This is a genomic window from Paenibacillus sp. J22P90, assembly GCF_059692195.1.
Window position 1 is genome coordinate 1,153,431 of sequence record NZ_JCAUAY010000001.1, and the last position, 57,671, is coordinate 1,211,101.

42 protein-coding genes (2 of these 42 cut by a window edge) are annotated in these 57,671 nt (G+C 45.5%); 25 read left to right on the top strand and 17 right to left on the bottom strand.

The features are described 5' to 3' along the window. Positions 1-570, top strand: partial view of an AraC family transcriptional regulator gene (locus AC58UX_RS04040; protein ID WP_497249804.1) — the 3' portion only. The gene continues 279 nt to the left of window position 1, outside the view; 570 of the gene's 849 nt are visible here — the last part of the coding sequence; its start codon lies beyond the left edge, outside the window; the stop codon is at positions 568-570. Between the two features lie 8 nt (positions 571-578). Here the strand turns inward: AC58UX_RS04040 and AC58UX_RS04045 are convergent, their stop codons facing one another. Continuing rightward, a complete protein-coding gene (locus AC58UX_RS04045; protein WP_497249805.1) occupies positions 579-1,415 on the bottom strand; it encodes a helix-turn-helix domain-containing protein in 837 nt (278 codons plus the stop codon). A gap of 175 nt (positions 1,416-1,590) precedes the next feature. Between AC58UX_RS04045 and AC58UX_RS04050 the strand changes: the two genes are divergently transcribed. The 6 genes from AC58UX_RS04050 to AC58UX_RS04075 all read left to right on the top strand — a co-directional run bounded on the left by AC58UX_RS04050 (position 1,591) and on the right by AC58UX_RS04075 (position 9,151). Then, the gene (locus AC58UX_RS04050) at positions 1,591-2,727 is read left to right on the top strand and encodes a glycoside hydrolase family 88 protein (protein WP_497249806.1); all 1,137 of its coding nucleotides are present in this window, start codon (positions 1,591-1,593) and stop codon (positions 2,725-2,727) included. 118 nt (positions 2,728-2,845) lie between these two features. Then, positions 2,846-4,594, top strand: coding sequence for a sensor histidine kinase (locus tag AC58UX_RS04055; RefSeq protein WP_497249807.1), 1,749 nt, complete (start codon positions 2,846-2,848; stop codon positions 4,592-4,594). Between the two features lie 3 nt (positions 4,595-4,597). Beyond that, complete coding sequence (locus AC58UX_RS04060) at positions 4,598-6,154, top strand: response regulator transcription factor (protein ID WP_497249808.1); 1,557 nt, start codon at positions 4,598-4,600, stop codon at positions 6,152-6,154. Positions 6,155-6,327: 173 nt separating this feature from the next. Beyond that, positions 6,328-7,230: a carbohydrate ABC transporter permease gene (locus AC58UX_RS04065; protein ID WP_497249809.1), complete on the top strand. Its 903-nt coding sequence runs from the start codon at positions 6,328-6,330 to the stop codon at positions 7,228-7,230. A gap of 76 nt (positions 7,231-7,306) precedes the next feature. Next, complete coding sequence (locus tag AC58UX_RS04070; RefSeq protein ID WP_497250056.1) at positions 7,307-8,083, top strand: carbohydrate ABC transporter permease; 777 nt, start codon at positions 7,307-7,309, stop codon at positions 8,081-8,083. A 24-nt stretch (positions 8,084-8,107) separates the two neighbouring features. Beyond that, positions 8,108-9,151: a glycoside hydrolase family 88/105 protein gene (locus tag AC58UX_RS04075; RefSeq protein ID WP_497249810.1), complete on the top strand. Its 1,044-nt coding sequence runs from the start codon at positions 8,108-8,110 to the stop codon at positions 9,149-9,151. Between the two features lie 251 nt (positions 9,152-9,402). Here AC58UX_RS04075 and AC58UX_RS04080 read toward each other — a convergent pair whose 3' ends face one another. After that, the gene (locus AC58UX_RS04080; RefSeq protein WP_497249811.1) at positions 9,403-10,161 is read right to left on the bottom strand and encodes a YheC/YheD family protein; all 759 of its coding nucleotides are present in this window, start codon (positions 10,159-10,161) and stop codon (positions 9,403-9,405) included. An 89-nt stretch (positions 10,162-10,250) separates the two neighbouring features. Next, on the bottom strand, positions 10,251-12,239 hold the full coding sequence (locus AC58UX_RS04085) for a beta-galactosidase (RefSeq protein ID WP_497249812.1): 1,989 nt from the start codon (positions 12,237-12,239) through the stop codon (positions 10,251-10,253). A gap of 294 nt (positions 12,240-12,533) precedes the next feature. On the opposite strand from AC58UX_RS04085, the gene AC58UX_RS04090 reads away from it, so the two are divergent. From AC58UX_RS04090 to AC58UX_RS04135, 10 genes are all read left to right on the top strand, one after another. Then, positions 12,534-13,463, top strand: a complete 930-nt coding sequence (locus AC58UX_RS04090) for an ABC transporter permease (RefSeq protein WP_497250058.1) — start codon at positions 12,534-12,536, stop codon at positions 13,461-13,463. A 33-nt stretch (positions 13,464-13,496) separates the two neighbouring features. Further along, positions 13,497-14,381 carry a carbohydrate ABC transporter permease gene (locus tag AC58UX_RS04095; protein ID WP_497249813.1) on the top strand — a complete coding sequence of 295 codons (885 nt, stop codon included), beginning with the start codon at positions 13,497-13,499 and terminating at the stop codon, positions 14,379-14,381. 47 nt (positions 14,382-14,428) lie between these two features. Next, complete coding sequence (locus AC58UX_RS04100; RefSeq protein WP_497249814.1) at positions 14,429-16,015, top strand: extracellular solute-binding protein; 1,587 nt, start codon at positions 14,429-14,431, stop codon at positions 16,013-16,015. Positions 16,016-16,309: 294 nt separating this feature from the next. Then, the gene (locus AC58UX_RS04105) at positions 16,310-17,209 is read left to right on the top strand and encodes a PEP/pyruvate-binding domain-containing protein (protein WP_497249815.1); all 900 of its coding nucleotides are present in this window, start codon (positions 16,310-16,312) and stop codon (positions 17,207-17,209) included. A 19-nt stretch (positions 17,210-17,228) separates the two neighbouring features. Next, on the top strand, positions 17,229-18,863 hold the full coding sequence (locus AC58UX_RS04110; protein WP_497249816.1) for a PEP-utilizing enzyme: 1,635 nt from the start codon (positions 17,229-17,231) through the stop codon (positions 18,861-18,863). Beyond that, positions 18,835-20,175, top strand: a complete 1,341-nt coding sequence (locus AC58UX_RS04115) for an MFS transporter (RefSeq protein ID WP_497249817.1) — start codon at positions 18,835-18,837, stop codon at positions 20,173-20,175. The genes AC58UX_RS04110 and AC58UX_RS04115 overlap by 29 nt, the downstream gene beginning before the upstream one ends. Positions 20,176-20,406: 231 nt before the next feature. Continuing rightward, positions 20,407-22,749, top strand: coding sequence for a helix-turn-helix domain-containing protein (locus AC58UX_RS04120; RefSeq protein WP_497249818.1), 2,343 nt, complete (start codon positions 20,407-20,409; stop codon positions 22,747-22,749). 136 nt (positions 22,750-22,885) lie between these two features. Continuing rightward, entirely contained in the window at positions 22,886-25,453 is a 2,568-nt protein-coding gene (locus tag AC58UX_RS04125; RefSeq protein ID WP_497249819.1) for an exo-rhamnogalacturonan lyase family protein, read from the top strand. Between the two features lie 84 nt (positions 25,454-25,537). Beyond that, on the top strand, positions 25,538-26,734 hold the full coding sequence (locus AC58UX_RS04130) for an FG-GAP-like repeat-containing protein (protein ID WP_497250060.1): 1,197 nt from the start codon (positions 25,538-25,540) through the stop codon (positions 26,732-26,734). Positions 26,735-26,753: 19 nt separating this feature from the next. After that, a complete protein-coding gene (locus tag AC58UX_RS04135) occupies positions 26,754-27,860 on the top strand; it encodes a rhamnogalacturonan acetylesterase (RefSeq protein WP_497249820.1) in 1,107 nt (368 codons plus the stop codon). Between the two features lie 308 nt (positions 27,861-28,168). Here AC58UX_RS04135 and AC58UX_RS04140 read toward each other — a convergent pair whose 3' ends face one another. After that, on the bottom strand, positions 28,169-30,334 hold the full coding sequence (locus tag AC58UX_RS04140) for an S-layer homology domain-containing protein (RefSeq protein ID WP_497249821.1): 2,166 nt from the start codon (positions 30,332-30,334) through the stop codon (positions 28,169-28,171). Between the two features lie 454 nt (positions 30,335-30,788). On the opposite strand from AC58UX_RS04140, the gene AC58UX_RS04145 reads away from it, so the two are divergent. The 5 genes from AC58UX_RS04145 (at position 30,789) to AC58UX_RS04165 (ending at position 36,741) form a co-directional block, all read left to right on the top strand. Beyond that, positions 30,789-31,079 (top strand): hypothetical protein, encoded by a 291-nt coding sequence (locus AC58UX_RS04145; RefSeq protein WP_497249822.1) that lies wholly within the window; start codon positions 30,789-30,791, stop codon positions 31,077-31,079. Positions 31,080-31,169: 90 nt separating this feature from the next. Next, positions 31,170-32,903, top strand: coding sequence for an AAA family ATPase (locus AC58UX_RS04150; RefSeq protein WP_497249823.1), 1,734 nt, complete (start codon positions 31,170-31,172; stop codon positions 32,901-32,903). Positions 32,904-33,027: 124 nt separating this feature from the next. After that, positions 33,028-34,692 (top strand): FAD-binding dehydrogenase, encoded by a 1,665-nt coding sequence (locus AC58UX_RS04155; RefSeq protein ID WP_497249824.1) that lies wholly within the window; start codon positions 33,028-33,030, stop codon positions 34,690-34,692. A gap of 315 nt (positions 34,693-35,007) precedes the next feature. After that, complete coding sequence (locus AC58UX_RS04160; protein WP_497249825.1) at positions 35,008-35,691, top strand: RNA polymerase sigma factor; 684 nt, start codon at positions 35,008-35,010, stop codon at positions 35,689-35,691. Between the two features lie 27 nt (positions 35,692-35,718). Further along, positions 35,719-36,741, top strand: coding sequence for a hypothetical protein (locus tag AC58UX_RS04165; RefSeq protein ID WP_497249826.1), 1,023 nt, complete (start codon positions 35,719-35,721; stop codon positions 36,739-36,741). 242 nt (positions 36,742-36,983) lie between these two features. Here the strand turns inward: AC58UX_RS04165 and AC58UX_RS04170 are convergent, their stop codons facing one another. The 9 genes from AC58UX_RS04170 to AC58UX_RS04210 form a co-directional block, all read right to left on the bottom strand. Beyond that, complete coding sequence (locus AC58UX_RS04170; RefSeq protein ID WP_497250062.1) at positions 36,984-38,126, bottom strand: Ger(x)C family spore germination protein; 1,143 nt, start codon at positions 38,124-38,126, stop codon at positions 36,984-36,986. Positions 38,127-38,128: 2 nt separating this feature from the next. Beyond that, a complete protein-coding gene (locus AC58UX_RS04175; RefSeq protein WP_497249827.1) occupies positions 38,129-39,601 on the bottom strand; it encodes a spore germination protein in 1,473 nt (490 codons plus the stop codon). Then, entirely contained in the window at positions 39,598-40,686 is a 1,089-nt protein-coding gene (locus AC58UX_RS04180; protein ID WP_497249828.1) for a GerAB/ArcD/ProY family transporter, read from the bottom strand. Before AC58UX_RS04180 ends, AC58UX_RS04175 begins: the two co-directional genes overlap by 4 nt. A gap of 133 nt (positions 40,687-40,819) precedes the next feature. Continuing rightward, positions 40,820-43,330, bottom strand: a complete 2,511-nt coding sequence (locus AC58UX_RS04185; protein ID WP_497249829.1) for a beta-mannosidase — start codon at positions 43,328-43,330, stop codon at positions 40,820-40,822. 30 nt (positions 43,331-43,360) lie between these two features. Further along, positions 43,361-44,944 (bottom strand): response regulator, encoded by a 1,584-nt coding sequence (locus AC58UX_RS04190; RefSeq protein WP_497249830.1) that lies wholly within the window; start codon positions 44,942-44,944, stop codon positions 43,361-43,363. Beyond that, positions 44,925-46,697, bottom strand: coding sequence for a sensor histidine kinase (locus AC58UX_RS04195; RefSeq protein WP_497249831.1), 1,773 nt, complete (start codon positions 46,695-46,697; stop codon positions 44,925-44,927). Before AC58UX_RS04195 ends, AC58UX_RS04190 begins: the two co-directional genes overlap by 20 nt. Positions 46,698-46,736: 39 nt before the next feature. Next, positions 46,737-47,612: a carbohydrate ABC transporter permease gene (locus AC58UX_RS04200; RefSeq protein WP_497249832.1), complete on the bottom strand. Its 876-nt coding sequence runs from the start codon at positions 47,610-47,612 to the stop codon at positions 46,737-46,739. 19 nt (positions 47,613-47,631) lie between these two features. Further along, positions 47,632-48,507 carry a carbohydrate ABC transporter permease gene (locus AC58UX_RS04205; protein WP_497250064.1) on the bottom strand — a complete coding sequence of 292 codons (876 nt, stop codon included), beginning with the start codon at positions 48,505-48,507 and terminating at the stop codon, positions 47,632-47,634. A gap of 74 nt (positions 48,508-48,581) precedes the next feature. Next, positions 48,582-49,904, bottom strand: a complete 1,323-nt coding sequence (locus AC58UX_RS04210) for an extracellular solute-binding protein (RefSeq protein ID WP_497249833.1) — start codon at positions 49,902-49,904, stop codon at positions 48,582-48,584. A gap of 163 nt (positions 49,905-50,067) precedes the next feature. On the opposite strand from AC58UX_RS04210, the gene AC58UX_RS04215 reads away from it, so the two are divergent. Together AC58UX_RS04215 and AC58UX_RS04220 are read left to right on the top strand one after the other, a co-directional pair. Next, positions 50,068-50,355: an S-layer homology domain-containing protein gene (locus AC58UX_RS04215; protein ID WP_497249834.1), complete on the top strand. Its 288-nt coding sequence runs from the start codon at positions 50,068-50,070 to the stop codon at positions 50,353-50,355. Positions 50,356-50,584: 229 nt separating this feature from the next. Then, positions 50,585-52,459, top strand: a complete 1,875-nt coding sequence (locus AC58UX_RS04220) for an LTA synthase family protein (protein WP_497249835.1) — start codon at positions 50,585-50,587, stop codon at positions 52,457-52,459. A 57-nt stretch (positions 52,460-52,516) separates the two neighbouring features. On the opposite strand, the gene AC58UX_RS04225 is transcribed toward AC58UX_RS04220, so the two are convergent. The 4 genes from AC58UX_RS04225 to AC58UX_RS04240 all read right to left on the bottom strand — a co-directional run bounded on the left by AC58UX_RS04225 (position 52,517) and on the right by AC58UX_RS04240 (position 56,788). Further along, on the bottom strand, positions 52,517-53,059 hold the full coding sequence (locus tag AC58UX_RS04225) for a hypothetical protein (protein ID WP_497249836.1): 543 nt from the start codon (positions 53,057-53,059) through the stop codon (positions 52,517-52,519). 474 nt (positions 53,060-53,533) lie between these two features. Continuing rightward, positions 53,534-54,487 carry an NAD-dependent epimerase/dehydratase family protein gene (locus AC58UX_RS04230; RefSeq protein ID WP_497249837.1) on the bottom strand — a complete coding sequence of 318 codons (954 nt, stop codon included), beginning with the start codon at positions 54,485-54,487 and terminating at the stop codon, positions 53,534-53,536. A gap of 28 nt (positions 54,488-54,515) precedes the next feature. Continuing rightward, positions 54,516-55,808 carry a UDP-glucose dehydrogenase family protein gene (locus AC58UX_RS04235; RefSeq protein WP_497249838.1) on the bottom strand — a complete coding sequence of 431 codons (1,293 nt, stop codon included), beginning with the start codon at positions 55,806-55,808 and terminating at the stop codon, positions 54,516-54,518. Continuing rightward, entirely contained in the window at positions 55,805-56,788 is a 984-nt protein-coding gene (locus tag AC58UX_RS04240; protein WP_497249839.1) for a sugar phosphate nucleotidyltransferase, read from the bottom strand. The genes AC58UX_RS04235 and AC58UX_RS04240 overlap by 4 nt, the downstream gene beginning before the upstream one ends. 237 nt (positions 56,789-57,025) lie before the next feature. On the opposite strand from AC58UX_RS04240, the gene AC58UX_RS04245 reads away from it, so the two are divergent. Continuing rightward, positions 57,026-57,671 carry the 5' portion of a hypothetical protein gene (locus AC58UX_RS04245; RefSeq protein ID WP_497249840.1) on the top strand. Its footprint extends 185 nt past the window's final position, so 646 of the gene's 831 nt are visible here — the first part of the coding sequence; its start codon is at positions 57,026-57,028; the stop codon falls past the right edge of the window.

Below are 57,671 nucleotides of genomic sequence, written 5' to 3' on the forward strand. Positions count from 1 at the left end.
GGCATGCCGCCATTGAAAATGATCTGGCTTGCAATGGAAGGGAACCAACTGCCGCTATTAACGGCGGAGTTTGGTCTTACGCCAACGAAGTACTGGCTACATCACATCGTGAGTAACGAAGTTGGAGAAGCACTGCGAAGCGTGATTGGCATCATGTCGGGAGCGAAGAAAAATATGTTTCTCGAACAACGGTCATTGAGTGATCTTTTTTATAAAATGAACCTGCAAGCGAACCGATCGTCCGCCAAAGCGAAGGAGAAACAAGATTGGCTCGTTCAGGTAAAGGATTTCTTTGATCTCCACTATACTGAGCATATTCGCGTGGAGGATGCAGCGCACCATTTTGGCTATCATAGATCCCATTTATATACGGCATTTCTAAAATCCTACGGCGTTTCACCGCAACGGTACTTAGCTGGCAAGCGCTTAGAGAAAGGGGCGGAACTGCTCAAAACCACGTCTTTATCCGTCACGGAAATTGCCTGTTCCTTAGGTTACTCTGAGCTTTACGCATTCACGCGCGCATTTACCTCCTACATGGGCATGTCCCCCAGAGCCTATCGAGGTTAAAAAGGAAACTATGAATAGCTCGCAGGTGAAACGCCGGTAATCCGTTTAAATGCTTTATAAAAGTTAGAGTAATCCTCAAATCCCGTCATTTTACACACCTCGGTTGGGGGGACGGACAGCTTAAGCAGCTCGATGGCTTTCGCGATCCTTTTTTGAATAATATATTGCTTGAAGCTGTAGCCAGTAACTTTTTTAAAAAGATGAGAAAAGTAATACCGATTGATGTAGAACGTATCCTCAATATGTTGTAATGTCAGCTCACGATACAAGTTGTTATGGATATAGGTGACAATTTGCTCGATCTTTGCATTATACTCGCCTTCCAGCTGGTGGGTATGGAGATGTGTGGCAATAATATCGTTGAGATGAATAAGCAGCCGGATAAACGTCAACTCAATTAGCACTTTTTTGGCTGGTTGGTTACTGTGATGATGTTCTTCGATATCTGTGAAATAAACGCCTAGTTGCTCGACCAGCTTGCTTGGGATGCGGTTGAAGCTTCCGGGCTTTTTGCGTTCAAAATATTGCAAAATCGGATAGTTCTCATGGTGATAGTGTTGACAAAATTCAGGCGTAAAAAAAATGAGAATACGCTCGTAGCTGGAGTCTGACGTGAAATAGGGCCGATGCATTTCCTTGTTGTTAATGATCAATAAATCGCCAGGACTTAATGAATAGGTTTGATCCTCGACTTGATAATTGACATTGCCGGAGATCAAATAATAGATTTCATGGCAATCCAATGTATACGAGCTATGCTGTTCATCATGCGGACTCTCTGTAAAAGAATGCAGATAGCTGAAAGCGCCGTTATTGAGGTAAATGGATACAAGCTGCTGGTTCATAGCGTCCCTCTTTGATTAGAATTTGATCACTCTACTATATCATAAAAATCAAGATGAAATAGCAAGTTATGCAATGTTTCAGCCAAGGTCTACTATAGGTTACGGCTATGGAGTCTCGATATACTTAGGTTGTTGAGCCGTGAAATAGCCTGATAAACTACTGGAGGGGTCTGATATGAAAACGATTTTACAGGAGAATAAAGCGTTTATTTTGGGAACATGGGATCGAATTGGGGAAAAGATTGCCAAAACCTCTTCACGCATTCAAGATGGCTTTCCGCACACAACCCACAATGGCGTCTATGATGATTGGCATGATTCGCTTTCGTGGTGGACCAATTCGTTCTGGGCCGGCATTCTGTGGCAGCTATATAAAGAAGATAAGAGCAACGAAACCTACAAGGTTTATGCGCAAAGTATCGAGAAAAAATTAGATGAAGTCCTTCACGGGTATGATGAATTACATCACGATGTTGGCTTCATGTGGTTGTTAACCTCGGTATTGAATCATGAGCTTACTGGAGATTCAGGAGCGAGACAAAGAGCTATGCTGGCAGCGAATGTATTGTCTGCGAGGTATAATTATGCGGGTGGCTTTATCCGCGCTTGGAATGGCAGAGGCACAGAAGGCGTGGCCATTATCGATTGCATGATGAATATCCCGTTGCTTTTCTGGGCGAGTGAACAAAGCGCGGATGACCGCTTCAAGCATATCGGCATCCAGCATGCCAATAAATCGCTAAAGGATTTCATTCGCGAAGATGGCTCTGTGAATCATATTGTGACGTTCAATCCGGAGACAGGTGAAGTTGTAGACATCCCCGGAGGTCAGGGATATGCAAGCGGCTCCTCTTGGTCGCGAGGGCAGGGCTGGGCCATTTATGGCTTCGCTCAAACTTATACGTGGACGGGCAAAATGGAGTATCTGCATGCCGCCAAACGGATCGCCCATTATGTGTTATCGTGCTTGCCGCTGTCAGGCTATGTGCCATTGTGCGATTACAGACAGCCGGCAGAATCCCCATTGCTGGATAGCTCGGCAGGAGCCATTACCGCTTGCGGCTTAATTGAAATCGCCAAAGCTGTGCCGGATGGGGAGAAGGAGCTGTATCTCCAATCAGCGCTTAGTATACTTAAAGCGTTGGATGAAAAATGCGCCATCTGGGACGGATCGGATGAATGCATTTTGACGAATGCGACTGCGGCATTTCATCCTATGAACAATCCACGTACCGCTGTTGAAAATGGTGCTTTAATCTACGGCGACTACTATTTCGTCGAGGCGATTGCGAAGTTAAAACAATTACTATAAGTGTAAATTGCGACTCCCACAGGGTAGATAACCCTTGTGGGATTTTCTTTTGACCGTTGACCATTGTCCTTCTGAATGCCATAATCGATTAAAAAACGATGCAGGGAGTCAGCCAACCATGAGTATACGTTCCATCATAGACGCTTATCGGCATATGAAGATCAAAAATAAGTTGTCGATATTGATAACGATGATCATCGCGGTTTCGTTGACATTCACGATTATGATCCAACAATACGTGTTCTCGATCTATGATGGGCAAATTTATGAGAAATCCTCACGCGTACTTAATTTATCGTCCACGGCGATTGAAACGGAGCTCAAGCGACTCCAGCAGCTTTCTTATCGGATATTGTCCGAAGAGCAGGTTCAGGAGTGGTTGACGTTACTCAAAAAAAATCCGTCGGATTATGACCGCTTGATCATAAGTCATTACTTGATTGATCGCTTGATCAGCTACTCAGGTGAGGAACCTTATGTGTATTCCATTCAAATCATGGATGCCAAAGGGAACGAACATGAAGGCGGTAACATTCTGAGAATGGACACAGCCAGAAAAGATCATATCTTGAGTGTCGCGGCTGAAGGGGACGGGGAAAACCGTTGGCTTTATCCGGACAGCAGTGATTCGGCGCTCGTCGCGACGCGGGAAATTCGCTCCTTTCACAAAACGAATTTTGATTTGGACTATTTAGGGACACTAGTGATTCGGATAAATATTGAAAAGCTTGTTCGCGATATCGCTCCAGAAGAGGGCGATGTGATAATTGTCTCCGATGGACATGTGATATACCCGAGTGAGCCCTCCATCGATTCAAGTCGCATTGCGAAGCCGATGAAAGCTGCCAAAGGATATGAAATTCAAAATATTGACGATGAAAGATATTTTATTGCGCAGATTCAATCGTTGAACACAGGCTGGACCTATTTGAATATTACGCCGTTTAATCAAATCTTCGATCGCATTGTTGTCATTAAGGAAATGGTCGTTTTCGTCTTTATTGCTATCTTCGTGGTCGTTATTCTGTTAGGCATCCGTTTCTCCTACGGCTTAACCCGCCCGATTGACGAGTTGATGGTGCGGATGAAGCTGGCAGAGAAAGGGAATTTCGAAGAAGCCAATTTATTTCCGCCAGGCGGCCAAGTGGCCATGAATGAAATTGGGCTCTTGCAGCGAAGCTTCCGATTCATGATCGAACGGATCAATACGCTCATTCAAGAGAATTATGCCAATCGACTATTGATAAAAGAAACGGAATTTAAAGCGCTTCAATCGCAGATTAATCCGCATTTTCTGTACAACACATTAGAGTCCATTAACTGGATGGCAAAGGTGAATCGGCAATCCAAAATTTCCGAGATGGTGGAAGCACTCGCGTATTTGCTGCGCCACTCCGTTGATTTGAAAGAACCGATTATTACACTAGGTGAGGAAATCGATATCGTTCGCAGCTATGTGACGATTCAGAAAATACGCTTCGAAGAGCGCTTGGTATTCAAGCTGGATGTGCCTAAAGAATTAATGGAACGGGCGATTCCTAAGCTGACGCTCCAGCCTTTGATGGAGAATGCGATTCATTATGCGTTGGAGTCAACCATCGAGCCTTGTGAAATCTCGATCCGTGGCTGGAGCAGCGAAGAGGGAATTTACCTTGCGGTTGAGGATACGGGTCCAGGGATGCCAAGCGGCATCTTTGAACGATTGCGCAGCGGGGAAGTCACGACGAAAGGTAAGGGCATCGGTCTTCTGAATATCGATGATCGCATTAAACTGGCCTTTGGCGAAGCGTATGGACTTCAGGTAGATGAGTCTAAGCAAGACGGGGCTTCCATCATTCTATATTTACCTAAAGGGACGGAGGAATAAAGCATGCACAAGGTGTTGTTAGTGGATGACGAAAGAATTATTCTAGATGGCATTTCTCGCATGGTCGATTGGCCATCTTTACAAACTGAGCTGATTGGGACTGCGCGTAACGGAATCGAGGCATTTGAAAGTATACAAAAACAGGCTCCCGACATTATCATCAGCGATATTCGAATGCCAGGGATGGATGGACTAGAGCTGGTGGCGCGTGTGCATGAGGCCTATCCCCTTATCCGATTCGTGCTGTTATCAGGCTTTGGTGAATTTGATTACGCAAGCAGAGCGATGCAGTATGGTGTGAAGCATTATTTGCTCAAGCCAACGAACGAAGGCAAAATCGGCGAAGCGCTGAAGGAGATCGTAGCGGAGCTAGAGCAGGAAACGAGTAAGGAGTCGTTCGTTCGGAATATGAAGGCGGAGCTTGAGAAAGTGATGCCGCATGTGAAGGAGCAGTTCCTCAAGGAGTTCGTTACGAATAAAACGTACGGTAATTGGGATTGGGACTATTTTCGCAGCTTATTTAAGCTCGACTTTGATTATCAAATCCGTCTTCTCCTGTTCCAGTTGGAGGAAGGCTTTGAGTTTGAGCATTTGTTTGCCATTAAGAATATTGCCCAGGAAATTCTGAATAGTCCCCTATTGAGTACGACGATTGGGAATCATGTCTTAATTTTGTTGGAAGAATCCGTGGATATTGATCTGCTCCATGAGCGGATTTATCATATTCGAGACACATTTCAAATGTATTACAAAATGGACGCAACGATCGCGCTCAGTGAGCCGGGCCACATTACGAAGGCAAGACAGCTGTATAAGCAGTGTCTACATCTCTTGAATTACCGTTTTTACTTGGGAGAGGGCAGTCTAATTACCCGAAAAGACACGGCCGTTTCTTCCCAAGAGGCTGCGCCGAAGGAATTGGGCTGGGATGAAGAAAGACTGAATATGTCAGTGAAATCCGGTCATCGGGAGGAAGCAGAAGCAGCTTTGAACGACTTTATCGGTGGATTAAAAGAAGCGCAGCTGGACATCGATGTGACGAAATCCTACGTTATTCAGCAGTTCGTTTCGCTTGTTCGCCAGTGTGCGCCGGAAGAAATGAATACTTACTTCACACAAATCCCAGTTATCGTGGAAATGAACACTCTGCAATCGATCCAGTGCTTCTTGGAAAATGTCGTCATTACGATGACGGAGCGATTCTATGGGCTTAACAAAGTGAAACATAGTGCGATTGTTCAAAAAGTAATTGATGTAATTGACGCGCAGCTTGGGAATTCAGATCTCAGCTTGAATTGGGTGGCGCACGATATGCTGTATATGAATGCTGACTATTTGGGGAAATTGTTCAAGAAGGAAACAGGTGAGAAATTTTCCAACTATGTCATGAAAGCGAGAATCACAAGAGCCACAGAAATGATCGCCGAAGATGCGGATATCAAAATTTTCGAACTGGCCGAACGACTGGGCTTCGGAGACAATCCGCAATATTTTAGCCAAGTGTTCAAAAAATACCGAGGTTCCACACCATCGGAATATATGAAATCAACAGAGAATTAAAATCGATAGACTCCGCGGATAGATCCGTGGAGTTTTTTTGTCGGCTAATTAAACAAAATGAACGGTTTTTTGCCTACTTCGTTGGAAGTATCTTATTTTATAATACGAGTAGAGAAGAGATGAGGCTGTAATCCTCTCATTCCCGAGTTCAACAATATAGGGGCTGGTTAACAATGAACAAGTGGCGGAATAACGATCATCTAGTCGGGTATGTTTTTGCTTCTCCGTTTATATTAGGCTTTCTCATCTTCACGTTGTACCCGATCATTTCGTCGCTATATTATTCCTTCACAGATTACAACTTGTTTGAAGCGCCGAATGTAATTGGATTTGATAATTATGAGAAGATGTTTACGGCAGATGATAAATATTGGAAGTCACTCAGTGTGACCTTTACGTATGTATTTGCCAGCGTACCGTTCAGACTTATTTTCGCCTTAGCGGTTGCCATGCTGTTAAATAAAGCTGTTCGAGGGATCGGAGTGTATCGTTCATCCTTCTATCTTCCTTCGTTGATCGGCGGCAGTGTGGCCGTTTCCATTATGTGGACACAGTTATTCGGGGACAAAGGGTTGCTGAATTCCTTCCTATCGATCTTCGGAATTCATTCCGATATCTCTTGGATTGGTAATCCAGCCACAGCGTTATGGACATTGATTGCCTTGTCCGTTTGGCAGTTTGGATCGTCCATGCTGATCTTCCTTGCAGGTTTGAAGAACATCCCTTATTCCTACTATGAAGCGGCGAGTGTGGATGGTGCCAGCAAGGTCAGACAATTTTTCAATATTACGCTGCCGCTGCTTAGTCCAATCATCTTGTTTAACCTGATCATGCAGACGATATCCGCATTCATGACGTTTACACCTGCGTATATTATTTCCCGAGGAGAGGGCGGACCGCTCGACAATACACTGCTGTATTCGTTGTACTTGTATCGGAGAGCTTTCCAGTTTTACGAAATGGGTTACGCGTCTGCTATGGCCTGGGTCATGCTTTTGTTAATCGGACTCATTGCGCTAGTTCTATTCCAAACCTCCAAGTACTGGGTGTATTACGAAACGAAGGGAGATCGGTAACATGGTCAATGCCACTGTGAGAAAAACCTTAAAGCCTTACACGTATCATGTGATTGTGAGCTTATTAGCGATCGCCATGATTTATCCGATTCTTTGGCTGATTGCGAGCTCACTGAAACCGAATGATGAAATATTTACAACGACCTACAGCTTAATCCCCAGTAAATTTTCTTGGGAGAATTATGTGACAGGCTGGAAGGGCTTTGCTGGCAACACATTTGCTACTTTCTATATAAATTCGTTTTACATTGTCATATTATCAACGATTGGTGCGGTCGTGAGTTCAGCTTTAGTTGCTTATGCTTTCGCACGCATCCCGTTTGCTGGCAAAAACATCTGGTTCACCTGTATGATGATCACGATGATGCTTCCCCATGACGTCACGATCATTCCGCAGTATGTCATGTTCTCGAAGCTGGGTTGGCTGTCTTCCTTTAAGCCGATCATCGTGCCGCAATTTTTTGCGATTCCTTTCTTTATCTTTCTAATTATGCAGTTTATACGCACAATTCCAATCGAGCTGGATGAAGCAGCGAAAATGGATGGTTGCAGCAAATACAGTATCTTTTTCCGCATTTTAGTACCGCTGATCGTACCATCCCTTATTACAGCGACCATTTTTTCCTTCTATTGGCGCTGGGAGGATTTCATCAATCCGCTCCTTTATTTAAATAAACCGTCGCTGTATCCAGTGTCATTGGCGCTGAAGCTTTTCTTGGATGGCGATTCGCTCAACAACTGGGGCGGGATGTTCGCAATGGCATCGCTGTCACTCATTCCGATTATCATTGTGTTCTTTATTTTTCAGCGTTACATCGTGGAGGGAATTTCTACGAGCGGATTGAAAGGATAGAGTATGAGAGGGGACATAATGGACATGCCAAAGTTAGTCTTTGAGGAAAATGAAATCAAATCAGCTATCGACCGTGTGGTTGACCGCACGTTTCGGATGGACTTCGCATGGGATTGGCCTGGCGGCGTTGCATTTTATGGGGTTTGCGAAGCGTATGCAGCGACTGGAAATGAATCGTATCTGACGAGATTGAAGGCTTGGGTGGATGAAAATATGGAGGATGGCCTGCCGAAGCTATCGGTCAATGCCGTGTCCATCGGACATTCACTTCTCACTCTGTATGAAGTAACGAAGGATGAGAAATATCTAGACACCGTTAAAGAAATGGCTGAGTTCTTAGCAACCAAAGCAGAGAGTTTTGGCGACGATATTCTTCAGCACACGGTGAATTCCGAAACGTATAACTTTCCAGAGCAAGCTTGGGTAGATACGATGTTCATGGCAGGTTATTACCTGCTGCGCGTTGGGAAATTGCTAAACAATGATGACTACTTTGCGCTTGGCTTGAAGCAGTATCACGGACATGAAAATGTCCTGCAAAACGCGAAGACCAATCTGTACTATCATGGTTGGGATAACATTTCTCAGACGAACATGTCATCCATCTTCTGGGCGCGTGGCAACTCATGGGCATCTCTGACGATGGCGCGTGCACTTCATCTCGTTCCTGTCACGCATCCTTCGTTCATGATCATTGACGGTTCGCTGCGCGATCAACTAAGCGCTCTTGTTCGATTGCAGGATGAATCCGGTTTGTGGCACACCATTCTGAATGATCCATCGGCTCCATTGGAGACTTCCGGATCTGCAGGTATCGCTACAGCTTTGCTAACGCGGGGACGTCTGTACAATAAATACACGCAGAAGTCGATCGACGGTATCCTGGCTCGCATAACTGAGGATGGCACAGTAACGGGTGTTTCCGCGGGAACCGCAGTCATGGAAAACGCCGACGGTTATAAAGGCGTTCCTGACAAACGTATCCAAGGATGGGGACAAGGGTTAACGTTGACGTTCTTAGCCGAGGTGCTGAATTCGAAGAAGAATAGCTTTGGTAATGGGTGCTAACATGCCCGGCCCAATCTAGCCTTGCTCAACCCCCAACCCCAACGACCGGAGTCGGATCCCGATAATGGTTAGATGGAAATTCTACAGTTAATTTCTCGTAAAATCGTTAAAAATCAGCTTTAAATGGAAAAACTCCAGCTAATATTCACATTCTCGCGGTAATCGCAGTGAATGCTCGAAAATAGCTGGAGTTTTTCCTGTTATTACCTATAAATGATGGAAATGAAAGAAAATAGATGGATATTTTCCATCTATTTCGTCCGCCCGTATTGTCGCCCCGTGTCCACCATACGCCGATAAAGTTTGCGATTAGACATATTCTTCAACGGGTAAAACTGAGGTCGCGTATTCACTTCGAGAATCCACGGTCTGCCCTTAGAGTCAATGGCAACGTCAAGGCCGAGTTCTCGAAACCCTTTAACATTCTGATCAAAATTGTGTCCTACGCTAACGCCAAGCCGTTTCAATTCTGCTTCTCTTTCCTGAATGGTTGAGCTGGAATAGCCAGCACCGAGCAAGGTTGGCTTGAAATATCCAACCGTCCCGCCTTGGTTATAGTTGGTTGCAACTTTACCCGGTCTCCCAATTTTGGTAAACAGTGCCGTACTGATCCATTCACCTTGATTCGTTTTCTGCACCATGACGCGAATGTCGAAGGGTCTTCCTTTCGTTTTCGCGAGTTGTATCCCTTTCTGAAGTAAATAGGAACGTTTCCCGGCATGTTTGGACAGTTTGGCGTGCAGCTTATTCCTTGTTGGACAAAAATCCTTTTTACGATTCAATTGGGTTTGGTAGCCTGTAGGTTTCCTTTTAATCCGAATAATATTGAATCCACCTGAACCATCCGTAGGTTTAAAAAAGACCGTTTTATAATTATCTAGCATGCTATTCAAATTCTTTTTCGTAAAAAGTACGGTTCGAGGCACATACTGGCGTAAATCAGCTTGCTGCAGCAGCCACTTGGTTTTACGCCATTTGTTTTTAATTGATTTGCTTTTATATGTGGGCATAGGGTGTACACCTCTTTTTAGTCAGCGTATGTGCGCTGAAGCCTGCTTGTCAGTGCGTTTACCTAGCACCCACATATATGGGTTCACTACTAGTTGTTAAATTGAATCACCTTATGCTCGTATCGGCCCAGCGTCAATGGACCCTCAGGGTAGCGTGCTCCTGTTAGCGGATCAACGCCATTGCGTGGTAGCGTCACGCTGCCGCCTGCTCCGTCCATGTTCACCACAACCCACACCTCGCAGCCATCGCCACGTCTAGGAGCGACAATCGTCCCTGCGGTCACATCCGTGCGCACGGTAACGCCTGCATCATCCGCATAACGCGTGATGAGGTTGTTCAACAACTGCTCGCCTTCTTCGCCAGTCGGCATGGAGCCAAGCATCACGATCTTGCCTTTGCCATACGCGCGCTCCGTAATGAAAGCATGTCCCACCGCTAAGCCTGTTTCAATGGTGCCAACAGCCGTCGCATCCTTCGTCTCGAAGACGGAGCTCCAAAGCGAGAGCGGCGCTGCAACGCCAAAGGCAGTTCCGATTGTGGAGCTGCTGTCCATTGGAAACGTGTAGACTGTTTCCACACCAGCAAGCTGCTCCAATTCGCCTAGCGCAGCATTCGTATGCATCGTGTGCTCCTCCGTGCGTCCACCAGAGAGAGGGCCAACAACCCACACACCGCCATCAGCTACGAACGCTTCAGCACGCTTCATAAAGTCAGAAGAGATGTAAGGGAGGAAAGGTGTGAAGAGCAGCTTGTAGCCGGTTAATTCAGCACCTTCCGGTACAAGATCACGGTGAATCCCCAGATTCAGGATCCGTTCATAGAAGCTGGTCACCAGACCGCGATGATTCAGCTTTTGATGCGGTTCCGTTTTCAGGAACGCTTTGGAGCGATCCGAATAGGTCATGGCCACTTCGGCTTGCGTCGGGCGAGTCGCTAGTATTGTGGCTTCAATCTCTTGTCTAGCTTGCTCGACTTCCAGCACATTCGGGAAGCCAATCGTAGGCTTGCCCCACGTGCTAATGACCGAGCCATGCGGCTGTTCGCAGCCTGCGCGCTGCTGTCTCCACAGCCAATAGCAGAAGGCTTCTGCCCCAAGCGCATAAGCGGCAACCGCTTCGGCTTTGAGATAGCCGTTCGGATGCGGCTTCGCATAGCTCGCAAGGGAGGCCGCATGGGAGGGACTCGTCTCCATAATCCAATAATCCCGTCCGCGCTTAAAGTTCCGCCACAGGTCATTATTTAATAAGTAGTTCGCTGGATGATCATACGTCGCATACGTATCGAAGGAAGCAAAATCCAACTCTCGGAATAAACGCTCATTATCCACACTGAAAGCAACGCTGCTGTTGTGCGTGATCGGCGCATCAGAGAATTGTCGGATGATCGCCGCTTGTTCATCGGAAAACTGAGCAATTTTCTCCATTGAGAATAGTTGATACATCGTGCTGAGCGAGGAATTATGTAAAAATGGCACAGGGCCAGGCTGCGGTACTTGCTCAAAGCTGTGGTAGTATTCGCTCCAAATTTGTGTGCCCCACGCCTCGTTTAACTTTTCGACGGTCTCGTAACGGGCTTCAAGCCATTCATGCCATTGCGTCCGACAGGTGCCACACATGCACTCGGACACATGCGCCTTAAATTCATTGTCGATCTGCCAACCGATCAAGCCTGGCAAGCGGCCAATGGCCTTCGCGATGTGTTCGGTAATGATCGCCGCCTTCTCGCGGAAATAAGGATGATTCGTACAAGCGTGCTGCCGTGAGCCATGACCCATGACTTGCAGCTGCTCGTTCACATACATCCGTTCAGGATGCCCGTGCGTGAACCAAATGGGGGGGGTGGGCGTTGGCGTACACATCACCGTGTCAATTCCATTTTCATGGAGCAACTGCACCATTTTCACAAAGAAACTAAGATCGATATTGCCCTCGGTAGGCTCCATATTGGACCAAGCGAATTCACCAATTCGCATAACATTCATACCTGCTTTTTTCATAAGCTCAATGTCTTGCTCTATGACCGATTGATCCCAAAGCTCCGGATACCAGGCCGCACCGTGATATAACTTGTTTCCCATTTCATCAACCATCCTCATCTTCTAAAAGTTAGTTTCTACTATAAGTGCTATTATCCGCAGGGGCAATAACACATTTTTGCTGGAAATATTAGGGTGTTTCAACTGTTTTGACGGGTTTGCACTTTCTTGATACAAGGTGAAAATTAGCGGTTGGAAGGGCTTACAAGAATGTCTGATTGGCGGTAAATTCATCGGCGTGCATAATAAGGCTACAAACGCTCACAAGGCGATCATGACATGGAGGTGAAAAGGATGAAGCAGGCTGCTGCTCCTAACAGCAGAGAGATTGTTCAGATGTCCGAGTCAAAAGGACATCGCAGGTCGCAAGTATGGGCAAGGTTACGTAAAGATAAATGGATCTACCTACTTTTGACGCCAGGCTTACTGTATTTCCTTATTTTTAAATATGTGCCCATGTGGGGCGTGCTGCTTGCCTTTAAGAATTATCAGCCTTTTCTAGGCTTTTGGAAGAGTGAATGGGTAGGGTTAGAACACTTCCGAGTATTTTTTCAAAATCCCGAATTTTTCATGCTCCTCCGCAACACATTATTGCTTTCCTTATATAATCTGGTGTTTTACTTTCCGGCACCGATTATACTTGCACTCTTACTAAATGAGATCAAAGTAAATTTGTATAAAAGAACGATTCAGACTTTGATTTATGTGCCGCACTTCATCTCCTTAGTCATTGTGGCCAGCTTAACCTATGTCTTCCTAACTACGGAAGGCGGACTCGTTAACGAGCTCTTACAGAAGTATTTCGGTTATAAAATCAACTTCTTGGCGACGCCAGAATGGTTCCGGCCGATGATCATCATGCAAACGATGTGGAAGGAATGCGGATTCGGAACGATCATCTTCTTGGCTGCACTAGCTGGCGTAGATGTTGAGCAATACGAAGCAGCCATTATGGATGGGGCCAATCGCTGGAGACAGCTGTGGCACATAACGCTGCCATCGATTCGCAGCACCATCGTTATCTTGCTTATCCTGCGGATGGGGGACATTCTGGATAATGGCTTCGAACAGATTTTCCTTATGCTGAATCCTTTAAACAGGGATGTCGCTGAAGTATTTGATACCTATGTATATATGATGGGGATTACACAAGGCGCGTTTAGTTATAGTACGGCTGTTGGCTTGTTCAAAGCAGTCATTGGCGTCATCTTAGTACTTGGCGCGAACTGGACGGCTAAACGGTTCGGACAATCTGGCATTTACTAATACGAATTTTATAGGTAAAGGAGGAGAGAGGTTTTGGCAAAGCAATATAAGAGCGTTTCCGGAACCATCTTCGATGTAAGCAACTATATCGTGCTGGGTGTCATTGGAATTGTTGCCATTCTGCCATTTCTATACGTTATTGCAGGATCATTTGCATCGGACGCAGAGTTGACGCAGCGTGCGGTATTCCTCATACCGGAAACATTTACATTGACGGCTTATAAGTTTATTTTTTCGACGGATACGATTGTGAAAAGCATTGGTGTATCGCTCTATGTCATGGTCTTCGGTACCTTCGTTAATCTATTCTTCACGGTGACGATGGCTTATGCGTTATCGAAGCGGAATTTAATGGGACGAAACACCGTGTTAAATCTAATTATTTTCTCGATGCTATTTGGCGGAGGATTAATTCCTACCTATCTCGTTATTCGCGAGCTTCATATGCTGGATACGTTCTGGGCATTGATGATTCCAGGTGCGATTAGTGCTTTTAACTTGATTATTGTTAAAAACTTTTTCCAAGAGCTCCCACCAGAGCTGGAGGAAGCAGCAAAAATCGACGGCTGTACAGAGCTCGGTCTTCTATGGCGAATCGTACTGCCCTTATCGATGCCTGTTCTGGCAACCTTCACGTTATTCTATGCGGTTGGCCATTGGAACAACTTCTTCTCTGCTTTGCTGTACATCAACGATCCGGCCAAATGGCCGCTGCAAGTGATGCTCAGACAGATTGTCTTACTTTCACAGGCTGCAGCTGGAGATCTCAATTCTATGGATCCGAATTTCGTCAAACCGCCCGAGCAATCCATCAAGATGGCTGTTATCGTCGTGGGCACCATTCCTATTTTGTTTGTCTATCCGTTCCTGCAGAAGCATTTTGCTAAAGGGGTCTTGATTGGTTCGGTCAAGGGGTAACGGATTCAGATAGAGGCAAGTCCATATTCTAAAGGAGGCATGTTTAGATGAAGAAAAATGCGAAAAAATGGGTAACTGTAGCAACTGTAGGAACAGCAGTAATGACGACAATTGCTGGTTGTAGTAGTGACAAAGGCGGTACAGCAACACCTGCTGCATCAGCTTCCGCGACACAAGCGGCTGCACAGACGAAGGCTCCTGAGAACTTAGCTCCGCTTGATTTAAGTATCATGCTTCCGATCTTCAAAACGAATTTTCCGAAGGACGATGGCCCTGTTACGACTGAAATTGAGAAGAAAACGAATACGAATATTCACCTAGAGTGGGTGCCAAACGCATCTTATACGGATAAGTTCAATATTACGTTGGCTTCAGGGAAGCTGCCGCATATCATTTATGTTGGCGATGTGAAAAATCCAAGCTTCGTAAACGCTGCTAAATCGGGTGCGTTCTGGGAAATCGGCAAGTATTTGAAAGATTATCCGAATCTCAGCAAAGCAAACCAAGTTATTATGAACAACTCATCCGTTGATGGGAAAAACTACGGTATTTACCGTGGACGTGCGCTTGGTCGTAATGGTATCAACTATCGCAAGGATTGGTTGGAAGCGGTTGGTATGCAACCTCCGAAAACCATTGATGATTTCTACAATATGTTGAAAGCGTTTAAAGAAAAAGATCCTGACAAAAACGGCAAAGATGACACATACGGCATGGTATTGGTCAAATGGACAGGTCAATGGGCAAGCAGCTTTGATATTATGAAGCTTTGGTTCGGATCACCGAACAAATGGGGCATCGTGGATGGCAAGCTTGTACCTGAGCATCAAACCGCAGAGTATCTGGAAGCGCTTAAGTTTATGAAGAAGCTATATGATGAGAAACTGATCAATCAGGATTTCGCCGTGTTTGATTCAGCGAAGTGGAATGATCCAATTGCGAACAATCAAGCAGGGGTCATCGTTGACGTAACCGATAATGCTGCACGTATGGATGATAAAATTCATGCTGCACTTGCCAAGGATGGCAAAGATAATCCGAACATTCATTATGTCGATAATATGATTGGTGTGACAGGTAAGAACGGTTTGAAAGCATCGCCGACTTCCGGCTTTGCAGGTATTCTAGCCGTTTCGAAATCCACTGTGAAAACAGAGGATGAGCTTAAACGCGTGCTGAAGTTCTTGGATCAAATGAATGAGCCGGATCTTCAAACATTAGCTGGTTACGGTATCGAAGGCAAGCATTATACAAAAGATGGCGACGCACTTGTAGTGAGCAAAGATACAGCGCTACTTGAATCTGAAGTAGAAGGCTTGAACCAGATGCTGCCATTTATTCCGGAAGATCGCGGTTTGAAAGTGAAGCAAACACCGCTTCGTTTGCAAACGACGAAGATCCAAAAAGAAGCAGAAGCGAACATCGTGGCTAACCCAGTCGAGCCATTCATCTCCACGGTTTACTCGCAAAAAGGTCAACAACTGGATAACATCATCAACGATGCGCGTATTAAATTCATCGTCGGTCAAAGTGACGAAGCAGCTCTGAAAGCAGCGTTCGAAACTTGGAAGAAATCAGGCGGGGATGATCTTGTGAAGGAAATGAACGATTTGTATGCAGCTACAAAGAAATAAGCAAGTTGAGTAATGTAAAGGGCAAAGGGACTGCTGAGCAGTCTTCTTTGCTTCTTTGCGCTCTAGACGAAGAAAATCGAGTCATTATTGTGAAGTTATCAATCTATTAGATATTTATACCTAAATCTATTAGATATTTATACCTAGTTATTGCAAATATGAAACAATTTTGGTACATTAGTCTCGCAATGTGTAGTATATATACAACTATTCCTTAGGAGGGCCTTCGTTGTCCAAAATCAAAGTACCAACTCTACTATTAGCTGTAAATTTTATCAACTAGAGGTGTAAAACTTGTATACATTAGCACTCGAATCTGTTCAAGAAGCACATTATAAGCAAATTGGCTCCAAGGCGAGGCATTTGGCTGAAATGTTGCAACGAAATATCCAAGTACCTGGCGGCTTTGTGATTACTTCGAACGCCGTAGCATTATTTTTGCAACAACATGCGGATTTGCTTCATGCAGATCAATCGCAAATTCATGCGAGAATTGTAGATGCAGAGCTGCCGGAAGCCATTCAACAAGAAGTGCTGCAAGCCTATGAAAACCTGTGCGCAAGACGGAATCAGAAGGATATTGCGGTTGCGGTACGATCATCATCTGTGCAAGAAGATCTAGAGAGCGCTTCATTTGCCGGTCAATACGAGACTTTGTTAAATATTAAAGGAAACGTGGCACTTATACAAAGTATTAAACAAGTCTGGGCTTCGATGTTTACGTCTAGTGTCGAGCAATATTTGGAGCATAATCATCTCGCTTTAGATCAGAGCGGAATGGCTATCTTGGTGCAAGAAATGGTTTTTGCTGATGTGTCAGGCGTTATTTTTAGCGAAAATCCAGTGAGTCAAAACCCGGATGAGCTCATTATGAATGCAAGCTATGGCCTAGGAGAGGCTATCGTCTCGGGACTCGTTACACCGGATACATTTTATGTGAATAAAAATACATTAGCTCTTCAGAAAGAGCTTGGATGTAAAGAAATGAGAATTGTCGCTGGACCTCAGGGCACTGTTGAAGAAGAGACAACAATGGAGGCTCAAGATACGTTCTGCTTATCAGATGAACATATCGTAGAGCTTGCGCGCGAGACGAAAAAAATAGAGTCATTCTATGGGAACGCTCTAGATATTGAATTCGCTGTCGTGAAAAATGACATCTATATCTTGCAAGTCAGGCCGATAACGGCATAAAAATTTAGGAGGATGAAGTATGGTTAATACATCAACATTTCGCGAAAAAGTTATATTAAGTGAGGAACAAAAGCAGCAAGGATTCTGGGTGCTCGATGATGTTCATTTCGTAGGCGCATTAAGTCCATTGTTCGCTTCTTTTGAAGCGCCTGCGGTTACGGAAGGCACTCTCAAAGCGTTTGAAACTTTAAAATTACCGATTCGTCAATTTAACGTTCGTATAGATCAAGGCCGTTATTATCAAGAAATTGTACCGCATCCCGAAAGTATCGAGAAGAGGTTAGCTGAGCATAAAGAAACGGTTCAACCTTTGTTGCCCATCCTGAAAAAAAGACTGTTTGACTATGTGGATAATGAGCTCATGCCTTTTTATCAAAAGTTGGAAGTGTACCGTAATGAGAGCTTATCATTAATTGAAGCGAAAAATCGTGTGTTGGAGCTATACGGTTTTTACATCAGAGCTTGGGAGTTGCATTTTGAGATAGTTTTACCGAGAATGTCAATCAGTATGGCTTTAGAAGAATTGTATCAGGCGTTGACACAAAGCAACGAGACGAGTGTTGTGTATGAAATGTTGACTGGAGTGATGAACAAAACGCTAGAATCCGACCAAAAGTTGTGGAAGCTAGCGGATCTGGCCAAAAGCTCAGCTTATTTACAGCGAATTTTATTACATACGTCGCCGGATGACATGCAATCCGAGCTTGAATCAACAGAGGAAGGACGAGCGTATTTAACGCAATTGCTAGATTACCTTAATGAATTTGGATATAGATCGGGAAATTCACATGAATTTATGGATGAAACATTAATTGAGAATCCCGCAAAAACGCTGGAGGTAATCGCGACCTACATGCAGAAAGATTACAATTTCGATCATGAATTTAATCAGCTTGTACAGCAGCGTGAAGCAAAAACAGCTCAAATCTTGACTTCCATGCCGGATGGAGAGCTGAAACAAATATTCACACAAATACATGCATGGGCTTTAGAGAGCTGGGGCCTTGATGAGGATCATCATTTTTATATCGATGCAATGTTACCTGCGAAATCTCGTCTATTCTTGTTGAATGTAGGGGGCTTACTTGTTGAGCACCAGGTCATCACGCAACCAGAAGATGTGTTTTACTTGTATTTGGATGAATTGCTAAATATTTTGGACAATCCCTCTTCACAAGCTGCTCTAGTACAAGAACGTAAAGCGGAATATGAGCGCAATCAATTGCGACAAGCACCACCTTTTTTCGGAACACCGACCGAAATGACAGAGCCAGATCCCATTGTGGATCGGATATTTGGTTTAAAAAGACCTGATGTTAACCAAGAAGAGCAAAGCTTCAAAGGGTATGCCGCTTCTAAGGGCACATATACAGGTGTCGTCAAAGTGGTAAAAGGGAAAGAAGATTTCGCTAAATTACAAAGCGGCGATGTTTTGGTTTGTCGTACGACAACGCCTCCGTGGACAGTCCTGTTTTCAGTTGCAGGTGCGATCGTTACTGATGCAGGGGGTATCTTATCTCATGCGGCGACGGTAGCTAGAGAGTATCAATTGCCATCAGTAGTTGGATCTAAAGTGGCAACTTCATTACTTAAAGATGGCGATATCGTCACGGTGGACGGTACGAATGGTGTTGTGTATTTTGGAAAAAAATAAAACGAAATTATTGCTTTTCGTTATATTAATAGGGACTTTCTTAGTCCCTGTTAATTCTACGATGATTGCTGTAAGTTTGCCGAGTATAGCTGAAGCGCTTCACCGGAGTATACTTTCAGTATCTTGGATGATATCCATTTATTTAATGATTATGGTGGTCTTGCAACCGATTGCTGGGAAACTAGGAGACATGTACGGCAACCGAAACGTTTTTTTAATAGGGATGGGTTTGTTTTTATTTTCATCAATCGGCTGTGTGTTTGCAGAGCAATTATCGTGGTTGATTGTTTTTCGTGGCGTGCAAGCGATAGGCGGGGCTCTTGCTTCTCCGAATGCGAGTGCGATGATACGTCACGTCACACCGAAGGAGCAAATGGCCAAAACATTTGGACTGTTCGGTTTTATCATGGGTATAGGCGCAGCGATCGGACCTTTAATCGGTTCGATGTTAATTGGAATATGGGGATGGTCTTCAATCTTCTGGTTTAATGTGCCGTTTGCGATCATTTCGTTAGTCGGTGGTTTTTTCTTATTGCCGAGTATCCAGGGTGAGCAGAAGAGCAAATTGGACATCGTCGGATCAGCGCTATTAGCTATCAGTTTGGCCGTTTTAGTTCTTATCGTTATACATGTCGAGTATTTGAATGTGTGGACGATTGGAATATTTATCGTCTCAAGTGTACTATTTGCGAGACAGGAAATGAGAATTACTTTCCCGCTTATTCAATTTAATTTATTCCGAGTTCGTGCATTCAGTGGGGCGAACGTTTCCATTTTTTTGAACAATGCAGTCATGTATTGTACGATTCTGGTGATGCCTATCTTTTTGCAAAAAGAGACGGGGCTTAGTTTGAAAAGCGTCGGCGTCCTTTTATTTGTTTTTTCGATTAGCATGTCGTTATTTTCGGGGCTTGGGGGCGTATTATCTAATCGTTTGGGCACACAAAAAACGATTATGATATCTTTTGTTTGTTTGGCAGTGTCCAGTTTGACGTATCTGCTCATGTTCAACACACATTCGGTGTGGCTGATTTCGCTTCTCTTTGTGCTTGGAGGCGCTGGAGCTGGCTTCGGTACAGCTTCGATGCAACCGGCCTCATTGAACTCTGTTCCCAAACAAATGTCAGGTGTGGCGTCTGGGGTTTATATGACATTTCGTTATATGGGCGGTTTACTAGCTTCGATATTCGCAGCACTGTTCATTGATTACCACTTGTTATTTTATACGTTATGTGGACTATCACTCGTAGGAGTCGCTGTTGCTGGGCTAATGTTCGCAAGCGTAGAAACGAAACGTGTTCCGATGAAATAAACAGATGTGCTTTGCCTCCCAATCCTCCGTTCACGTTCATATTTTCATGTAAAAGCAGGCGCAATATGCTCCTGTTTTTTTATGTTCAAAAAACCGATGAGAAAGACGACCAAAAAGTCGGAAAAGTAATGTAAATCCACTGGAAATTAACTTCCTTTTCCCTGCTATTCGGTATACGCTCAAAGTTGAAGTCGTCGCTCCAAACTAAACTTTTGAACGGTTGGTGAGAGCATGTTACGAGCCATAACAGAGAAACTAGCAAAAGGATTACAGAAGACCCTTGGTGGACAAGGACGCTTCTACAAAAAGAGTCTAATTACCATATTTATTGTTTCGGGTATTCCAGGGCTATTAATGGGCGTGCTCGTGTATTGGATGGCAGGCGGGCGGGTTGAGAGCGAGCTGCTTCAGCTGCATTATCGGCAAATTGAACAGCGATCGCAAAATATTGATGATCAATTAGGCAATTTGGAGTTGCTGCTCTCCCATTGGGCATTTGATAATAAATTTGACTATAGCTTAAATGGATATGATTTTGTTAGGAATTTTGAACGAACGCAGGATATTACGAGAACGCTCGTCGCGATGCAGGGCTCAAATGCGATGGTGAAAAATGCAGAGCTTTATGTGGGTGGATCAAGCTCTGTTTTGTTCAATCCTGAATATATGAAATTTGATGGACGTACATCCGCTGCGGCCTCAAGATACGATCCGCTCATCCACGGTCAACATTCGACCTACTGGACGCAGTGGTCTTTCGATGCGAATCGTCCTGAGAACAAGGATTTGACACTTGTGCATCAAATTCCCGGCGGTAGCCTGAATCCTTTTGGCGTGTTAGTGTTTCGCTTTGATAGTCAAAAGGTGGCAAATATGCTCAATACATTGACGCCGTATGAAGGCGGGGAGACGTTCCTAATCCAGAACGCGGGCGAACTCTTTGTCTCAGCAAACGGGAATACGTCATCCTCTCCTTTTGTAAGCGCATTACGTGACAAGATTGCCACACTGAAAGGCCAAAAAGGTTCCTTTTTTATCGATTGGAATGACACTACATATACGGTTTCTTACGGCAGCTTAGCGAGAATCTCTGAGGATTGGACATACGTGTCGGCATCACCGATTTCAAATATTACGTCGCCAGTTGTTTTTATTTCTAAGCTGATTATTACGGTAAGTCTTGCTGTGCTGCTGCTTGCGGCTATACTTGCCTGGTTGGCATCTCGACGCATTTATTTGCCAGTCAAGCGACTGGTTTCGATATTAGGGGGAAGCCCTTCTGTCAATCCACAGTGTGAATTCACAATGCTGGAGTCGCAATGGATGCAAATGCATAATGAGAGCTTGGCGCTGAATTCGAAGTTGACGGAACAGCTGCCACACTTGAAGGACAGCTTACTGCATCAATTGCTGCAGGGATATTTGAATGCGTATTCAGAGGATGATTTGCGCATACGAATGGAGCGTTTTAAGTGGGATGTGAAGAATAAGCAATTCGTTGTCCTATACGTCCAGTTAATCGGGATGTCAAGTGTGGAAGGGAACTTCCGGCTAGGGGAAGAAGGGCTTGTTACCTTTGCGGCCGTGAATATGATTGAGGAGCTGGCTTCCCAATATTTTGATCAGAGTCATACGCTCAACTTTCATGATTTAACAGCGGGTATTCTGCTCATTTTACCTGAAGATGGATCCTATGCGGATGCCTGCCAAGCCTTTAGTGACGAGTTAAAGCAGTCGATTAATCGTATTCTGAAAATGCGTATGACGATGGCGATCAGCCGTCCAGTGCCTTTGATTTCAGAAATTCCTATGGCCTTCGAACGGGCCAAGCAAGCGGTTAGCTATCGTTATTTTGAAAATGTGAATCAGATTATTGATATGGAGCATGACAATTTTGCAGGAGATGAAGACATGGAATTGCAATATCCGTTTGCACAGGAACGGGAGCTTATTCAAGCTTTACGGACAGGAAAAGAAGGGGAAGCAAGCGAACTGCTAGTGTCTTTCCTAGAGGTTTTATCCTGCAAAGGCGCCAAGGAAATTGAGGTTCAACAGGGAATGCTGCATTTACTTGGCAATGTTCAGCACGCCATCATGGTGTCTGGCATTAACCCGAACCGCTTGTTCAAAGGCGCGAATTTGTATGAACAGCTTTCTCAAATTCGGGAATCGACAAGAATTCTTGCATGGTTTCAGGAAAAAGTGCTGAAGCCTTTTATGAAAGAGATGTCAGGACGTTCTGACGCACAAGTGAAACGGATTATTGAACAAGCGATGATTTATTTGCAAAACAATTATAGACAGGATATTTCACTTGATAATTGTGCAGAGCATACGGGGACGAATCCGTTTTTCTTAAGCAGATCTTTTAAGCAAGTCACCGGCAAAAACTTTATTGATTATCTGACGGAGCTGCGCTTGGACAAAGCGAAAGAGCTGCTGCGGGAATCGGAAATGAAGATTAACGATGTCGCCGATCAAGTGGGATATCAGCATACGTATTTCAATCGCATATTCAAAAAGCTGGAAGGCATGACGCCAACGCGCTATCGTGAGCTAAGTCGGACTTCCTAAACAATAATGTACTAGTTCGCCAAAAAAGTGCAAATTGCCCGATCATGTCTTCGCAATAATGTGCGATTGTTTGCAAGCGCTTCTCTTTCTACAATAGGGCTACATGTGAAAAGGAGATGATCGCTTGGCTTCGGATATGGCAATTAAGCTGCGTTGGTTAAACAAAGAGGCAACTAAGCCTGTAGGGATAACTTGGGGAATACCTTGGCGCGAGGGCGAACTCGGACGTGAGGAATCTTTGCGTCTGGCTACGGCTGACGGAGAGGAAGCTGTACCGGTGCAAAGCTGGCCGACGGCTTTCTGGCCTGATGGCAGTGTGAAATGGTCAGCTCATGCGGCGACGGTACCATCTGGCACATCAGAAGGATTTGCGATTCGAAAAGGAGAAAGTGCTGCTTCCGACTCTCGTATTCTCGTAACGGAAACAGAAGATACTATCACGCTGGATACAGGTGTCATGATTTGTACGTTAGGCAAGAAGGGGAAGCGATGGCTTCGCAGTATTGTTCGCGACGGTCAGGAGATATGCCGCGGCGGCGTGCTGGTTTGCCTGAAGGAAGGGCAAAGCGAGGCATCTGGCGTTCGCATTAGCCGTGAGGAGGCGTTCGAAAGCCGAGTTTTGCGGGCTGTTGTTGAACAGAGTGGCCCGATCCGGGCAGTCGTTAAGCTGGATGGCAGGCTTCGCTCGACAACAGGTACTAGAGCTTGGTTGCCTTTTACACTGCGTCTATATGTGTATGCGGGGCAGGAAACGATTAAACTTGTGCATACCTTCCACTATGATGGCAATCCCCATGAGGATTTCATCAAAGGTTTAGGCATCCGCTTTGCAGTACCTATGAGAGGGGCGCAATACAATCGGCATATTCGGTTTGCAGGTGATCGCGGTTATTTCAGTGAGTCGCCGAAAACCTTACATACCCGTCGAACAAAAGGGAAATATCGCGAGTTATTTGAGCGTCAAACGAATGGTGAATTGACAAATTTTGATCCTGCTGAGGACGCCTATTTCCTCGGGTTGCTGGATGATTCAGCCACGTGGGATAGCTTTAAGCTAGTGCAAGATTCCTCTGAGCATTATCGGATTTGGAAGCGGACGAAGGCGGGCTGCAGCTGGGTGAAGGTGACGGATGGCGCGCGGGCTGGCGGACTTGGCTATGTAGGCGGAGAAGGCGGTGGTTTGGCGGTTGGGCTGCGTCACTTTTGGGAGAAGCATCCTTCCAGCTTTGAAGTGCACGGGACAGCATCGTCAGAGGCTGACTTTACAATTTGGTTCTGGTCACCTGACGGGACCCCGATGGACCTGCGACATTATGATACAGAAACCCATGTGGAATCTTCGTATGAAGGGGCGGAAGAGCTTCGCGCGACGCCTTATGGGATCGCGAATACGAGCGAGTTGATGCTCTGGTGTACGGGTAAAACGCCAGCTCCTGAGGAGCTGCAGCACATGCAGGAGGAAACGCAGCATCCGTCGCTGCTCATTTGTGAGCCTGCGTATTATCACGTGTCAGGCGCGTTCGGCTATTGGAGCTTGCCGGATCGCAGCCATAAAGTGAAAGAGCAGCTGGAAGATCGGCTGGACGGCATTATCGCCTTTTATCAAGCGGAGGTCGAGCAGCGCAAGTGGTACGGCTTTTGGGATTTCGGCGATTACATGCATAGCTATGACCCTGTAAGACATGTGTGGAACTATGATTTAGGCGGCTGTGCTTGGCAAAATACAGAGCTTGCGCCCAATATGTGGCTGTGGGTGATGTTCCTCCGCACAGGTCGAGCTGATATTTTCCGCATGGCGGAAGCGATGACTCGGCACACAAGCGAAGTGGATCTGTACCATTTTGGCGAATATGCGGGACTTGGTTCGAGGCACAATGTTGTGCATTGGGGCTGCGGCTGCAAAGAGGCGCGAATCGGAATGGCAGGCCTTCATCGGTACTTCTATTATTTGACTGCCGATGAACGTATCGGGGATATCATGGATGAAGTGCGTGATTCGGATTTCACGACAGTGAACTTAGATCCGATGCGCGCGTATTTTCCGAAGGATGAGCATCCGACACATATCCGAGTTGGACCGGATTGGGCAGCTTTTAGCTCGAACTGGATGACCCGGTGGGAGCGCTATGAGGATACAACGTATCGGGACAAAATCCTGGTGGGCATTAACTGTATTAAGGATGCCAACTATGGGCTGATCTCAGGACCAACGTATGGTTATGATCCCAAAACAGGCGTGCTATCGCCGCTGGGTGACGATAATTGGGGCAGACATTTGGCCATTTGTATGGGTGGACCTCAGGTTTGGTTCGAGCTTGCTGGCATGCTGAAGGACCCCGAGTGGGAAGACATGATGGCGGAGCTAGGTGTGTATTATAACCAAACACAGGAACAGAAAGATAAGCTGACGCAAGGTCAGATTTCTACGAAAAATTTCGAGCATCCTGTGCTAAGTGCAGCAATCACAGCGTATGGCGCATTTTATAAGCGTGATGACGAGACTGCTGAGAAGTGTTGGTCTATTTTGCTCGGAAACGCGTTTGCAAAAGTTGATCTTCAGCAGGAGGCTTCCATCGTTACGCATGTGGATACGTTGCAAGAGATCGATTGGATGAACACGAATGAGGCTGCTCAATGGTCATTGAATACGATCATCGCACTTGAATTAATCGCGGATTGGCTACCTCAATCGAAAGATAAATAGGAGGTTATGACTGTGGAACAAACGAGCAAGAAGCCTTATCTGATAGGTACAGTAGATATACGTTCTGCCGGTCCGCGCTGTAAAATGCTGCTAGGCGACCTGAACGGTGACGGTCGGATGGAGATGCTGCTAGTGCATCCTGACAATCGTCAGGACGTTCGCTATATTCCGCATCAGGTGCAGTGCCTGACGGCGTATGATTTGGAGGGCAATCTGCTGTGGCAGACAGGACAGCCAGATGAGGGAGCAGGGAGTGCGGGGTCGGACTATCCCGCACAAATTGCTGACATCGACGGCGATGGTCAGTTAGAAGTATTATGTGTGATGGATGGGCAATTTCTCATCCTGAACGGAAAGAATGGCGAAGTGAAAGCCACACATAAGCTGCCGCACGAGCATGCCCATGATTGTATCATCGTGGCGAATTTGACAGGCGGGGACTATGCCAGTGATATTATCCTGAAAGACCGCTATCACACCATGTGGGCATTTGATCGTCATTTTAACCTATTATGGACGCATGAAGGAAACCCTGGTCACTTCCCATGGGTCTATGATTTGGATGGGGATGGCAAGGACGAAGTCATGGCTGGCTACGATTTGCTGGACCATGATGGTCAGAAGCTGTGGAGCTGTCAGGATCTCGAGGATCATGCCGACTGCATTTGGGTTGGCGATGTGAATGGCGATGGACAGCCAGAGCTGGTAATTGGCGGAAGTGTGACGGTGATGTATGACCGTTTCGGCAAAGAGCTGTGGCGTTATGAGGGTTCAATTGAATCGCAGCATATCGCTTTGGGCAGATTCCGTAGCGATAAGCCCGGTTTACAAATAGCAGGCTTGGATCGTCTCGTGCGGGAGGATGACGGGAAGGGCTTGAAAGGGAAAGACGCTTTATTTCTAATAGACAGCGAGGGTCAAGAGATTTGGAAAGAAGATCGGAAGACGGATGGCTGGCTGACGATTATTGAGCCGCTTCGTGGCTGGGAAGTGGATGGCGCCGATCTCATCTTGGCCTATCGAAGAGGCGGTGGCGTCAATCCAACTTTGTATGATGGCGAGATGAACGCTGTTGTTGAATTTCCCCTAAACGGATACGCTGTGCATGCCGATGTATGTGGAAGCGGGACAGAGCAAGTCATTATCTTTAACGATGACATCGCTGCCATCTATGCGAGCGGGCCGCTTGCACTGCGTGAAGGGCTATCCGGTACACAACTGCCGCAGCCTAAACGCTTGTCCAGCTCAACCTTATATCCAGGCGGAGAAATTCCGTTGTAAAACAGAAAGGAATTCTACGATGACACAGGTAATGAAGTTCGATTTTGGAGTAGGGGAACCAGAGTCAGGTTACACCAAGATTACTCCGCAAGTCGAGTATGAGAAATCGGTTGGATATGGCTTCAGCAATGTGAAAAATGTGCATGCCAAGGATCGAGATGAGCCTGGCGCGTTGCGCAGAGATTTTTGTATACCACTGGATACTTCCTTTCTGGTGGATGTACCGGACGGGACGTATCGCGTGACCATCCTCCTTGGCGATGAGATCGCGGAAACTGAGACGACGATTACCACAGGTGAAGGAAGACTGTTGCTGCATAAGCAGCGTACATCTGCGGGGCATTTTGTTCGTACAAGCTTTTCCATCTGGGTTAGTGACGCACAGCTTAAACTGAATTTCACAGGGAGAGCACCGCGTATTAATGCGATGGAAATCGAGCCTGTGCCTACGGCTTGTACGCTGTTTTTAGCAGGGGATTCAACGGTCACCGACCAACCAACGAGTGGGTATCCGTATGCGGGATGGGGACAAATGCTCCCTCTATTCGTCAAAGCAGATGCAGCGGTAGCCAATTATGCATTGTCCGGCCGCAGTTCGCTCAGCTTCATCCGCGAAGGTGTGTTGGATTTGATTTGGGGCCGCATCAAGCCCCATGATTACTTGCTCATCCAATTCGGTCATAATGACCAGAAGCCCGATGAAGCGAGATTTACTGAGCCGTTTTCCAGCTACAAGGAAACGTTGAAAATCTATATTGATGGCGCCCGGGAGCGAGGCGCATATCCGATTCTGTTCACGTCCGTGCAGCGACGATTCTTCGAAGAGGATGGGACACTGCGTGATACGCACGGCGATTATTTGATTGCGATGCGTGAGCTGGCGGCGGCTGAAGAAGTGCCGCTGATCGATCTGGCCGCAAGCAGCAAGGCCTTGTTTGAAGCGCTAGGACCAGAGGGAACCAAACGTCTGTTTATGTGGTTGGCGCCAGGGGAATTCATGAATTTCCCTGATGGTGTCGAAGACAACACCCATTTCCAGCAGCAAGGCGGGATCGAAATCGCGAAGCTGGTTCATGCGGGGTTGAAGAATTTGAAGCTGCAGCCGCTCAGCTTGTATTTGCGGTAGTGAAAAGGAGCTAAGCGCTGTTGCGCTTAGCTCCTTTTTATGTCGTGCTCCTGCTGGTGCAACCCACTAGGCACTTCACTTGCACCGCGCCAGCACCCTGCTCCCGCCGCCAAAAATGCAAAAGTACACTTATTTTCGAGAGGATTGGCTGAAAATAGCGAAATGAGTGCGAAAAGGCATCTTTGAGGACCGTTTCGGCCCCCAAATGAGAAATGTCGGTAGAAATAGTTGCACTTTCGCATTTATTTCCAACTGAGCACTACATGCAGTGAAAAAGGATGCTTTTTTGCATTTTTAGCGTGCTGAGATTATTGAATCGTAATCTTCGTGATTACAGCACCTGTGCCTTGCAGGGTAATGGCGTGATTTTGCACCAAATTCGAGATGTTGCCTGTAATGGTGACGGAAGAAGAGACGTTATACGTGGTGGTCACGTTACTGCCATTGGTGCCAGTTTGGTTGATGGTGATGGTGGCAATTTTGCCTTGATTCGTAAAGGTTACGCTGTTAAATGTCCCCGAAACACTAAAATTTTGATTGTTGCCGTTTGTGAGCTGGGTGACTTCCGTATAAATGGCAGAATTGTTATAAGAGCGAATTTTCACAACGTCTCCTGGCTGCAGCGCGGATCCGCTCACTTGCACACCGCTGCGGTAGACGAATGCTTTGTCGTTCAAGGCTATGGCTTGTGCTTGATTGCCGTTCACAATAACGAGCAGCGAATTCGTAGCCGAGATGATTGTGCCAGTGAGTTGGGCAATGGTAGGCTGAGTAACAGCTGTGCCATCCGCACGCTGAAGAACTTCGGCATGGAGCACAACGCCGTTATAGTAATGCACCTTAATGACTTGCCCTGGCAGCAGGACGCCGCTCGTTGTTTGAGCGCCATCCAAGTAGATGGATGTGTTGGCGTTAAGCTGTAGGCTGTAGGATTGGCCGCCACTCGTCAGCGTAAGCAGGTTATTACTGATTGGTCCAGTAATCGTTCCCGTCATTTCACCTGTTGAGGTCACTTGTGTCACACTCTTGGTCACTTCAATGACAGCGATTGAGTTATTGTAGTTGTAAGTTGTCAGGACATCCCCGACCTGCAGCGCAGAAAGATTCGTAAACGCACCGTTCTTGTACACGATCGCGTTACTGCCCAGCGGAAGTCCTTGGAGCTGCGTACTCGTCGTTAACAGCAAAACATTATCGCTAATCGGGTAAGCCATCGTACCTGTCACAACAGAGGCGTAATTCGTTGGTGTTCCGCCTGTGCCAACAGATTGTGTCACTTCGACATAGCTGACGCCGTAGTTGTAGGATCGCGTGGTCACGATATCGCCAATTTGGATGCCTGCGGCCGTAGTAGGTGAACCGTTTCGGAAGTAAAGTACATTGGAATTGATGGGAAGTGAAATCGTTTGTCCATTGCTTAAAAGGGTGAGGGTACTACCTGTGATCGCTGCAGCGACCATGCCGGTTTTCACACCAACAGCCTGAGTTGGCGTTGTCGGGTTGCCACCGCTTGGCTGGGAGACCTCGATGTAAATGACGTTGCTATCGTAGGAACGAAGCTTCAGTACGTCACCGATTTGCAAAGCTGCTGGGCTTACTTTGGCGCCGTTTCGATATATAAACACATTGGCATCAAGCAGCAGATTAAGCGTTTGTCCGTTGCTGCGAACGGTAAGCAGATTGCCGCTGACTGGCGCTAAAACAGTTGCAGAAATTAACCCGTTAACGCTGTCTGGCAATTGATTGCCTGCGCGGTCTAACAGAGCGGCGATTTGAGCGCGAGTTACGAGTTGTTTCGGACGGAATGTATTATCTTCAAACCCATTCACAAGCCCTTTATCAACGGCGACCTTGACATATCCGACCGATCCGGCAGGTACGCTGGAGGCGTCGGAAAAAGGAAGCCTTGCATTCATGTTGGCTTCTGCTTCGTTCTGAAGCTTCAAAGCTTTGATGAGCAGCGTTGTTGCCCATAGCCGATCTGCCGGCTGATTCGGATTGACATTCGTATCGGATTCGGCGAATAGATCATTTTCAAGCGCAACAGCTACGTAGCCGACGGCCCATGAAGGCACACTCGCAGCATCGTGGAAATTCAGCTTAGTCGCTTTCTCTTCATCGGATTCTGCTTGATCACGCAGCCCCATTAAGCGTACGGCTGCTGTAATCGCTTCGATGCGAGTGACCGTTTCTTGCGGTTTAAAAGTACCATCTGGATACCCGTCGAAAATGCGCCGAGAAACTAAACTCATGATGTAGCTTAAAGCCCAATCGAATTCTTTGCCCTTAATATCTTTGAAGTCAAATTTAATGGGTGCTTGCGGGCGTTTGTTGGAGCTCCAACGTGAGTTGTTGTTGCGATCGTCATCTTTGTGGTCGCGACCGTTCTGAGCGAAAGCGGTTGTTCCTGTGGTCAACAGAAGTGAGAGGGCGAGCGTGGGGACAAGCAGTTTTTTCATACGCGAATGCTTCATCTTTTTCTTCTCTCCTTAATAAAATATATGAGTAGAAAATTGCATGCTGCGGTGTGATCTTGAGGTAGATAATCGTACTACATTAATTCGGAGGCAGATGGAGTTTTCTGGGTGTTGATTGTTAAAAAAAGGAAAATACACAATTGCGTTTGGCTAAAAGTAGTTATAGGCGAGAAGCTTGGCCGTTTCCACGTATGAATACGTTGAATTTGGTTGCGTTTGCAAGATATCGCGGCTACATAGAAGAGGATTTTCAAAGATTGTGCCGTAAACTTCGGTCTTATTTTCAAAAAAAAGTAATATATTTTTCTTAAAACATACATCAACGAGAAGGAAAATAAACCTTAATGAAGTAAGTAATAGAAATGAAATATTTCAATCTCATTGATCTCGTCTACTGGTCATTCACCCGTCCAAATTCCTAGCATAGTATGTAGGAAGGTGGTGATGAAAAGTGACAAATACAATTGAGGGCTGGATAATTTACACGTTTTGGGGCATTTTCGGCTTCATGTTGATTGATTTTCTGATTGCATTCTTCAAATCCTTTTGGGAAGGCTCGTTTGGTCCCACACTCGTGCTAGGTTATTTGAAAGATGTCCTATACTATGTGCTGCCACTGACGGTTCTATTATCTATGATTGCATTTGATCCTACAGGATGGATTGTGGTGATTTTTTACTTCATTTGCGGTCTCGCTGTAATGATCAAGTATGTGCTGGATATCATTAAAAGATTCCAATAATCTTGCCTGAGGCCCTGCTTCATGCAGGGTCTAGAACTTAGTTTTTTTCATAGGGATATTCAAACTTTATCATATGAAGGAAGTGTAGCCATGAGGAGATATCAATGGATTAGATGGCGAAAGTTAATCCTCTGGCTGACAGCCATCGCCTTGATTTTAGGGGTGCTATGGGTAGGTGGGCCAACCTATTGGAGTGTCGCGTTTAGTATAATCGGCTTACTGTTGAACCTGGTTATGGCTATGGCCTTTATGATTATTCAGTTCGTAGCACTCTTCTGGTTCTTAGCGAGAGGACGAACGTACTGGATTTTGCCTGGGGAGACGGGCTCTACGTGGGATGATTATCGCGGTAATCCTGAGATTGTGGAAAACGCCAAACGAATTGTTACCCTGTTAAAGGGTGTCAAAGAGTTTAAGGAGATGGGCGGCGAAGCGATTCGCGGATTGCTGCTGTGTGGGCCGCCAGGTACAGGGAAATCATACTTAGCACAGGTTATTGCCAATGAAGCACAAGTGCCATTTGCTTACGCATCAGCGCCAAGTTTTCAGAACATGTTCTTCGGTGTAGGTAACTTAAAAGTAATGGGAATTTATAAGAAAGCACGAAAGCTGGCCCGCGTTTATGGCGCTTGTATCATCTTTATTGATGAGATTGATGCGATCGGGATGAGCCGACAAGGCGGCGGTGCTGGTGGCGGGATGATGGGTATGATGGGAATGGGCGGCGGTTCCGGCTTGCTGAATGAGCTGCTTCTGCAAATGGACCCACCGAACATCGACACGTCCAAGATTGTCAAGATGCTGCGCTCGCTCGGTCTACGCCGTAAAAAAGCAGAACGACCGCCAGTTTTAACTGTAGCAGCCACTAACTTGCCGGATGTACTCGATTCTGCCTTGCTTCGTCCAGGCCGCTTCGATCGGCAGCTGTGGGTGGATGTTCCTGACTATGACGGTCGGGTGGATATTTTCCAATACTATCTGAAAAAGGTAAAAGTGGACGAAACGCTGACCCCGGAAAAAGCGGGTCTCGATTCCATTGGATATAGCCCAGCGCAAATCAAGCACATTGTGAATGAGTCCGTCGTGATCGCGCATCAGCGTGGTGCTCCGGCGGCCACTTATGAGGACTTCCGAGCAGCGATGGAAACGTATGAGTGGGGACTTAAACAACCGCTTCGCTCGATGCGCGATGATGAGAAGCGGAATGTGGCTTATCATGAAGCAGGTCATGCGGTGGCGCAGTTCTTGCTTAAGCCTCATGAACGTGTTTGGAAAGTGACGATTGTAAGGCGTGGTGGCGCGCTTGGACTTTCGGCAACGAAGGAGACGCATGAGCGTTATAATCGAAGCGACTCGGAGATGCTGGCAGAGATTCAGGTATGTTTAGCAGCTCGCGCCGTAGAGGATGAATTCCTCCATAAGAAATTAAATGGTGTTACGTCCGATTTGCAGCATGCCACCCAAATTGCCGGTGCGTATATAGGGATGCTCGGGATGGGCGACGAATTGTTCAGTTTCCTAGCGGTTGGATCTCGTGTTGAGGGACTTAAAGCATTGCGTCCGCAAATTAATGAACTTTTGAAACAGCAGATGCTTGAAGTGAAGAAGCTTGTGCTGGATTACACAGAATTCGTTCATAAAATTGCGGAAGAGCTGCTGAAACGTGAAGATTTGACAGGTGATGAAATTGAAGAGATCTTTACGGAGCTGTATGGGGACTCGCGGCCTAGGGCGATTGAGGTAAAGCCGATCCCGCTCAAAAAAACTTCACTTGAAAAACCATTAACTGTCATTGATGATACGGATGAGGATCTCAACGCGTGAGGAAATAGAAGATTCCCATCGAATGAATTGCCTCCTTTTTGGCTATCGTGCTCAGAAGGGGGCAATTTGTATGTAAAGATCGAAAACAGACGAGTTATACATAAAATCAAAGGAGAATTCGATCATGGAATTTGATGCTATTGTGGTTGGAGCAGGTCTCGCAGGTTTAGTTGCAACTACAGAAATTGCGGATGCAGGCAAAAGGGTGCTTCTCCTGGATCAAGAACCAGAAGCTTCTTTTGGTGGACAAGCTTGGTGGTCATTCGGCGGTTTATTTCTCGTTAACTCACCGGAGCAGCGCCGTCTAGGTATACAGGATTCGCAAGAGCTAGCTTGGCAGGATTGGCAGGGGGCGGCAGGCTTTGATCGTGAAGACGATGAGGACTACTGGGGCCGCAAGTGGGCGGAGGCCTATGTCGAGTTCGCCGCTGGTGAAAAGCGCGAGTGGCTGCATGCGATGGGGGTACGCTTTTTTCCGGTTGTCGGCTGGGCCGAGCGTGGCGGCTATCTGGCAGAGGGGCATGGCAACTCGGTCCCTCGCTTCCACATCGTGTGGGGAACGGGGCCGGGCATCGTTGCCCCTTTTGAACAACGCATTCGCTCGTATATGAAAGAGGGCTGGGTCGTTTATAAGCCTCGTCACCGTGTGAACGAGCTGCTTCAAAACGACGGTGCCATCACCGGCGTTCGCGGTTCGGTGCTTGTGCCAAGCACGGCGGCACGCGGGGAGGCGAGCTCACGCGAGGCGATCGGCGAGTTTGAATACCATGCGCAAGCGGTAATCGTTAGCAGTGGCGGTATTGGCGCGAATCACGACTTAGTTCGCCAATACTGGCCGAGCCGGCTCGGCGAAGCGCCCAAGCGCATGCTTTCCGGCGTGCCGGCGCATGTTGATGGCCGCATGCTCGCGATTACCGAGCAATCCGGAGGCCGGATTGTGAACCGCGACCGGATGTGGCACTACACGGAAGGGATTAAGAATTGGAATCCCGTGTGGCAGAATCATGGCATTCGTATTTTACCAGGGCCATCCTCGCTTTGGTTGGATGCCCGTGGTCAGCGTTTTCCAGCGCCTAACTTCCCAGGCTTTGATACCTTAGGCACGTTAGAGGCGATCCAAAAGACTGGCTACGACTATTCCTGGTTTATTTTGACTCAGAAAATCATTGAAAAAGAATTCGCCCTGTCAGGCTCCGAACAGAATCCCGATTTGACGGGGAAAAGTATACGTAAAGTGTTGGCTAGAGCACGACCAGGCGCGATGGCTCCTGTGCAAGCTTTTATGGACAAGGGGGAGGACTTCGTCGTTGCTTCAACATTGGCTGAGCTTATTGTTGGCATGAATGCATTGACAGAGGAAAAATTGCTTGATTATGACCATATTGAGCGGCAAATCAAGGCAAGAGATCGGGAAATTGCGCACAAATTTACCAAAGATCTGCAAATCACCGCGATCCGAGGCGCTCGTAACTATATTGGTGACAAATTAATTCGTGTTGCGAAGCCGCATCGTATATTGGACCCTGCGAATGGACCGCTGATCGCAGTGCGATTGAATATCGTGAGCCGCAAAACGTTAGGCGGGCTGCAAACGGACTTATCTGGCCGCGTGCTGAATCAAGCGGGTGAAGTTATTCCCGGTTTGTATGCGGCCGGGGAGGCCAGCGGATTCGGCGGCGGCGGAGTGCATGGGTATCGCGCGCTGGAGGGCACTTTTCTTGGAGGCTGCTTGTTTACTGGGCGTGTAGCGGGGCGGGCTGTTGCGAGGGAGTTGCAAAGGAGAGCGTAGATGAGCGTTGTGCCATTAGTTCGATTTTGCCGAACTAAAACGCGGAATCCACGGAAGAAAGGGTGAATAGTTCGGTTTTGCCGAACTAATTGCCCTTTTTTCTTGGCTGGAGGGGGATATAGTCGATTTAGTTCGGTATTTTAGGACTAAATGAACAAAAATGCCACGGAGCTTGTAATTAGTTCGGAAATTTCGAACTACTGGGTGTTGGCGTCCCATTGGATGCCGTTGCAGAAAATTTTTTGCAAAAATGATAGATATGGCATATCCTTTGGCATCAACCTAGTAGAGGGAACATGAAAGGATGACACGTCATTGGAAGATCTTGTACAACGCGCACGCTCTGGTGATCGTGAGGCATTTGGTGAATTAGTTCGTTACCACCGAAGTAAAGCGCTCGGATGGGCAAGTACGATCACGCAAGACAAAGGCATGGCCGAAGATATCGTGCAAGAAGCACTCATAAGAGCATTTTTACACATTGGTACCTTAATGAATGCGGAGCGCTTTGTTCCTTGGCTGCAGCGTATCGTACGTAATCAGGCTTATATGAAAATGCGACGTGGCGGGCCTTATGGTAAGGAACGACCATTTTCACACTTTAGCCCAAAATCTGGAGACGTTGTAGATATCGATTGGACTGACATCGATCAAATCTTATTACACCTATCTCGCTCAGCAACGGAAGAAGCACAGTTTCGCGATGATCCAGCGGTTTCATTAGTAAGAGCGGATATGCTGCAGTGTCTGCGTGACTTGCTATCATGCCTCGGTAAGCGTGAAAGAGCGATGTTTGAAGCTCATTTTTTTGACGAATTGACGCCAGTCGAGATCGCATCCATGTTTCAAACGACGACTGCCAACGTTTACAACACCTTATCCAGATCCAAATCTAAGGTGTATAGGGAGCGGATCCGTATTTCCCTTAATACTTATGTGCAGAAACGAGCAACATTGGGACTCCCAAAACGTGTCATCCTTTCCTCTCCCCCAATCTAACATTGTCATGAAGGTGGTTACCAGAATATGATCTCTGAACAACTTATTAATCGTGATTGGACGAAGACATTGACTTCTGCTGCTAGTGCCGTATATGGAGCGGTCAGTTACACCGATAAAAAAAATCTCTCACTTGTAGACGTTATGGGGCTCACGGGTCATGCCTTCCGACTGAATATCGATCCGGTCGAAGTTAACGTAGCAGGTCCGACCTCTTTTCCTGGCGGTTATATTCTTCGCAGGAACTTATGCAACTTAGGCTATACCAGCAATATGGGAGAAGCTTCTAGACCTGTATCTCCTGAAAAGTTGGAGCAAACGATAGCCCTCATCCAGCGCTCTGTCGACAAAGGTTATCCGGCTATTGCATTTGATCTATTTATTCCTGAATTCGGCTTGATTTACGGTTACGACGACGAGCAGCAACTGTTTCATGCCAAAGATGTCTCCCAGGAAGGCACCATTTCATATGCAGATTTCGGTAGACCCAAAATTCCAGTATTATTTTTAGTCACCATTGAAGATAGCCTTTCACACTCGAAGTACGAGATGTTACGCATGGCATTGGATATGATTGTGGATCACGCTCGCGGGCGGGAATGGACATTTAATTTCAAAGATCGTTACGCGCAGGGGCTAAAAGGGTATGATGCATGGATCCAAGTCATGGAGAATCGGAACGCAGATGAGTTCGGTCATGCTTACAACATTGCAGTCGCAGCAGATGCGAGAGATTTTGCATGCCAGTTCCTTCGGGAAATGACCACCAAATGGGACGGCAGCAATGTCGTAGAACGAACTGTACGAAGCAAAGCAGCTGAGGCCGCGGCTCATTATGCAACTGTGGCAGAAGCTTTACGCGGTTTGCGTGAAATGTTCCCTTTTCCGGAAGGGGGTAAGCCAAAGGATCCCATACAAGCAGATCGAGCAATTGAACTACTAAAAAGTGCAAGAGAAGCGGAGACGAAGGGTGTACAGGTGTTGGAGAAGCTTTTGGACTTTATGAAGGCGTATCATTCGGATATTTGGGTGAAGCCGACGGCTGATTGAGGAGAATTTAAGCACAAATAAGTCTATTGGATGGAGAAAATGGAACAGATGGATAGGTCAATGTTGAGCCAGTGAGGTAAGGACTTACTTGAACATTTCGAAAAGTAGAAAAAGAAAAAATCTGAAAAATGGTCATACCCCTGTCAAGTAGACAGCTGAAAAAAGCTATGCTGCTAGCGCGCACCGATACTTAATCGGTGCGTGCTTTTTAGATTCAAAGGATCGCACTCTTCTGAACACTGCTATTTTTTAATTATTTTAGCAATGCCGACATCGACTAAATCTACATTCACATCAATCTCTTCTAAAGATTCGGGCTTTAATGGTAAAATCCCATCTTCCTTCAAGCGATGCCATTCCTTAGGGTTGGATCGGTAGAGCAAATTGGAAAGACCAAGAAGATCAGTGCCTGATTTAAGTCCGATCAGATACGTTTTCTGTATCTGCCTTCTTATTTCTTTCGTTGCGAGATCTATCAGTTCTTTCTCTGTAGCAGGCTTTTCCTGTTCCGTTATCGAACCTTGCGCTTTGACTTTAATTTGAAACGTTAGTTTTCCGTCTGACAGCTTGGGTTCGATGGAAGCTTTAATTTTTGACATGATCATCATCGCTATCGGCTCTTGATCAACTTGGAGCATTAAAGGGGTACGTACCGTTTTCTTCTCCATCCAACGCAGGCCTTTAATCTCATCAAGTTTAAAGCACTCCGTCAATTTTTTATTTTGAATGGCGCATATGCCATCTTGTTGAAGCTGTGGTGACGACTTCTTATTCTCTATCCAGCTAGCTTCATTGACGCTTAGTACTGGAAGGAGCAAGATCTGTCCGTCTTCCTCCCATTTCCATACAAATTTGTACAGGTACAGAGGAGCAACCATCGAGCTTTGAGAATATCGGTCAAGCGGGTTATTTAATTGTGAATAAAGGGTAGACATGTTTTGAGTAGGGGATACGTTAAACATATCCTCGATAGAACCCCGGGTTGCCATCGTCCAAATGGTGTACCGAAACTCGAAATATCTGTCCATTTGGTCTAAAATACTATGAATGACATCCTGTCGCAGCGCTGCTTCTGTAAACACCAAAGTTTTCACGTGACTCCAGGATAGTCTTTGCTGCGCCGTTTTGTATAGATCAAAGATGGCTGCATCCACTGTCTTTCCTTCACCCTTGCCAATGGAAACAAGCTCTTTGTTAGCTGCTGCCCCAGCTTCTTTCTTGGCAATATTAGTAAAACTAATCATTTTGGTGTAAAATACGACATTGCCCTTCACATAATCAATTCCGATCGAATTGACATAAGCGAGATGTTCAATTTCTTTTGCTCCCCAACATCCAGTAAGCATTAGAGAGATTAGTCCAAAAACCAGTGATTGCCGTATCATCTTCACGGTTGCTCATCTCCGTTATTTCGGGTAAAGTCTGGTACTCCCTCCTTCTTCCCCCAAGGCATGCGGAATACAATTTTGTATAGGTCTCGGAAACTGATCGGAACAATCGGACTTAAATATTTAACGCCAAAGGATTGCAGATTGACCATATAAATGGTGATAGCTAAGATACATATCAATAATCCAAACAATCCCAATAGACCGCAAATCAGCAATATGACTAATCGCAGCAGACTAATTAGGCCAACCATGTTTTGATTCACCATGGTAAACGACGCTAATACCGAGATGGCTACGACCACAAGAATGCCTGGTGCCGTCATTCCCGCACTAATCGCCGCTTGTCCGACGATCAATCCGCCCACAACGGATATCGTCTGTCCGATCGTGGATGGCAAGCGCATGCCCGCTTCACGAAATAATTCAAAGAGTAAAACCATGACAACGGCTTCGAGCGTCGTCGGCAACGGAACACCTTGTCTTGACATTACAATTGTTCCTAGCAAAGTGAAAGGAAGCTGATCCTGATGATAGGTAAGCAGTGCGATCCAAAATCCAGGAAGAAATACAGAAAGAAAGATACCGAATAGTCTTAAAGTTCGTGTGAACATGACAAACAAATTAATTGTATAGGCATCTTCCGAAGTATTAAACAAAAAGGTCAGGTTAATAGGTCCAATGAGCACTGTTGGAGAACCTTCAACCACAATGACAAACCTGCCATGCATGAGTGAGTTCACCGCAAAATCGGGTCTGCCCGTATACGCAAACTTCGAGAATAACGAATTACCGACTAACAGCTCCTCCAGTTGTGTAGTGCTAATCAGACCTTTTACCTTCACATTGGCCAGCTTGGCTTGAATCTCCTCTACTATGACTGGATTAATGCTATTTTTCAGATATAGTAGCATTGTTTTCGTCTGCGTCTGAGTACCGAGTGTATACGCTTCAACTGCCAGCGCGTTCGTCTTTAATCTTTTTCTAATTAATGCGACATTAGTCTTCGTTTCTTCAATAAAACCATCTCGAGGACCTTTAACCGAAATCTCCGCATTCGTTTCCTCGGTTTTCCTCTGAGGCGCATTGGCCAGATTCCAAGCATACAAGGAGGCTGTGTCATAAAAATAAACTAATAATTCACCATTAAATACGTTACTCATGATAAAATCCGTATCTAAATCTTGCGGTATGAAGGTAAGATGAAATGGTAGGTGCTGCCTGAGTTCAGCGTCATCGGAAATGACATGGTTTTTATACATTTCAATCAGGTGGGGAATAAAAAACTCATTAATCCGATTAACATCGCACAACCCCTCACAATATATCAGGAGTAAAGAGGATGAAGTTCCATTCTTTTGTGGAACAGTCAGCTTATTCGTGTGTACATCGCTACAGTCTTTGAACAGTTGCCGAAAGGTTTGTAATGTTTCATCATTCATAGAATCCAACTGATCTAACGTATTGTTCATGATTTTAATCTTCTCCATATGTTTCCGAAATGAATTAACCCTATGACAATTAGGAAATAGCCCGACATCACCCAAAATATAAGTGGTAATAAAATTTCAGTTAACAGATTGATAAACTTAGGATCGCTAAAGGGCAAACTAATCGTTATTAACTGGATAGCGCATATGAGGAAAAGAAATAACAATTTTTTCTCTTGTTTCTCTATGTTTAGAATATCGATAATCAAAAAAAGTGATAAAGAAATTCTCAGGAATGCCCCGCTAAACCATTGATAAATACTTAAAAAGTCCATGTGTTCGATAAAATGGCCAATCGTCACGAGTCTCCATTCTTCATAAGCGGGGAACCTCAAATGTGAAGCTTGCTCAGGACCGAATTCGACGATAGAGCCAATTAGAGGACCAATTGTAAGCCCTAATAGGATCAAGGCTAGAAATACAAGCGGCATGAACGAAATGCGAGTACGAATGTGATGCTGCATAAATAATAGCAATGATAATTCGATTAGACCTGCTCCAACATAAATAACACCATGCCAGACTGGCATCATGCCATGCTCCAAAAATGGCTTAAGTAAGGAATAATCCTTGTTTGGATGATTGGCAATGCTTACATAAAATCCCAAAATAACGACTAAGGGTAAAAAGATTACGGCTGTATTGGCTATAGATTCGATCCCTTTATAAGCATTGTAAACACAGACAAGCAACAAAGCAGTTGCTAAAACTAATTTTGGCGTGCTAGTTGCGAATGATAGATGGATCCAAGTAACGGTATCTTTTAACGTAATCGTCGATAAAGTAAGGAGGTACAAACATGCAATTCCTGCCATTAGGTAGGATACTGTTGCACCGTAAGTAAGCTTTAGCCAATGAAAAAAACGTATCTCTCGATTTTTAGAAATAGCCGAATAAAGCAGAACAACCCAAATCATACAAAAAACGCCTGCAAGCAAAACGGAAATCCAGCTGTCGCGTTGTGCTTTATCTAACACCAACGGAATGATAATGACATGGTTCAGCAGTCCTACAGAAAGCATAAACATCATGCATGTTTGCAAAAACGTTATGGAACCATTTTTCATTTAAACCTCCGATGTTTAGCAAATTGTTCCTGTAGTATGTCGAACTTTCATTGCGTTTATACAATTTCCCTGAAATGCCTGTTATTGGATAGTCGAAAAAACCACTCCATTGGACGGAGTGGTTTTGTCTTTTTTATAAATTCATCGCACTTACCTTCAAATCTGTCAAATCAACCTTGCCTCCAGCCGGATCCGTGATCTGCACGGTCACTTGCTCGCCAGCACGTAGATCAAAGAAGTTGTCGCTGAAGCGAATGTTGCCCTGAGGGACGTCCAGCTTCACCATCCGCGCATGTGCGCCGTTTGCGGTAATGTGCACAGCTTGCGCATCAGCATCGACTTTCACGCTAAGCGTAGTCGCAGGGAACTGAAGATCCTTCTGATCGCGCAGATAATGAAGATTATCTGGCGCAGCCCAGTCCGTCGTGTGTACACGGACAACAACTTGCTCCGGCGATGCGCCATTCAAGATAGCAGCTTCAGGCAAACTACCTAACTGGATCGCCGTATTTGCCGGCACAGCTGCATCGAACGCATTCGTGAACAGTTGCTCACCAGAGAAGTTATACACGGTAACGTGTACTTGTCCTTTCAATTCAACCAACGTATCATTCACAGCCCAAACATTCAAATCCTGCCCAGGCTCGTGATCGATTGAGAGCAGAAGCGGGTGATAAAACTTTTTCGCATAATAGTAGGATGCTTTCGGCAGCAGCTCGTAATCGATGAGCGACCAGCTTGTACCTGGCCAGCTATCGTTCAATTGCCAAATGAGAGAACCACTCGTACGATGCTTGTTACGACGGTAATGCTCAATGCCATACTTCAAGCCTTCGGCCTGTGTCAGCATGGAAAAATTCATATATTCCTCAATGTTTGTCGGAATACCGGTATATCCTTCCATGAGCAGGATACCTTTTTGGTGATTCGTATCTTTATTGCGATAAGCCATTTCAACACTGTTCCAGTAGAATTGGCCATTTGGAATGTTTTTCTCAAGCGTGTAGCGATTAGCTGACGCATGCATGCCGAATTCACTGCTGAAAAGTGTGAAGTCTTTTTTGTAGTTTTTGAACGTGACGCCTTGAATGCTGTAATCGAGCAGAGGCACATCGCCAAATTGACGCGGATATACCGAACCATGCCACACCTGCCAGTTATGGCGGTCACCGACATCGGGATCGTTAGCATCATTGCCGCCAAATGGGGAAGAAGGCCAGTAAGCACGACTGTCATCGAGCAGCTCAAGCGCATCTGGAATTAGTTCATGGTATATGATTTCCCCGTAGAATGGACAGTTGATGTCGCCGCCAGCGGATTTCATATCATACAGCCAGTCAATTTCGTTATTCCCGCACCAGAGTGCAAGAGAAGTATAATTGCGCAAGCGTTTGATGTTATAGATTACTTCGCTCTTCACATTTTCCATAAAGTCACGGTTAAAATCAGGGAACAACGCGTTCGCGAAGGCAAAATCCTGCCAAACCAGTACGCCACGCTTGTCGCACTCCTCATAGAAGACATCCTTCTCGTAGATGCCGCCTGCCCATACTCGAAGCATGTTCTGATTGGATGTAACCGAAAGATCGATTAGATCGCGGTAGCGTTGATCCGGAATGCTGCCAATGAAGTGATCCGCAGGGATCCAGTTCGTACCTTTTGCGAATAGCTTGACACCGTTCAGGATAAAGGCAAAAGCATTTTGACCCTCCGCATCCTTAACTTGCAGTTCAATGGTTCTGATACCAAATGGCTTGCGATAAGCATCCACTTGCTCGCCGTCCGCATATAGAATGACTTCCAGCTCGTATAGGTAAGGCTTGCCGAGGTCGTGTGTCCACCAAAGCTGTGGATCAGCGACTTTCAACGTGAACGTTTCCGATGCCGCCACATGGCCACTCGCAGAAGCAACAACTCGACCATCCGCATCCACCAATCGGATGTCACACGTCTTCTGGGCACCTTTGCGCAATGTCGCAACGTCAACATCGACTTGAACTTCCGCCTGAGCATCGCTGATTGAGCGTGTTCTTACAAAAACGCTGTCAAGCTTCGCGCGGCGGTAACGCTCAATAAATACTTTGCCCCAGATCCCCACGGTAACCATGCGAGGACCCCAGTCCCAGCCAAAATTCATCGCAGCTTTGCGCAGCCAAGGGCGTTCTTTCGTATAAGAGGACCATTGCATCAATTCCTTATCCTTATTGTGCAAATGCAAAGGATCGAATTTCACTGCGATAGAGTTTTTACCGTCTACAATGACGCGGGTGACATCGAACGTATGCGCCATGAGCATATTGCTTGTGGTCCCGATTTCCTTGCCGTTCACGTAGATCGTGGCAAACGTATCAAGACCTTCGAAAGTCAGCTCATGTTTTTCTTTTTCATCGTTTGGATTGCCTAACGAATAGTTGAAGGAGTGGCGGTACCACCATTCTTTTTGCTCAATCCAGCGACTTTTTGCGTCATTATGACCGAAATACGGATTCTCAATCAATTCTCGCTCAATGAGTGCGGAATGGACATCCCCGGGTACTTTTGCTGTAATCCAGAAACGATCGTCCAACCATGCTGCCGCGACATCGAGTGGTCTAGCTTGACCGACTTCGAACTGCTGTAATCGCCATAATCCTGATAATTCCATTAGTAAATTCTCCTCTTACCCATGATATTTTTAAAATTTTGGAGGTGGAGCAGTGGGATGAAGAACGGCTTCCTCCCGGAATTCACTCGGTGTTTTGCCAGTGAATTTCTTGAATACTTGACTGAAATATTTGATGTCCTCAAATCCGACTGAGCTTGCCACATCGGCAATTTTGGCAGGGGATACGGTTAAAATTTCCATGGCACGATTAATTTTTTGCCGTGTCACATAGTCACCAAACGTAATGCCGGCTTCCTTTTTAAAAACCTCGCTCAAATGATTCGGATGCAGATGCACATATTTCGCAACCTGCTGCAAGCCAACATCTTTCCCCAAATTCTCGTGGATGTAGGCCATAGCTTTCTGTGTATGCGTGGCTTGACCTTCGCCAAGTCGATGGTGGTACAGCTCCATGATGGTCAAAAGGTATTGAAACAAAGCGTCCTTCAGCACGAGATCCCGCTTAACGACAAAGGCGATACTTTGATCATCGAGTGCCCCTTGACGACTTGTTGCGGTCAAAACACGCTCCAACCAACGATGTGCGGATAGGGCAGCGGAACGGACTAGCGATTCGAGAGATTCTATTGTCATATTCGGATCGCTCAGCTCAGATTGCAAATAGCGTTGAACCCAGTTCTTCAACGCGACAGAGTCATCATCCAAAAGTATGGAGGACAGCTCTAGCTCTTCCTCATGGGTGCAAACGGTTTTGCCGCCTTTGCGCCTAACAATGTCCGAATAAATAAGGATCGATTCATCGAGATGATGCTTGTAGCTAAAGGCATAATCAGCCGTGACATACGATTTGTATAAATCCGACTGCTGATGAACGACCTCGCCGATGGATATACTCACCTTGCATTTGAGCAGACGCTCGATCTTTTGCTTCGCGGAATCAGGATGATCGAAGAAGTCGGAAGCGCTAGTTTTCGGAAGCGCCACAATGATTCGCTGTCTGTAGATCAAGGTTTCACATTGCAAGATGTCGTGCAGCATGTTGTCTACAGCGAAAAGCAGCAGGTGGCCTTCGGACGATGTTTCTCCCCAGCCTTCAGCCGTCACAACGTAGGTTTGAAATTTTGGTTGATCATGCTCATAAGAAAGAAATAAGAGGGGGAGATAGTGTGGCAGCATGTCTTCATCGACAGCTGTTGTTTCCCCTTCAATAATCCAGCGTTCAAACAAGCGATTGCGAACTTCTTTGTTTTTAAAAAGATCCTGGTTGAGATGCTTCCATTTATCCTCAATGCGCTGTTTGACGTGGAGGACGGTTTTCATAATCTCTTCAGGCCGACTTGATTTCAAAAGGTAGTCGCTGACACCTTGTCGAATCGCTTGCTGTGTGTACATAAAATCATCGTACCCAGAGAGGATAATCGTCTCGATATCCGGGATGATTTCTTTCGCCTTTTGAGCTAATTCCAGACCATTCATATGCTTCATGCGAATATCCGTCAATAATATGTTCGGACGTTCCTCAGGCATGCGACGAAGTGCTTCTTCAGCCGATACGGCAGGTTTCAGCAGTTCAAGTCCGATTTCTTTCCAATTAATGACTTTGGCTAAGCCCGTCCGGATGATGACTTCGTCATCAACGATCAAGATTTTCATGACTATCCTCCAACACTGGGATCGAAAATGACACACAGGTTCCTTCATTCAATCGGCTCTCGATCTTAATTCCCGAATCAAGCCCGTAATGCAATTGCAATCGTTCGTGCACATTGCGCAGTCCGTAACTGGCATCGTTTCCTATCGTTCCCTCAGCAGGGTATAAGCTTGCGAATACCTCGTTCAACCGCTCTTCGGTCATCCCAATGCCATCATCAATCACTTTGAATTGCATCAGATTGCCCTTTTGCTCGATATAAATAGAGATTGTGCCAGGCTGTTCTTTCATTTGAATGCCATGAATCATCGCATTTTCAACGATAGGCTGCAGCAGCAATTTCAGCATGAACGCATCACTTAAACGCGCATCAACCACATAATCAACTGTAAACTCATCAGGGAATCGAATGGATTGCACTTGCACGTAATTGCGAATATGGGCAAGCTCCTGCGAAACCTTACAATACTCTTTGCCCTTATTTAAGCTGAATCGCAAGAAGTCACTCAACGCACCGACCATCTCAGCGATTCGATCTTCTTCTTTGAGCAGGGCAATCCAATGAATCGAAGACAGCGTGTTATAGAGGAAATGCGGATTGATTTGTGCCTGCAGAGCGCGCATGTCGGCTTCTTTTTTACGCGTTTCGTTGTGGATGAGCTGTTTTTTTAATTCCTCGATATGCGTGCTTAACAGATTGTAGCTACCGGCAAGCCGTCCAATTTCATCGGATGTGTAGATCGGATAATGTGGCAAGGGCTCATCGGGATTGATTTTCGTAAGCAAGCGAGTTAGTGAGCCGAGAGGTGTGGTGACTTTGCGAATCACGAAGATCGTAAGCAATACATTGGTCAAGACAGATAGGGCAACAGCAATGGCTGTTAATTGCAAAATATACCGATTCTGAGCGCTGTACAGCTTCGATGGAATAATGCCAACGATGGTCCAGTTGATCATGGGCTCCCGATAAAATAAAATGCTCTGTTGGGCGCTCCCGATTCCTGATGACCACACCCCGGAAGCATGACCTTGAATCCTAGCATGGATGCCAGGGAACAAGCTATCTGCCTCTTGGGACAGCCATCCTTTTGTTGTGGAAGACATGATTTCATTGCGATCATTCAGTAATGCGACTTGACCATAGCCATCAGCAAGGTTAGGTGTGGACCAAATGCGGGATAAGGCTTTCTCATCGATACTGATGGACAGCCAACCGAGCGTCTGGTACGTATTCATAGCGCGTAAGGGGCGTACAAAGGAAAAAACTTGACGTTTCCCTAAATAATTCTCGATATTGTATAAACCTGTCCACAGCTTTTCTGTAACTTGCCTAACATTTACCTCTTGATCCAAACTTGAGCTGTAGATCGTGGAAGTAGATAACTTTGCCGTATTGTTGCTGGGATATATCGTAATATTGGAAATATAATCCTTGGTGTATACCAGATTGGTCATCAACCCAAGGATTTGGGCTTGTGCATCCAGGTTCTCATCGGTTCTCTTCAAATACGATTGAATATCACGTTGACCGATGAGAAAGATGGACATACTTTCAACGTCCTTCAGAATAAACTCAAATTTGGCATCCATTTGCGCGAGCGAATTCATGCCGGTTTGCTGCGCCTTATCTTGGGTAATATCCGACGAAGTCGTGAAAGCGAAGATTCCCAGAAACAAGAGGGGGATTAATGTTGTTACTAGCATAATGAAGGATAGCTTACGCTGTAAGGAATAACCAAACCACTTGCGCAACACATGTCATCTCCTTACTCGTTGTCTGGATGTTGGTCGTCCTTAGCCTTTGACAGCTCCTGCGGTCATGCCTTTCATCACTTGCTCTTGGAAGGCCAAGTATACAGCGATTGTTGGAATAACAGCGATCGTCATCGCGGCGAGCGTTAAGCCGTAATCCGTTTGGTAGCCATCTGCGAAGTTGGCGATACTCAAAGGCAATGTTTTCAAGGCACTTTTGCTAATAAAAACAAGGGCGAAGGAGAAGTCATTCCAGAAATGTAAGAAGCTTAAAATAACAACCGTCGATAGTGCTGGCAAGGAGATCGGCAGCATGATGCGCCAAAATACACCCCAAAGTCGAGTTCCATCGATATAAGCTGCTTCTTCGATTTCTTTCGGTACAGAAGACAAATACGCCGTAAGAACGAAGATAGCTGTCGGTAATGCGAAGGCTGTATAAGGCAAAATGAGGGCCCAATACGTATTCAGGAGTCCGATTTGTTTCATAAGAATAAATAAAGGTACCAGTGTACTATGAATAGGAATCAGCATCCCGATTACGAAAAACGCAAGAATAATAGCTTTGAAACGAAACTTGATTCTTGCCAGCACATAAGCCGCTAGGGAGCTTAAAAACAGCGTAAGTACAAGGGAGACAAGCGATACAACGACGGAGTTAAAAAAAGCCGTACCCATTTTGGACGCCTGCCAAGAGGTGACATAATTGGAAAATTTCCAAGCCTGAGGCAATCCGAACGGATGGTTAAAGAACTCGCTATTCGTTTTAAATGAGGAAATAACGAGCCAAAATAGCGGATATAGCGTAAGAACCGCATAGAGGGTTAGGAACGTCCAGAGTGCGCCTTGTTTCACTGCACGAAACGAGAACTTTTGAGTTGTAGCTGTTGAATTTGCTTGAATGGGAACAGATGACATTGTCAGCTTCCTCCTTTCACTATACTTTGGATTTACGACTTGTTGCCCATTGGCTAATTCCAATGAAAATAAGGCTGACTAAGACGATTGTTGTCGAAATGGCACTACCGAATCCATATCGGTACGAGGAGAATGTAGAATTATACATATACGTAGCGAGCAGCTCAGTCGCGTGAGCAGGTCCGCCTTTGGTCATGACATACACGAGATCGAAAGACTTCAAGCTTCCTGAGATACATAAAATAATGGCAATTTGCACGGTGCTCCACATCATAGGCAGAGTGACTGAGAATAACTTACGTGCGCCTTCTGCGCCATCGATCTGCGTTGCATCGTGAATTTCACCAGGAATATTTTGAAAAGCGGAGATGAAAATAATGAGATATAGACCGACAAAGCTCCAAATGAGCGGAGGAGCCAGCGAGAAAATCGCAATTTTAGGATCAGACAGCCATTGCAGCTTCCAGGATGCTAAACCTAGCTTTTCTAAGAGAAGGTTTAGAATACCGATTTGCGGATGATAAATGTATTGCCAAATCATACCGATTACAACCGATGACATCACCATCGGAACGAACACAGCAGAACGAATGAAACGTTGCAACGCATTGCTTTTATGCAGCAGAATCGCAAGAATGAGTGCGACAGGGAGTTGACCAAACACAGCAACAACTAGAAAAATAAGGTTATTCTTTAAGGATGTCCAAAAAATAGGATCATGAATAATTTCTACATAGTTTTTTAAACCGATAAATTTCGCTGTGCCAATTCCTTTCCAGTCGAAGAAGCTGTAGTAGCCTGACCAGATAACCGGTACAAACACAAATAAGGCATAAACTAAAATCGCAGGCGCAAGGCTCATAATGACGAACCTGCGGACGTAAGCTGCATTCATCAATCTCACTTCCTTCATGTATGAAATTAGCCAGCCCTGCCACAAACGTGGAGGGCTGGATGTTCGATTACGTATTATTTACCTAATGAAGCAGCTTGTGAATCTTGAATTTTCTTAGCAATCGCTTCGGCGTTTCCACCCATAAGTAGCTCTTGTAGTCCGTTATTGATGACTTCAACTGCAGCAGAGCTTAATTTCGCATCATAAACTGGAGTAATTTTCGTCGTTTTCATCAGGTCGTTCAGTTCAACGAACAAAGGATTTGCTTTCGACGGATCAAGCTCGATTTTGTAGCTAACTAATGTGGAGCTGTTCAATGTTGCTTGCTGTCCATCTGGACCAGAGAGTGCGTAGAATAATTTCTGAGCGGCTTCTTTTCTTGCGCCAGTTAACTTTTTACTCACACCTAGACCTGTTCCAACAACACCAGACGTTGCTTGCGCTTCACCTTTTCCACCTGCAACCGTTGGCATTAAAGCGATATGCGTGTTGGCAAGCAAATCTTTAGGGGCGTTCTGAACGACGTCAGCCATTGCCCAACCGCCATCGATGAACATAGCTGCTTTACCTTGATAGTACAGCTGTCTCATTTGATTTTGATCGATACTGTTGAAGCCATCTTGGAATGCTTTTGCATTGCTTAGCTCTTGCAGCTTTTTCAATGCTTGAACAAATTCTGGATCTGTAAACTTCACGCCATCTTGCTTAGCAGCTTTAAGGAACCACTCGGAACCTGTCATACGATCAGCAAGTCCGCTGAAAATCGTCGATTGCACAGCCCAGTTCGCTTTGTTACCAAGCGCGATAGGGATGATTTTGTTGTCGTTGAACGTTTTTACAGCAGCCATAAGCTCATCCCATGTTTTTGGAACAGCAACGTGGTACTGATCAAGCAACGCTTTGTTGTAGTAAATAAAAGAAGTTGGGGACAAGTTCATCGGAACGGAGTAGATTTTGTTATCTACGGTATAGCCGTCAAGCGCGCCTGGAATGAAATTGTTTTTCCATTCTGGCTTGCTGTCCAAGAACTCATTGATCGGTTGAAGCAGGTTACCGCTAACGAATTCCTTCGTCATCGCATCAGGCCACATAACGAATAAGTCAGGCATTTCATTCGCTGCTGCCACTGTTTTTAGACGAGTTTTCAAACCGTCTGTTGGTAGACCTTCAATTTCCAACTCGATATCTTTATTCTGAGTTTGGAAATCATCTAGAATTTTACGCATAGCAACGGCCTTCGCATCTTGACCGGACCAGTTGTGCCAAATGGTAAGCTTTACTTTCCCGCCAGCAGCACCTTTATCCGTCGATGCAGCTTCCTCACTGCCGTTTCCGCACGCGGATACTAGCACTGTTGTTGCGAGTAAAGCTGTAGTAATTAGAGTAAGTTTTTTCATGTTCGACCTCCTGATTGATTGACTCTACTTCATTCTATGGATTTTATAAGGATTCGTAAGGTGAACAGGATAAGGACTAGGGTAGAAAATGATCGGATACCATCCATTTTTCATTAGCATATCCATTTGGAGGGTAGAATAAGGCAAGGTGGAAGCTTATGGTTTGAAAGACTGGGCCATTGAGGCCATAGAAGATTTGGCGGCCAAAGGCATCGTGAATGGCACGGAAGAACGACAGTTTAGTCCTGGTGCAGCTGTGACTCGAGCAGATTACCTTGTGCTATTAATGAGAGCGTTAGGTTTGAAGGGGAGTAGGGGGGAACCATTCAACGACGTTGAATTTGGTGATTACTATGCGGAGTCTGTAGGTGTGGCAAGAGCTTTGGGCATTGTGCAAGGAGACGAAGCGAATCAGTTCCATCCTAAGGCTTCGATTACGAGACAGGAATAAGTTTCCGGTACTCGGGAGAACAAATTCATATTGGCGATAAAAACTACCTTTAAAACGCGGTCGCTCATCCTCGAAGTACTTCGATAGAAGTTTTTCTCATTGTTGATTAGACCATCGTGCACAGCATGTCGTTCGCTATATTGCAATATTTGTAAGCAACATGCATCAGCTACATGTGTTAAAATGGGAAAATCGGCTTGAAATCAACAGGTATGAGGTGAATCCTTTTTTGCAGCAATTATCATCCTATAGAAGAAAAACATGGGGCTCCACGATTCTAAACATCCTTCGTTGGGTTGTGAGTCGCGATAAGCTCATTGTGTACACGTTTTTAGCTATTTTAGTGAAGTCACAGCTTTTACTGGCTGCCCTGCATGCGCCGGGTAATACGGGGATTAATATTGGCAAAATGTATTTTACCGTTCCGCCAGTCCTCTCTCACTTGATGTTCATTTTGTTTGTCGTTGTTATTGGACTTTTCTTTAAAAAGCGAGGCCGTCGCTATTATTTATTCTGTATTCAGGTGTTGTTTAGTTTACTATTGTTATGCGATTTAGTGTATTACAGAGCGTATGCTGCATTTCTATCGCTGAGATTCATTGCGCATCCGAACGGATTCAATCCGCTCGATTATAATCTATGGACGTTCATACGCCCATTTGATCTGTGGCTAATTATTGATCTGCTGGTACTGGCTGCGATTGGGCTTTATCAAATGAACAACAGTTCAATCCTGTCACGCAGATTCGAACGCAAAAGACAGCCAGTATTGGCAATGGTATTGATGCTGGTAGCTGCAGGCACTGTGTATGTAGAGCATTATCGCATCGATGTAAAAGATACGACTAATGGTGAAATGATGTTCTTCAATCTCAGTTGGGCGCCTTTTCAATCAATGTCAGATATGTCACCCATTGGTTATCATTTGTATGATGGTCTGCGACTATTCGGAGATGCGAAATCGATTTCGCTTAACGAGCAATCGCGCACAGAGGTGCAGGACTGGTTTAGCAAGAATGCCGAAAGTCTTCCGGATAACAGCTACAAAGGGATGTTTCAAGGGAAGAATCTAATCGTCATTCAGGTGGAATCATTGGAGAATTTCGTGATTGGTCAAAAGGTAAACGGACAAGAGATTACGCCGAACATCAATCGATTGTTGGGAAATAGCTTATATTTCCCGAATTTTTATGAGCAGGTCAACAATGGGACGAGTTCAGATAGCGATCTGCTGACGACGACATCGGTATTTCCAGTTCGGCATGGCGCGAATTTTTTTCGCTATCCGACCAATACGTACAATTCGTTGCCGAAGTTGATGGAAGGGATCGGTTATCAAACGATTTCCACACATTCCGAACCCGCGGGGAGCTGGAACTGGGTCGAGGCGCATCACAATATTGGATACCAAACGAGCTGGGATCTAACGAAGTACAAGGTGGATGATATCGTAGGACTTGGCTTGTCAGACGAGACTTACCTGAGGCAGCTTGGTGAAAAAATGACAACTGTCCAGTCTCCATTTATGCTGCATGTGATTACATTATCCAGTCATGGACCTTTCGATTTGCCTGAGAAAACAAAGGAGCTTACGCTAGAGCCAACCTTTGATAAGTCGATCATGGGCGCCTATTTCCAATCGATCCATTACACGGACAAACAAATTGGCGCGTTTTTAGATAAGCTAGATCAATCCGGCTTGTTGGATCAGACCGTTGTTGCGATTTATGGTGACCACACCGGCGTGCATAAGTACTATCAAGATCAAGTCGACGCCATGCCGGCCATGGAAAATGAAGCGTGGCGAACGCACTCGCTGCAGCTCCCGTTCATCATTTACAATAAAGGTATGCAAGGCGAGCAGATTCCCACCATCGGGGGACAGATTGACACATTACCTACGCTGGCTTATCTGATGGGTGTAGACAAAACGAAATTCAAGTCAACAGCAATGGGCAAAATTCTCGTGAACACGAATAAAAACTTCACGATTCTCAACGACGGCACGCTGATTGGCGAGCCGCGGGATGCGGAGCGGGGACAAATCCAGCGCGCGTTCCAAATCGCGGATTGGGTGCATGAGAGTGACTATTTTAAAGAATAATGAAAAGAGCTAAGCGGATGCTTAGCTCTTTTGTCATTCTATATTTCCCGCAAAACCTTACTTCACTTCAGATAATAGGAATTTGTCGTTCACATTTTTCGTCGTATACGTAACGCCGTCTTTCGTCGTGAACTTCACGAGCTCAGGCGTGTTAGCTTTATCAAAAGTAATTTCTTCTTTTTTAGTCGTCAGGATGTTGGACGTGAAATACGATTTCGTGTTCGTAAGGAACGCCTCGCCTGCTTTTTTATCTGTTACATAATGATTTGTTAACGTATCTAGCAACGAAGCATCAATGTAGCTGGATAAGAACTTCTTAGCTGCTTCTTTGTCTTTTGCAGCAACGGGGTTCACGATGAAAGCACCATCTGCTGATTTTGCTTCAGCGAAGAGGTAATCTACTTTTTCGCGAGCAATTCTAGCTGCAATGTAGCCTTTCATGTTTGTTGCGTCCTGCGATACAGCGGCGGTAGCTTGAGGAGCTGTTGATGCTGTAGCAGCTGGAGTTGGCGAAGTTGTTGAATCCTTGGAAGAACATGCCGCACCTGTTACCGCCATCGTTAATATAAGAAGCCCTGCAGCTGTTTTTTTCAATGTCATTGGGGTACACCTCATTCATTTATTGTACTGGCTTATATTGTTAAATAATCCGAATTCTATGCTAATAGGATAGCCAGCAAGATAAAAATATAAACGATCAGGTAGGGAATTGCAAACGGTAGAAAGCACCAAAGTGAACGAGAAACGTGATTTCCCTTATTAAAAGTGATGGAAACGCTTGTAATTGTGACGGTTAAAGTAGGGGCTAGGGCAGAAAATTTTCAAATACTGGATTTCTTAGCTGAAAAACGAAGGTTTTTATCCATATTTTATAAAATAAATGAGAAATGATCATCAAATGGGGCAATTTTATGACCAAATTGCGAATTTATGTAGAGCTAGTCGACAAACCCGACTAACTCGCTCTAACCAAGATCTGCAGCAACGCCTGCCAATCACCCCATGCAAAAAAACTGGATACTCCCACACACGTCCATGTGTAGAAGTTCCAGTCATTTGCCCTTAATATACGCCTTACAAATAAGGCGTCTGAGATAAATCTAAGATTTCGGCTTGCAGCCCACTGCGTAAATCGGTTTTTGGCTCATAGCCGAGCAATCGCTGTGCCTTGCTGATGTCCGCCCACGTATGACGAGGCTCTCCGGAGGCTTTGCCAAGAAATTGCCTGTCAATTTTACGCTCGAAAAGCTCCTCAAGAATGGCAATACAATCAAGGACAGAAGCGCGCTCTTTGCCGCCGATGTTAATGGTTTCGCCAATGATATTCGCAGCATGAGCCGTTGCCGCAATAGCTTCAACGCAGTCGCCAACGAAGGTAAAGTCGCGAGTTTGGAGTCCATCACCATTGATCGGTATTGGCTTATTGCTCCGAATATGCTGGATGAATCGATGAAACGCCATGTCAGGACGCTGTCTAGGACCGTACACAGTGAAGAAACGCAGCACAACGATCGGTAACTCATCCTTCGTCATATAAACCTTACAGAGCTGCTCTCCAGTCAGTTTAGTGACCCCATAAGGCGAGAGAGGCTCTGTTGTAGCGGTTTCATTCACTTGATTCGTTTTTTCGCCATATACGGAAGATGTGGATGCATAGACGATTTTGTTGACGGGGTAGATCCGGCATGCTTCCAGCAGCTTTTGGGTTGCTTCGATGTTATTGGTGACGTAGCTTTTAAAATCATCCCCCCAGCTAGAACGCACACCAGGCATCCCAGCCAAGTGATAAACGATATCTACACCCGGAAGAATCTCCGCCCATGGAGCATGCAAGAGATCCTGGTTAATGAAGGTGAATCGCGAATGAGGAAGCAAAAAACGAAGATTATATTCTCTAACAGGAACCGGCGTCGGAGATTTCTGAACAAACGCATCCAATCCGATGACTTCGTTTCGTGGGTCCTGGAGAAGTTTTTCACAAAGGTGCGATCCGATAAATCCGGCTGCGCCTGTGACGAGTATTTTCATCTATTTAACCTCCCAATCTTGGGGCAGATTATCTATTTCCGATACCAAAATAGGAATAGCCTAGCTTGGTCATTTCTTTCCCATTAAGCACATTTCTTCCATCAAAAATATAGTAATTTGCTAAATATTGTTTTAGCTGCGCCCAATCTGCGCGAATATAATCTTTCCATTCCGAACATAGGATGACTGCGTCACACTGCTGCAAGGTGGTTTCAAGTGCATCGAATTGTTGAATCGTATCGGATTGAAGTGCGGCTGGAAGCTTGGCTATGGGATCGTGTACGCGGAGGTTCGCTTGTTTCTCTTGCAATTGCTTAATGATGGAGAGAGCAGGTGCTTCACGCAAATCATCGGTATTCGGTTTAAAGGAAATGCCGAGAATCGCGATCGTTTTATCGCTGAATCCACCTATTTTTTGCTCCCACATGTTCAAAAAGTAAGAAGACTGCGAGTTGTTGACGGCAACAACTTGCTCTAGAATGCTCAGAGCCACTTGTTGTTCTCTCGCTGTGTATAAAAGAGCCATGCTGTCTTTTGGGAAACAAGACCCGCCATAACCGATCCCTGCTTTTAAGAAATGAGGGCCAATCCGCTGATCCATACCCATCCCTTTGGTGACATCGGTAATATTGACCTCCAACGATTCGCAAAGCCTTGATAATTCATTCACATAGGAAATTTTAGTTGCTAAAAATGCATTCGAAGCATACTTAATCAGTTCCGCTGTGCGTGGTGTAGTTACAAACGTAGGAGTCTGAATGCTGCCATATAGTGATTGGATGACAGCTGCGGCTTGCTCATTTTCGCTTCCTATAATAATGCGGTCTGGATTCAGCGAGTCATACAAGGCGCTGCCTTCGCGAAGGAATTCGGGGTTAGAGACGACCTCGAAGGGGTGAGGATAAGTTTGTGATTCTTTGACCCACTCGACGACTTTACGATTGGTGTCTATAGGAACTGTGCTTTTCACAGTAATTATTTTATAGTCATTCATGAAAAAGCCGATACTTTTGGCCGCTCCTCGAACAGCCTGGAGATCAGCGCTTCCATCTTTATCAGAAGGAGTACCAACGCAGATGAAAATGATGTCATTATCTTGAATGCTTTTCTCTGGGGAGAAAGTAAAACTGATTTTGCCGGATTCAAGGTGCTTTTTTAACAAGAGATCTAGCCCTGGTTCATAAAAAGATAAATTGCCCTCTGATAATGCTTGTATTTTCATCTTATCGGTATCTAATCCTGTAACCTGCCATCCGAGCTCCGCAAATACCAAGCCAGTAGTAACGCCGACGTATCCCATTCCCATGATTAAAATGTTCATTTTCCTGCCCCTCCATCTTTTTGTACAAACATCGACTGTGGACTAATAATCGAGTTCGTCATTGGATAGTGGTTAGGATTAAGAATGGCGTACTCTAACAAAATGCTGTTCTCTAACGTACAACTTTCGAGTCTTACATTGGGGCCAATCGTCACGTATGGGCCGATCACACAATTAAGTAATTCCGCACTAGGGTCGATGCATACCGGGTGGATTAACGTGGTTCCTGGGTAGTCGGTGCGAGTCGTTAGCAAGCATTCTTCCTCCAGCAGCTTCAGCATCCATCTATTTGCTTCGAGCCAGCCTTCCATCGTCCCAACATCAGAAAAATTTTTGTCTGTCATTTGATACGTCACCGAATATTGGTGATGAATGAGCCATTGAATCGCATCTGTAATTTCATATTCGCCTCTGGCTGAAGGACGGATTGCATGTACAGCTTGGAAAATACTCGGTTTAAACGCATAACTCCCCAGAACCGCAAGATCCGACTTGGGCTCTGAAGGCTTCTCTTCTAGACCAATAATGCGATCTTCATGTATTTCGGCAATACCAAATGCCTTTGGGTTCGCCACTCTTCTCAGCAGAATGGCTGCATCATGGTTCTCCTGTGTAATTGCGTTACACAAGCCATGAAGCTCTTGGGTGATCAAATTATCTCCAAGAAGCAGCACGAAGGGCTCGTTAGCCATGAAAGACTCGGCGTGTTTCACAGCGTCTGAAATCCCCAGAGGACTATTTTGAAAAATATATGTGATGTTTACATTCCACCTCTCTCCAGCACCTACATCTTCCATAAACATGGCATGAAGATTGGGCCGTATGACAATGCCGATCTCGTTGATGCCTAATTCCACTAGCTTTTCAATACCGTAATGAATTAAGGGTTTATTCGCCACTGGAAGCAGACCTTTAGGTTTAATATTGGTAAAAGGTTGGAGTCTAGTACCTATGCCTGCACAGAGAATTAATCCTTTCATAAGCTTTTACCTCCTTGTCTATGTGAAGACATTATTAATTTATGATGAAATTTATGAAATGGAAGGGCTATTCACAGGGAAAATACGCTGATATGTATACGTTTTATGGAAATCCTCTATCGGGACAAACATAATCCGCCAATCTACTCTATCAATAGCCTAAGCATGAAGTAGTAAAAATCATAGTATACAGGGAGACAACTAAGTTTCTAATTTAAGGCGAGAGGAATGATTTGGTTGGAAAGTTTAGAACAACTAATTAGCTATTTGAAAGCACATCCCGAAGTAACTGAGCTCTCATTGGAGTATGTAAATGGTGACAAAGTTAAAATTGAGTTGGCCGAAATAGCTGATTTAAAGAAAGACATTAACTGGGCAGAAGTCGATGAAGTTGAGGTAGAATTAGCTGATGGTTCCAAGGTATCGTTTGGTGGAGACGAAGAGGACGAAGACGACGAAGATGGCGAAGAAGATGGCGAAGAAGATGGCGACGATGACGAAGATGAAGAAAACGACGAAGATGGCGAAGAAGAAGGCGACGATGACGAAGATGAAGAAGACGACGATGATGACGAAGTAACCGTGTCAGCAGTAAGTGATGAAGATGATGAAGACGATGAAGACGATGAAGATGAAGACGAAGACGAAGACGAAGATGAAGATGAAGATGATGAAGACGAAGACGAAGACGAAGATGAAGATGAAGATGAAGATGAAGATGAAGATGAAGACGATGATGACGATGAAGATGAAGATGAAGACGATGATGACGATGACGATGACGACAATGAAGGTGAAGAAGAAGCGACTGTCGTTTCTACAGAAGCTGAAGAAGAATCAGACGATGATGACGATGATGACGATGATGACGATGAAGACGAAG

Bases quoted from the DNA above. Each gene is read 5' to 3' on its own strand.
- AC58UX_RS04130 (WP_497250060.1), top strand. From the start codon at position 25,538: ATGCTGCTAGGCGACCTGAACGGTGACGGTCGGATGGAGATGCTGCTA.
- AC58UX_RS04140 (WP_497249821.1), bottom strand. From the start codon at position 30,334: ATGAAGCATTCGCGTATGAAAAAACTGCTTGTCCCCACGCTCGCCCTC.
- AC58UX_RS04120 (WP_497249818.1), top strand. From the start codon at position 20,407: ATGTTACGAGCCATAACAGAGAAACTAGCAAAAGGATTACAGAAGACC.
- AC58UX_RS04045 (WP_497249805.1), bottom strand. From the start codon at position 1,415: ATGAACCAGCAGCTTGTATCCATTTACCTCAATAACGGCGCTTTCAGC.
- AC58UX_RS04205 (WP_497250064.1), bottom strand. From the start codon at position 48,507: ATGAATGCAGCTTACGTCCGCAGGTTCGTCATTATGAGCCTTGCGCCT.
- AC58UX_RS04135 (WP_497249820.1), top strand. From the start codon at position 26,754: ATGACACAGGTAATGAAGTTCGATTTTGGAGTAGGGGAACCAGAGTCA.
- AC58UX_RS04180 (WP_497249828.1), bottom strand. From the start codon at position 40,686: ATGAAAAATGGTTCCATAACGTTTTTGCAAACATGCATGATGTTTATG.
- AC58UX_RS04125 (WP_497249819.1), top strand. From the start codon at position 22,886: ATGGCAATTAAGCTGCGTTGGTTAAACAAAGAGGCAACTAAGCCTGTA.
- AC58UX_RS04155 (WP_497249824.1), top strand. From the start codon at position 33,028: ATGGAATTTGATGCTATTGTGGTTGGAGCAGGTCTCGCAGGTTTAGTT.
- AC58UX_RS04115 (WP_497249817.1), top strand. From the start codon at position 18,835: ATGGTGTTGTGTATTTTGGAAAAAAATAAAACGAAATTATTGCTTTTC.
- AC58UX_RS04090 (WP_497250058.1), top strand. From the start codon at position 12,534: ATGTCCGAGTCAAAAGGACATCGCAGGTCGCAAGTATGGGCAAGGTTA.
- AC58UX_RS04055 (WP_497249807.1), top strand. From the start codon at position 2,846: ATGAGTATACGTTCCATCATAGACGCTTATCGGCATATGAAGATCAAA.
- AC58UX_RS04235 (WP_497249838.1), bottom strand. From the start codon at position 55,808: ATGAACATTTTAATCATGGGAATGGGATACGTCGGCGTTACTACTGGC.
- AC58UX_RS04190 (WP_497249830.1), bottom strand. From the start codon at position 44,944: ATGAAAATCTTGATCGTTGATGACGAAGTCATCATCCGGACGGGCTTA.
- AC58UX_RS04200 (WP_497249832.1), bottom strand. From the start codon at position 47,612: ATGTCATCTGTTCCCATTCAAGCAAATTCAACAGCTACAACTCAAAAG.
- AC58UX_RS04050 (WP_497249806.1), top strand. From the start codon at position 1,591: ATGAAAACGATTTTACAGGAGAATAAAGCGTTTATTTTGGGAACATGG.
- AC58UX_RS04085 (WP_497249812.1), bottom strand. From the start codon at position 12,239: ATGGGAAACAAGTTATATCACGGTGCGGCCTGGTATCCGGAGCTTTGG.
- AC58UX_RS04165 (WP_497249826.1), top strand. From the start codon at position 35,719: ATGATCTCTGAACAACTTATTAATCGTGATTGGACGAAGACATTGACT.
- AC58UX_RS04100 (WP_497249814.1), top strand. From the start codon at position 14,429: ATGAAGAAAAATGCGAAAAAATGGGTAACTGTAGCAACTGTAGGAACA.
- AC58UX_RS04075 (WP_497249810.1), top strand. From the start codon at position 8,108: ATGCCAAAGTTAGTCTTTGAGGAAAATGAAATCAAATCAGCTATCGAC.
- AC58UX_RS04210 (WP_497249833.1), bottom strand. From the start codon at position 49,904: ATGAAAAAACTTACTCTAATTACTACAGCTTTACTCGCAACAACAGTG.
- AC58UX_RS04240 (WP_497249839.1), bottom strand. From the start codon at position 56,788: ATGAAAGGATTAATTCTCTGTGCAGGCATAGGTACTAGACTCCAACCT.
- AC58UX_RS04170 (WP_497250062.1), bottom strand. From the start codon at position 38,126: ATGATACGGCAATCACTGGTTTTTGGACTAATCTCTCTAATGCTTACT.
- AC58UX_RS04185 (WP_497249829.1), bottom strand. From the start codon at position 43,330: ATGGAATTATCAGGATTATGGCGATTACAGCAGTTCGAAGTCGGTCAA.
- AC58UX_RS04150 (WP_497249823.1), top strand. From the start codon at position 31,170: ATGAGGAGATATCAATGGATTAGATGGCGAAAGTTAATCCTCTGGCTG.
- AC58UX_RS04175 (WP_497249827.1), bottom strand. From the start codon at position 39,601: ATGAACAATACGTTAGATCAGTTGGATTCTATGAATGATGAAACATTA.
- AC58UX_RS04230 (WP_497249837.1), bottom strand. From the start codon at position 54,487: ATGAAAATACTCGTCACAGGCGCAGCCGGATTTATCGGATCGCACCTT.
- AC58UX_RS04110 (WP_497249816.1), top strand. From the start codon at position 17,229: ATGGTTAATACATCAACATTTCGCGAAAAAGTTATATTAAGTGAGGAA.
- AC58UX_RS04225 (WP_497249836.1), bottom strand. From the start codon at position 53,059: ATGACATTGAAAAAAACAGCTGCAGGGCTTCTTATATTAACGATGGCG.
- AC58UX_RS04070 (WP_497250056.1), top strand. From the start codon at position 7,307: ATGATTTATCCGATTCTTTGGCTGATTGCGAGCTCACTGAAACCGAAT.
- AC58UX_RS04065 (WP_497249809.1), top strand. From the start codon at position 6,328: ATGAACAAGTGGCGGAATAACGATCATCTAGTCGGGTATGTTTTTGCT.
- AC58UX_RS04060 (WP_497249808.1), top strand. From the start codon at position 4,598: ATGCACAAGGTGTTGTTAGTGGATGACGAAAGAATTATTCTAGATGGC.
- AC58UX_RS04080 (WP_497249811.1), bottom strand. From the start codon at position 10,161: ATGCCCACATATAAAAGCAAATCAATTAAAAACAAATGGCGTAAAACC.